Source organism: Mycobacterium sp. P7213 (assembly GCF_900604305.1).
In the GTDB taxonomy this organism is placed as follows: Bacteria; Actinomycetota; Actinomycetes; order Mycobacteriales; family Mycobacteriaceae; genus Mycobacterium.
Genome location: NZ_UWOA01000026.1, coordinates 1 through 56,485, shown reverse-complemented (window position 1 = coordinate 56,485; position 56,485 = coordinate 1). Strand labels below are relative to the sequence as shown.

The 56,485-nt window shown below is 67.8% G+C and carries 54 protein-coding genes, 3 tRNA genes and 2 pseudogenes; 28 read left to right on the top strand and 31 right to left on the bottom strand.

Annotated elements, in window-relative coordinates; genetic code table 11:
- Nucleotides 1-31: 31 nt before the first annotated feature.
- Nucleotides 32-1,252 carry an N-acetylmuramoyl-L-alanine amidase gene (locus EJK91_RS11990; protein ID WP_125079032.1) on the top strand — a complete coding sequence of 407 codons (1,221 nt, stop codon included), beginning with the start codon at nt 32-34 and terminating at the stop codon, nt 1,250-1,252.
- A gap of 11 nt (nt 1,253-1,263) precedes the next feature.
- On the opposite strand, the gene EJK91_RS11985 is transcribed toward EJK91_RS11990, so the two are convergent.
- The 9 genes from EJK91_RS11985 to rpmH all read right to left on the bottom strand — a co-directional run bounded on the left by EJK91_RS11985 (nt 1,264) and on the right by rpmH (nt 7,689).
- Nucleotides 1,264-2,040, bottom strand: a complete 777-nt coding sequence (locus EJK91_RS11985; RefSeq protein ID WP_024442085.1) for a hypothetical protein — start codon at nt 2,038-2,040, stop codon at nt 1,264-1,266.
- 223 nt (nt 2,041-2,263) lie between these two features.
- Complete coding sequence (locus tag EJK91_RS11980; protein ID WP_125079031.1) at nt 2,264-3,265, bottom strand: ParB/RepB/Spo0J family partition protein; 1,002 nt, start codon at nt 3,263-3,265, stop codon at nt 2,264-2,266.
- A gap of 43 nt (nt 3,266-3,308) precedes the next feature.
- Complete coding sequence (locus tag EJK91_RS11975) at nt 3,309-4,307, bottom strand: ParA family protein (protein WP_081654529.1); 999 nt, start codon at nt 4,305-4,307, stop codon at nt 3,309-3,311.
- The gene (rsmG, locus tag EJK91_RS11970) at nt 4,304-5,029 is read right to left on the bottom strand and encodes a 16S rRNA (guanine(527)-N(7))-methyltransferase RsmG (protein WP_444850813.1); all 726 of its coding nucleotides are present in this window, start codon (nt 5,027-5,029) and stop codon (nt 4,304-4,306) included. The genes EJK91_RS11975 and rsmG overlap by 4 nt, the downstream gene beginning before the upstream one ends.
- Nucleotides 5,030-5,108: 79 nt before the next feature.
- The gene (locus EJK91_RS11965) at nt 5,109-5,675 is read right to left on the bottom strand and encodes a R3H domain-containing nucleic acid-binding protein (protein ID WP_046300354.1); all 567 of its coding nucleotides are present in this window, start codon (nt 5,673-5,675) and stop codon (nt 5,109-5,111) included.
- Between the two features lie 56 nt (nt 5,676-5,731).
- The gene (yidC, locus tag EJK91_RS11960) at nt 5,732-6,772 is read right to left on the bottom strand and encodes a membrane protein insertase YidC (protein WP_046300369.1); all 1,041 of its coding nucleotides are present in this window, start codon (nt 6,770-6,772) and stop codon (nt 5,732-5,734) included.
- A 43-nt stretch (nt 6,773-6,815) separates the two neighbouring features.
- On the bottom strand, nt 6,816-7,130 hold the full coding sequence (gene yidD, locus EJK91_RS11955) for a membrane protein insertion efficiency factor YidD (RefSeq protein WP_125079029.1): 315 nt from the start codon (nt 7,128-7,130) through the stop codon (nt 6,816-6,818).
- Entirely contained in the window at nt 7,130-7,528 is a 399-nt protein-coding gene (rnpA, locus tag EJK91_RS11950; protein WP_125079028.1) for a ribonuclease P protein component, read from the bottom strand. Before rnpA ends, yidD begins: the two co-directional genes overlap by 1 nt.
- Nucleotides 7,529-7,545: 17 nt before the next feature.
- Nucleotides 7,546-7,689, bottom strand: a complete 144-nt coding sequence (rpmH, locus tag EJK91_RS11945; RefSeq protein ID WP_024442093.1) for a 50S ribosomal protein L34 — start codon at nt 7,687-7,689, stop codon at nt 7,546-7,548.
- Nucleotides 7,690-8,317: 628 nt separating this feature from the next.
- Between rpmH and dnaA the strand changes: the two genes are divergently transcribed.
- From dnaA to EJK91_RS11900, 9 genes are all read left to right on the top strand, one after another.
- Entirely contained in the window at nt 8,318-9,787 is a 1,470-nt protein-coding gene (gene dnaA / locus EJK91_RS11940) for a chromosomal replication initiator protein DnaA (protein ID WP_125079027.1), read from the top strand.
- A gap of 534 nt (nt 9,788-10,321) precedes the next feature.
- Complete coding sequence (gene dnaN / locus EJK91_RS11935; protein ID WP_024442095.1) at nt 10,322-11,518, top strand: DNA polymerase III subunit beta; 1,197 nt, start codon at nt 10,322-10,324, stop codon at nt 11,516-11,518.
- Nucleotides 11,519-11,557: 39 nt separating this feature from the next.
- Complete coding sequence (recF, locus tag EJK91_RS11930; RefSeq protein ID WP_125079026.1) at nt 11,558-12,718, top strand: DNA replication/repair protein RecF; 1,161 nt, start codon at nt 11,558-11,560, stop codon at nt 12,716-12,718.
- Entirely contained in the window at nt 12,715-13,293 is a 579-nt protein-coding gene (locus tag EJK91_RS11925) for a DUF721 family protein (protein ID WP_024442097.1), read from the top strand. The genes recF and EJK91_RS11925 overlap by 4 nt, the downstream gene beginning before the upstream one ends.
- A gap of 235 nt (nt 13,294-13,528) precedes the next feature.
- On the top strand, nt 13,529-15,544 hold the full coding sequence (gene gyrB / locus EJK91_RS11920; protein ID WP_024442098.1) for a DNA topoisomerase (ATP-hydrolyzing) subunit B: 2,016 nt from the start codon (nt 13,529-13,531) through the stop codon (nt 15,542-15,544).
- 82 nt (nt 15,545-15,626) lie between these two features.
- Complete coding sequence (gene gyrA / locus EJK91_RS11915; RefSeq protein WP_024442099.1) at nt 15,627-18,122, top strand: DNA gyrase subunit A; 2,496 nt, start codon at nt 15,627-15,629, stop codon at nt 18,120-18,122.
- 56 nt (nt 18,123-18,178) lie between these two features.
- Nucleotides 18,179-19,027, top strand: a complete 849-nt coding sequence (locus tag EJK91_RS11910) for a DUF3566 domain-containing protein (protein ID WP_024442100.1) — start codon at nt 18,179-18,181, stop codon at nt 19,025-19,027.
- 73 nt (nt 19,028-19,100) lie between these two features.
- Nucleotides 19,101-19,174 (top strand) — tRNA-Ile (locus tag EJK91_RS11905).
- 12 nt (nt 19,175-19,186) lie between these two features.
- Nucleotides 19,187-19,259 (top strand) — tRNA-Ala (locus EJK91_RS11900).
- A 32-nt stretch (nt 19,260-19,291) separates the two neighbouring features.
- Here EJK91_RS11900 and cwsA read toward each other — a convergent pair.
- On the bottom strand, nt 19,292-19,717 hold the full coding sequence (cwsA, locus tag EJK91_RS11895; RefSeq protein WP_024442101.1) for a cell wall synthesis protein CwsA: 426 nt from the start codon (nt 19,715-19,717) through the stop codon (nt 19,292-19,294).
- A 40-nt stretch (nt 19,718-19,757) separates the two neighbouring features.
- Between cwsA and EJK91_RS11890 the strand changes: the two genes are divergently transcribed.
- Entirely contained in the window at nt 19,758-20,306 is a 549-nt protein-coding gene (locus EJK91_RS11890; RefSeq protein ID WP_125079037.1) for a peptidylprolyl isomerase, read from the top strand.
- A gap of 19 nt (nt 20,307-20,325) precedes the next feature.
- Here EJK91_RS11890 and EJK91_RS11885 read toward each other — a convergent pair whose 3' ends face one another.
- Together EJK91_RS11885 and crgA are read right to left on the bottom strand one after the other, a co-directional pair.
- Nucleotides 20,326-20,769, bottom strand: a complete 444-nt coding sequence (locus EJK91_RS11885) for a PH domain-containing protein (RefSeq protein ID WP_241178686.1) — start codon at nt 20,767-20,769, stop codon at nt 20,326-20,328.
- Nucleotides 20,770-20,898: 129 nt separating this feature from the next.
- The gene (gene crgA / locus EJK91_RS11880; RefSeq protein WP_024442104.1) at nt 20,899-21,183 is read right to left on the bottom strand and encodes a cell division protein CrgA; all 285 of its coding nucleotides are present in this window, start codon (nt 21,181-21,183) and stop codon (nt 20,899-20,901) included.
- 101 nt (nt 21,184-21,284) lie between these two features.
- On the opposite strand from crgA, the gene EJK91_RS11875 reads away from it, so the two are divergent.
- Nucleotides 21,285-22,037 carry a DUF881 domain-containing protein gene (locus tag EJK91_RS11875; RefSeq protein WP_036457681.1) on the top strand — a complete coding sequence of 251 codons (753 nt, stop codon included), beginning with the start codon at nt 21,285-21,287 and terminating at the stop codon, nt 22,035-22,037.
- A gap of 48 nt (nt 22,038-22,085) precedes the next feature.
- Nucleotides 22,086-22,766, top strand: coding sequence for an aminodeoxychorismate/anthranilate synthase component II (locus EJK91_RS11870; protein ID WP_024442106.1), 681 nt, complete (start codon nt 22,086-22,088; stop codon nt 22,764-22,766).
- An 18-nt stretch (nt 22,767-22,784) separates the two neighbouring features.
- Here the strand turns inward: EJK91_RS11870 and pknB are convergent, their stop codons facing one another.
- The 7 genes from pknB to EJK91_RS11835 all read right to left on the bottom strand — a co-directional run bounded on the left by pknB (nt 22,785) and on the right by EJK91_RS11835 (nt 32,389).
- Entirely contained in the window at nt 22,785-24,659 is a 1,875-nt protein-coding gene (gene pknB / locus EJK91_RS11865; protein ID WP_024442107.1) for a Stk1 family PASTA domain-containing Ser/Thr kinase, read from the bottom strand.
- Nucleotides 24,656-25,888 carry a protein kinase domain-containing protein gene (locus EJK91_RS11860; RefSeq protein ID WP_125079024.1) on the bottom strand — a complete coding sequence of 411 codons (1,233 nt, stop codon included), beginning with the start codon at nt 25,886-25,888 and terminating at the stop codon, nt 24,656-24,658. Before EJK91_RS11860 ends, pknB begins: the two co-directional genes overlap by 4 nt.
- Nucleotides 25,885-27,366 carry a D,D-transpeptidase PbpA gene (gene pbpA / locus EJK91_RS11855; RefSeq protein ID WP_046300359.1) on the bottom strand — a complete coding sequence of 494 codons (1,482 nt, stop codon included), beginning with the start codon at nt 27,364-27,366 and terminating at the stop codon, nt 25,885-25,887. Before pbpA ends, EJK91_RS11860 begins: the two co-directional genes overlap by 4 nt.
- Nucleotides 27,363-28,772 carry an FtsW/RodA/SpoVE family cell cycle protein gene (locus EJK91_RS11850; RefSeq protein WP_024442110.1) on the bottom strand — a complete coding sequence of 470 codons (1,410 nt, stop codon included), beginning with the start codon at nt 28,770-28,772 and terminating at the stop codon, nt 27,363-27,365. The genes pbpA and EJK91_RS11850 overlap by 4 nt, the downstream gene beginning before the upstream one ends.
- A 74-nt stretch (nt 28,773-28,846) precedes the next feature.
- Nucleotides 28,847-30,292 carry a PP2C family protein-serine/threonine phosphatase gene (locus tag EJK91_RS11845; RefSeq protein ID WP_046300360.1) on the bottom strand — a complete coding sequence of 482 codons (1,446 nt, stop codon included), beginning with the start codon at nt 30,290-30,292 and terminating at the stop codon, nt 28,847-28,849.
- Nucleotides 30,289-30,756 (bottom strand): FHA domain-containing protein FhaB/FipA, encoded by a 468-nt coding sequence (locus tag EJK91_RS11840; protein WP_024442112.1) that lies wholly within the window; start codon nt 30,754-30,756, stop codon nt 30,289-30,291. The genes EJK91_RS11845 and EJK91_RS11840 overlap by 4 nt, the downstream gene beginning before the upstream one ends.
- Nucleotides 30,757-30,910: 154 nt before the next feature.
- Entirely contained in the window at nt 30,911-32,389 is a 1,479-nt protein-coding gene (locus tag EJK91_RS11835; protein WP_125079023.1) for a DUF3662 and FHA domain-containing protein, read from the bottom strand.
- A gap of 257 nt (nt 32,390-32,646) precedes the next feature.
- Here EJK91_RS11835 and EJK91_RS11830 point away from each other — a divergent pair.
- Nucleotides 32,647-32,729, top strand: a tRNA-Leu gene (locus EJK91_RS11830).
- 278 nt (nt 32,730-33,007) lie between these two features.
- Here the strand turns inward: EJK91_RS11830 and EJK91_RS11825 are convergent.
- The 3 genes and pseudogenes from EJK91_RS11825 to EJK91_RS11815 form a co-directional block, all read right to left on the bottom strand.
- Nucleotides 33,008-33,499 (bottom strand): annotated as a pseudogene (locus EJK91_RS11825) (GNAT family N-acetyltransferase); the annotation flags it as partial.
- A pseudogene (locus EJK91_RS11820) lies at nt 33,496-33,801 on the bottom strand (type II toxin-antitoxin system TacA family antitoxin); the annotation flags it as partial. The pseudogenes EJK91_RS11820 and EJK91_RS11825, both read right to left, overlap by 4 nt.
- Before the next feature lie 221 nt (nt 33,802-34,022).
- Nucleotides 34,023-34,667, bottom strand: coding sequence for a TIGR03086 family metal-binding protein (locus tag EJK91_RS11815; protein WP_164517945.1), 645 nt, complete (start codon nt 34,665-34,667; stop codon nt 34,023-34,025).
- 62 nt (nt 34,668-34,729) lie between these two features.
- Here EJK91_RS11815 and EJK91_RS11810 point away from each other — a divergent pair, with 62 nt between their 5' ends.
- Complete coding sequence (locus EJK91_RS11810; protein ID WP_125079021.1) at nt 34,730-35,677, top strand: helix-turn-helix transcriptional regulator; 948 nt, start codon at nt 34,730-34,732, stop codon at nt 35,675-35,677.
- A 10-nt stretch (nt 35,678-35,687) separates the two neighbouring features.
- Here the strand turns inward: EJK91_RS11810 and EJK91_RS11805 are convergent, their stop codons facing one another.
- Complete coding sequence (locus tag EJK91_RS11805) at nt 35,688-36,113, bottom strand: tautomerase family protein (protein WP_024442118.1); 426 nt, start codon at nt 36,111-36,113, stop codon at nt 35,688-35,690.
- Nucleotides 36,114-36,139: 26 nt separating this feature from the next.
- Nucleotides 36,140-36,841: an SDR family oxidoreductase gene (locus tag EJK91_RS11800; protein ID WP_046300363.1), complete on the bottom strand. Its 702-nt coding sequence runs from the start codon at nt 36,839-36,841 to the stop codon at nt 36,140-36,142.
- Nucleotides 36,842-36,936: 95 nt separating this feature from the next.
- Between EJK91_RS11800 and EJK91_RS11795 the strand changes: the two genes are divergently transcribed.
- Nucleotides 36,937-37,422: a winged helix-turn-helix transcriptional regulator gene (locus EJK91_RS11795; RefSeq protein WP_125079020.1), complete on the top strand. Its 486-nt coding sequence runs from the start codon at nt 36,937-36,939 to the stop codon at nt 37,420-37,422.
- A 19-nt stretch (nt 37,423-37,441) separates the two neighbouring features.
- Here EJK91_RS11795 and EJK91_RS11790 read toward each other — a convergent pair whose 3' ends face one another.
- Together EJK91_RS11790 and EJK91_RS11785 are read right to left on the bottom strand one after the other, a co-directional pair.
- Nucleotides 37,442-38,281: an LLM class flavin-dependent oxidoreductase gene (locus EJK91_RS11790; protein ID WP_125079019.1), complete on the bottom strand. Its 840-nt coding sequence runs from the start codon at nt 38,279-38,281 to the stop codon at nt 37,442-37,444.
- Nucleotides 38,278-38,955 carry a TetR/AcrR family transcriptional regulator gene (locus EJK91_RS11785; RefSeq protein WP_125079018.1) on the bottom strand — a complete coding sequence of 226 codons (678 nt, stop codon included), beginning with the start codon at nt 38,953-38,955 and terminating at the stop codon, nt 38,278-38,280. The genes EJK91_RS11790 and EJK91_RS11785 overlap by 4 nt, the downstream gene beginning before the upstream one ends.
- 79 nt (nt 38,956-39,034) lie before the next feature.
- On the opposite strand from EJK91_RS11785, the gene EJK91_RS11780 reads away from it, so the two are divergent.
- From EJK91_RS11780 to EJK91_RS11760, 5 genes are read left to right on the top strand one after another with little or no spacing between them, the layout of a single operon-like run.
- Nucleotides 39,035-40,399 (top strand): flavin-containing monooxygenase, encoded by a 1,365-nt coding sequence (locus EJK91_RS11780; protein ID WP_024442123.1) that lies wholly within the window; start codon nt 39,035-39,037, stop codon nt 40,397-40,399.
- Entirely contained in the window at nt 40,396-41,313 is a 918-nt protein-coding gene (locus EJK91_RS11775; RefSeq protein WP_024442124.1) for an alpha/beta hydrolase, read from the top strand. The genes EJK91_RS11780 and EJK91_RS11775 overlap by 4 nt, the downstream gene beginning before the upstream one ends.
- A gap of 8 nt (nt 41,314-41,321) precedes the next feature.
- Complete coding sequence (gene fadD1 / locus EJK91_RS11770; RefSeq protein WP_046300366.1) at nt 41,322-42,932, top strand: fatty-acid--CoA ligase FadD1; 1,611 nt, start codon at nt 41,322-41,324, stop codon at nt 42,930-42,932.
- Nucleotides 42,929-43,765, top strand: a complete 837-nt coding sequence (locus EJK91_RS11765; protein ID WP_024442126.1) for an SDR family NAD(P)-dependent oxidoreductase — start codon at nt 42,929-42,931, stop codon at nt 43,763-43,765. The genes fadD1 and EJK91_RS11765 overlap by 4 nt, the downstream gene beginning before the upstream one ends.
- Before the next feature lies 1 nt (nt 43,766).
- The gene (locus EJK91_RS11760) at nt 43,767-44,792 is read left to right on the top strand and encodes an alcohol dehydrogenase catalytic domain-containing protein (protein ID WP_125079017.1); all 1,026 of its coding nucleotides are present in this window, start codon (nt 43,767-43,769) and stop codon (nt 44,790-44,792) included.
- Nucleotides 44,793-44,847: 55 nt separating this feature from the next.
- Here the strand turns inward: EJK91_RS11760 and EJK91_RS11755 are convergent, their stop codons facing one another.
- The gene (locus tag EJK91_RS11755) at nt 44,848-45,825 is read right to left on the bottom strand and encodes a pirin family protein (RefSeq protein WP_125079016.1); all 978 of its coding nucleotides are present in this window, start codon (nt 45,823-45,825) and stop codon (nt 44,848-44,850) included.
- A 70-nt stretch (nt 45,826-45,895) separates the two neighbouring features.
- Nucleotides 45,896-46,312: a WhiB family transcriptional regulator gene (locus tag EJK91_RS11750; RefSeq protein WP_024442129.1), complete on the bottom strand. Its 417-nt coding sequence runs from the start codon at nt 46,310-46,312 to the stop codon at nt 45,896-45,898.
- Nucleotides 46,313-46,461: 149 nt separating this feature from the next.
- Here EJK91_RS11750 and EJK91_RS11745 point away from each other — a divergent pair, with 149 nt between their 5' ends.
- The 7 genes from EJK91_RS11745 to EJK91_RS11715 all read left to right on the top strand — a co-directional run bounded on the left by EJK91_RS11745 (nt 46,462) and on the right by EJK91_RS11715 (nt 52,064).
- Entirely contained in the window at nt 46,462-47,232 is a 771-nt protein-coding gene (locus EJK91_RS11745; protein ID WP_036457684.1) for a helix-turn-helix domain-containing protein, read from the top strand.
- A 2-nt stretch (nt 47,233-47,234) separates the two neighbouring features.
- On the top strand, nt 47,235-48,068 hold the full coding sequence (locus tag EJK91_RS11740) for a C40 family peptidase (RefSeq protein ID WP_024442130.1): 834 nt from the start codon (nt 47,235-47,237) through the stop codon (nt 48,066-48,068).
- Between the two features lie 68 nt (nt 48,069-48,136).
- Nucleotides 48,137-49,315 carry a DUF4226 domain-containing protein gene (locus EJK91_RS11735; RefSeq protein ID WP_024442131.1) on the top strand — a complete coding sequence of 393 codons (1,179 nt, stop codon included), beginning with the start codon at nt 48,137-48,139 and terminating at the stop codon, nt 49,313-49,315.
- Nucleotides 49,316-49,330: 15 nt separating this feature from the next.
- A complete protein-coding gene (locus tag EJK91_RS11730; protein ID WP_046301151.1) occupies nt 49,331-49,648 on the top strand; it encodes a type VII secretion target in 318 nt (105 codons plus the stop codon).
- Nucleotides 49,645-49,959, top strand: a complete 315-nt coding sequence (locus EJK91_RS11725; protein ID WP_046301150.1) for a DUF2694 family protein — start codon at nt 49,645-49,647, stop codon at nt 49,957-49,959. Before EJK91_RS11730 ends, EJK91_RS11725 begins: the two co-directional genes overlap by 4 nt.
- A 300-nt stretch (nt 49,960-50,259) precedes the next feature.
- The gene (locus EJK91_RS11720; protein ID WP_125079015.1) at nt 50,260-51,696 is read left to right on the top strand and encodes a DUF5631 domain-containing protein; all 1,437 of its coding nucleotides are present in this window, start codon (nt 50,260-50,262) and stop codon (nt 51,694-51,696) included.
- A 50-nt stretch (nt 51,697-51,746) separates the two neighbouring features.
- Complete coding sequence (locus EJK91_RS11715; RefSeq protein ID WP_024442135.1) at nt 51,747-52,064, top strand: DUF2710 family protein; 318 nt, start codon at nt 51,747-51,749, stop codon at nt 52,062-52,064.
- Between the two features lie 10 nt (nt 52,065-52,074).
- On the opposite strand, the gene eccA is transcribed toward EJK91_RS11715, so the two are convergent.
- The 3 genes from eccA to mycP all read right to left on the bottom strand — a co-directional run.
- Nucleotides 52,075-53,874: a type VII secretion AAA-ATPase EccA gene (gene eccA / locus EJK91_RS11710; protein ID WP_125079035.1), complete on the bottom strand. Its 1,800-nt coding sequence runs from the start codon at nt 53,872-53,874 to the stop codon at nt 52,075-52,077.
- Nucleotides 53,875-53,977: 103 nt separating this feature from the next.
- Nucleotides 53,978-55,537 (bottom strand): type VII secretion protein EccE, encoded by a 1,560-nt coding sequence (eccE, locus tag EJK91_RS11705; protein ID WP_024442137.1) that lies wholly within the window; start codon nt 55,535-55,537, stop codon nt 53,978-53,980.
- On the bottom strand, nt 55,534-56,485 hold a 952-nt coding region (gene mycP / locus EJK91_RS11700; RefSeq protein ID WP_125079014.1), incomplete at its 5' end, for a type VII secretion-associated serine protease mycosin. The genes mycP and eccE, both read right to left, overlap by 4 nt.

Sequence of the window (56,485 nt, the reverse complement as noted above, 5' to 3'; positions counted from 1 at the left end):
TGCCAACAGCGACAACCGGAGGGGCTCAGTAATGTCGGGTCGGCATCGCGGCACCGAGCAGGGCCTGCGTCGTGGCGACCGCAGTGGTGCCGTGGTGGAGATCCGGGCAGCGCTGGCTGCGCTGGGGCTGGTGGACAGCCCAGACGCGGATCTGAGCACTGGCAAACACGTCGCCCTGGACGTCTTCGACGAGGACTTGGACCAGGCGGTGCGGGCCTTTCAGCAGCAGCGGGGCCTACTCGTCGACGGCGTGATCGGCGAGGCCACCTACCGTGCGCTCAAGGAGGCCTCCTACCGACTGGGCGCCCGTATTCTCAACCACCAGTTCGGGGCGCCGATGTACGGCGACGACGTCGCCACCCTGCAGGCGCGCCTGCAGGATCTGGGTTTCTACACCGGTCTGGTCGACGGCTACTTCGGCATCCAGACGCACAACGCGTTGGCGTCCTATCAGCGTGAGTACGGTTTGTACGCCGATGGTATCTGCGGGCCGGAAACGTTGCGCTCCTTGAACTTCCTGGCCTCACGGGTGACCGGCGGTTCGCCGCACGCGATCCGCGAGGAGGAACTGGTACGGCGCTCGGGMCCCCGCCTCTCCGGCAAGCGGATCGTCATCGACCCGGGCCGCGGGGGCCGCGACCACGGCCTGATCCTCCAGACTCCGTCGGGACCGATCAGCGAAGCAGACATCTTGTGGGACTTGGCAAGTCGTTTGGAAGGCCGGATGACGGCCATCGGGATGGACACTTTCCTGTCCCGTCCCAGCGGTCGCAGCCCGTCGGACGCCGAGCGCGCCGCGACCGCAAACGCCGTGGGCGCCGACCTGATGATCAGTCTGCGCTGTGCCACCCACGTCAGCCCGGCAGCCAACGGCGTGGCGTCCTTCCACTTCGGCAACTCGCATGGCTCGGTGTCCACCATCGGCCGCAACCTTGCCGACTTTATTCAGCGAGAGATAGTGGCGCGCACCGGATTACAGGACTGTCGGGCGCACGGCCGAACCTGGGATCTGCTGCGGCTGACCCGCATGCCCACCGTCGAGGTCGACGTCGGCTACATCACCAGCCGGCGTGATCGCGGGATGCTGGCCTCTCCCGCCAATCGCGACGCCATCGCCGAAGGAATGCTCGCCGCGGTCAAACGGCTCTATCTGCTCGGCAAGAACGACCGGCCCACCGGGACCTTCACGTTCGCCGAACTGCTGGCCCACGAGCTTTCGGTCGAGCGAACCGGCCATCTCGGCGGCTCCTGACCGCCGGCGGTTCAGCAAGACTCGACGCAGGAGAGACGCCGCTGGGACGCAATCGCAGAGCCGGACACCGCGGGGGCGCCCACCCCTATCGGTTGCTCCAACCGCGAGCTCTCCAGCAGGCGCTCTAGTGCGGCCTCCACCTCTGCCTTCCACCCCAGGCCCTTGTCGAGTTCCAGGCGCAGCCGCGGGAAATACTGGTGCGGCGCCACCACGGTGAACCCGACGTCGGTCAGGAAATCTGCGGCGATGATGCAATGCTCGACCGAGCAGTCGCCGACCGCCTCCAACACCGGTGCGACGTCAGGCGGGACGGTGCCGAGATCGAGTAGTTCGGAGACCGCAGTCGTGCGGCCGAAGGCCTCGAGCGCGCGTACGCCGCGCCGCATCAGTTCTTCGACTACCCGCGAGATCAGTTCCCGTGGCAGACCGTCGGCCATCGGAGCCGGATCGACCCCGATCGAAGTCAGCAGCACAGCGTCGGCCGAGACCGGCCCGGTGGGAAACCGGTGGGCCCGCGGCACGGCTCGCGGGGGTGCGTAGAGCACATAGCCGAGGCACTGTGGATCCCCGACTCCTCGCGCGGCGGCCGACGGGGTGGCGACCTGGCCGCAGGTCCCCCACTCCAGCATCACCATCGACAGCCAAGCTTCCTTTTCGAACTCCGGGTCCGAGAGGTGATCGTCGCCGCCGAGGGTGGCTGGATCGACCTCCCAGAAGACACAGCGGCGCGCGTGCTTGGGAAGCTGCTCGAAGCCCTCGAGCTTCAGGGGTGCGATTCGGACAGACACTGGACTCCCGGTCTCAACCCGTGCTGCCGCCGACGACGGCCCCTTAAGAATAGGAGGGTCGAGGCGCCGGATGCCACCCTCGGTGCCATTCGGTGGGTCGGTTCCTCCGAAAAATGAAAGCTGCTGTTAATCAACATGTTTCAGCACCCCCGCCGGGGCCGGGTCACCGTACCGTCACAGTGACGTAACGGCCGTGTGGCCCTGGACCTGGGCGAACAACGCCTCAGGAGGTTGTCGAGTCCATCATCGCGACGATGCGCTGCAAATCGTCGACAGAGCCGAACTCGACCACGATCTTGCCTTTGCGCTTGCCGAGACTGACCGTCACGCGGGTGTCGAAGGTGGTCGACAACCGCTCTGCGACGTCCTGCAGACCGGGCATCTGGATCGGCTTACGCCGCGGCGCGACCGGTGTCGGGGTGCCCCCTCGGTTGGCCAGGGTGACCGCTTCCTCGGTGGCTCGCACCGACAGTCCCTCGGCCACGATCCGCGCCGCCAGCTCCTCCTGGGCCTCCGATCCGGCCGCCAGCGACAGCAGGGCACGGGCATGGCCGGCCGATAACACGCCGGCGGCGACCCTGCGCTGCACGGCAATCGGCAGGCGCAGCAACCGGATCATGTTGGTCACCAATGGACGAGAGCGACCGATGCGGGTGGCCAGTTCGTCGTGGGTCACCCCGAACTCGTCCAGCAGTTGCTGGTAGGCGGCCGCCTCTTCCAACGGGTTCAGCTGTACCCGGTGGATGTTCTCCAGCAGCGCATCGCGCAACAGGTTGTCGTCCTCGGTCTCCCGCACGATCGCCGGGATGGTCTCCAGGCCGGCCTGCTGGGAAGCCCGCCAACGCCGCTCCCCCATGACCAACTGGTATCGCGACGAACCGGGTACGGCACGCACCACGATGGGCTGCATGAGCCCGAACTCCCGGATCGAGTGCACCAGCTCGGCCAGCGCCTCGTCGTCGAAAACCTGCCGGGGCTGGCGCGGGTTGGGATCGATGTCGGCCGGCCTGATCTCCCGGTACACCGCGCCCACGTCGGCGGTGGGCGCAGGGGCGGCCGCGCTGCTACCGCCACCGAGAACGACATCCGCAGCGGCATCCCCCATGCGCGGGCCCAAGCCGGCACGACGGTCACCCGGGCCCTCGTTCCCCTCGCCGGGTCCCGTCGGGATCAGCGAGGCCAGGCCGCGGCCCAAGCCGCCCTTCTTACGCGACGGTCCGGTCATCTGGGGCGCTCCTGTTCTTCTCCGGGTCGTCGTACATCGGCGGTCACTGCTGTCCCCCACCGTCGGCCAGGTCTCGCTCGACGAGCTCCCGGCTGGCATCGAGGTAGCTCATCGCCCCGCGCGAACCTGGGTCGTAGTCGATGATCGTCATGCTGTAGCCAGGCGCCTCCGACACCTTGACGCTGCGCGGGATCACCGTCCGCAGTACCCGGTCACCGAAGTAGCGCCGGACCTCGTCGGCGACTTGATCGGCCAGCTTGGTGCGCCCGTCATACATCGTCAGCAGCACCGTGGTGACCTCCAGCCGCGGGTTGAGGTGCGCCTTGACCATCTCGATGTTGCGCATCAACTGGGACACGCCCTCCAGGGCGTAGTACTCGCACTGGATCGGAATCAGCACCTCCGGTGCGGCAACCAACGCGTTGACCGTCAGCAGTCCGAGTGAGGGCGGGCAGTCGATGAAGACGTAGTCGAAGTCGAAGTCGTCCAAGTCTGCCAGCGCATTACGCAGCCGGTTCTCCCGCGCCACCATGCTCACCAATTCGATCTCGGCGCCGGCCAGATCGATGGTGGCGGGAATGCAGTACAGCCGTTCGTTGTGCGGGCTCTGCTGTAGCGCTTCGGTCACCGGGATCGCCCCGATCAACACTTCGTACGACGACGGGGTGCCCGATTTGCGGTCGGCGATACCTAAGGCGGTGCTCGCGTTGCCCTGCGGATCGAGATCGATCACCAGGGTCTTGATGCCCTGCACCGCGAGGGCGGCGGCGAGGTTGACCGCGGTGGTGGTCTTGCCGACGCCGCCCTTCTGATTGGCCACGGTGAAGACGCGGCGGCGGGTGGGGCGGGGCAACCGGTTGTTGGTGTGCAGCACTTGCATTGCGCGCTCGGCCGCCGCTCCGATCGGGGTGTCGACAAAGTCCGACGATGTTTCACGTGAAACCGAGCCCGACGATGTTTCACGTGAAACAGCCGCAGCGGACGCTGCGGACTTCGCGGCCGACGACCGTGGCGTAACGCCCGGGGGGACTGCTCTACTCATGCCTGCCTCCTGCTCGACCGTCGTGCCGTGCTGCTCGCCGCCCGAGCGCGTGCGCGCTTCACCGCGGGGTCTCCCCGCAGCGCCAGCACCACGGTCGCGGGCGGGGTCAAATAGTCCACGCCACATCTCACCACCCTTACCTCGTTGGCGCCTAGTCTGGCCATCACAGCGCGATGCTCATCAACCTCGGCCTGCGCCCGCTCCCCCTTCATCGCCAGCATCCGGCCGCCCGTTCGTAGCAGCGGCAGGCTCCACCGGCCGATCTTGTCCAGGCTTGCCACGGCACGCGACGTGACGGCATCGCAGCCGCCGGCCGTGTCCCGCACGACAGCATCTTCGGCACGGCCACGCACCACCTCCACCCCCGCGAGGCCCAGTTCCGCGACCGCCTCATGCAGGAACTCGCTGCGGCGCAGCAGTGGCTCCACGAGGATCATCGATACATCCGGGCGGACGATCGCCAGGGGCATTCCCGGCAGGCCGGCCCCACTACCGATGTCCGCCACCCGCTCCCCGGGCTCCAGCAGTTCGGCGACTGCAGCACAGTTGAGCAGGTGCCGCTCCCAGAGCCGTTCGACTTCTCGGGGGCCGATCAGGCCACGCTCTACACCGGGTCCGGCCAACAAGGCCGCGTAGCAGCGAGCCATGGGAAGGCGGTCGCCGAATACTTCCGTCGCCTCCGGGGGTGGCTCGGGTGCCGGTGCTCCCTCGACATGTTTCACGTGAAACATTCCTCCGGCTTCCCGGGAACGGACCGTGGCGGGGAATCACACTGTTGTGATTCCCCCCGCTGAGTCTTGGTCAGTCCCGCCGTACCACTACGCGGCGTGACGGCTCGACGCCCTGGCTCTCACTGTGCACACCGGCGACGGCGGCCACCGCATCGTGGACGATCTTACGTTCGAACGGGCTCATCGGGGCCAGTTCCTCGTCGGCACCGCTTTCCAGCACCCGCCGGGCCACCTCGTCGCCCAGCGCGGTCAAGTCGTCGCGCCGCCGACGGCGCCACCCGGCGATGTCGAGCATCAACCGGCTGCGTTCGCCTGTCTTCTGGTGCACCGCCAAACGGGTCAGCTCCTGCAGCGCATCGAGCACTTCGCCCTTGCGGCCGACCAGCTTGGACAGGTCCGTGCCGCCGTCGATGCTCACCACCGCGCGGCGGCCCTCGACATCGAGGTCGATGTCGCCGTCGAAGTCCAGCAGGTCGAGCAACTCCTCCAAGTAGTCGCCGGCGATCTCGCCTTCGGCAACCAGTCGGTCTTCCAGGTCCACCGTGGGGGCGGCTTGGCCCTCCTGGGCCTCGCCCTCGGAGGCCACGGACTCGCGCTCCGTGGTCCCGGCGTCGTTCATGTCAGTCGTGTCGGTCATGTCGTCTCCCTCCGTGCCCGGCGGCTCGCGCACCGGTTGGCTTGTCGCGGTTTACGTCACCGCTTACGTTTCTTCGGCTTCGCCCCGGCCCCCGGCCGGCCGCCGCGGGCAGCCGGCCGATTCGGGCTCCGCTTGGCGGCCTCAGGGTTCCCGGCCTCACCGGCCTCCGCCTCGATCGCGCCCGGCTCCTCGGCGGGGTCATCGGAATCCCCGGCTGCATCGGTTGCGACCGCTCGGCTACCCCGCTTGGGCTTAACCCCGGGGGCTGGCGCATTGGCCGCGCGGCGCCGCAGCGCCTCTTCCTTCTTGTCCTCTTCCTCCTTGGCGATCAGCCCAAACACGTAGTGCTGCTGGCCGAAGGTCCAGATGTTGTTGGAGAACCAGTACAAGATGATCGCCAGCGGCAGGAACGGCCCACCGACCACCACGCCCAGCGGGAAGACATAGAGCGCCAGCTTGTTCATCATCGCGGTCTGCGGGTTGGCGGCGGCCTCAGGGCTCTGCCGCGCGACCGACGCCCGGCTGTTGAAGTACGTCGCGATACCGGCCGCGATCATAATCGGCACGCCGACCACGATCACCGACAGCCGGTTGAACTCGGTGAAGGCGTCCAGCCCGGTGCGTTGGATCATGGTCGCGCCCAGCGGGGCACCGAACAGATTCGCGTCCAGGAAGTTTCCGACGTCGGCCGCGCTGAAGAAGTAGTTGCCCAGCTGCCGGTTCAGATCGGGCGACAGGCCAAGCTGACCGATCCCGGTACTGGTCCGGTTGAACGACCGAAGCACGTGGAACAGCCCCAGGAAGACGGGAACCTGCGCGAGCATCGGCAAACACCCCAGGATCGGGTTGAAGCCGTGTTCCCGCTGGAGCTTCTGCATCTCCAGCGCCATCTTCTGGCGGTCCTTGCCGTACTTCTTCTGCAGCGCCTTGATCTGCGGCTGCAGCTCCTGCATCTGCCGGGTGGTCCGGATCTGCTTAACGAACGGCTTGTACAGCAGCGCCCGCAGGGTGAACACCAGGAACACCACCGACAGCGCCCAGGTGAAGAAGCTCGCGGGTCCCAGGAGGAGGCCAAAAGCCTTGTACCACAACCACATAATGCCCGACACCGGGTAGTACACGTAGTCCAGGCTGCCCGGATCAAAGGACACGGTATTCACCCTCCGCTCGATTGCCCGAGTTGTTCTCGGACGGGCAGCCGCAGTCAGCAGCCCCCTGGGACCGTTCGGGAATCGGGTCCCATCCGCCTTGATGCCACGGTCCGCACTTGGCCAGCCGTAGCGCCGCCAACCAGCTGCCCCGGATCAACCCGTACTCCGTCAGTGCCTCAACCGCGTACTGGCTACAGGTCGGCATGAAGCGGCAGCTGGGCAGACGCAGTGGCGAGATCATGTTCCGGTAGAGCTCGATGAGAAAGATCAACCCGCGTACCGGTGCTACCGCGACCGCGTGCATCAGCGCACCGCCCCCGCACCCCGGCGGATCGACCGCAGTCCTGTCCGCAACTGAGCGCCGAGTTGGTCCGAGCTCGCGCCATTGCTCCCGGGCAGCGCCCGGATCACGAGTTGCTCTCGCGGTTCCAGGTCGGCCAACACGCCGCGGGCCACATGGCGCAGTCGCCGAGCCACCCGATGTCGGTCGACAGCAGTACCGACCGACTTGGCAATGATCAGACCTACCCGCGGCGGAGTTCTCGTCGCGCCGTCGGGCGCCGACCCTTCGGACGAGTCCGTCCGTTGGTCGCCTATGAGCCGGCTGTACACGATGACGTCCGGCTGCACCGCCCTTCGGCCATGCTTGACCGTTGCACCGAAGTCGGCCGATCGTCTCATCCGGTATTGAGCCGGGAGCACCGCCGAGCTGCCTGTGCTCAGGCGGTCAGCGAGCGTCGGCCCTTGCTGCGCCGGGCGGTGACGATGGCACGGCCGGCACGGGTACGCATCCGCAGCCGGAACCCGTGCACGCGGGCCCGACGACGGTTGTTGGGCTGGAAGGTCCGCTTGCCCTTGGCCACGGCACACTCTCCTTATTGCATCTTGCGTCGCATAAGCCCGACACACCGGAAGCCCGTTGTGCCTGTCGCACGCGACGCACTCGGTAAGCTCGGTGAACTTCTGCGTCTTGCTGTCTTGCTCGTAACCGGCGCGGGCTCCGGCCTTTAGGCCGGTCGCAGCCGTATCGCCAACGTTCGGGCGACTGTTCGAGGGTACTGATGCACGTTCGCCGGGTCAAACCCCGGTGTAGTTGCCGCACTGCACGCTACCCATCGGCCTACGAAATCGACCCACTATTCACACTGTTCACACCCGTATCGGTCCCGCTAACGACCTTCGTTTTCATTCGCTTCATCTCGCTGAAATGAGTAGTCGTCTAGGCAGAAACCTGTTAGCTTCCTTGCCAGCGCCGTTTCGGAACCGGAGCGGTTTCTCGACCACGAACCGAAGATCACGAAGCGGCTGGCGCTTCAGATATGGCGTCTTTTGTCTGGAGTATCCGTTGCTGAGCACCCGGCCCGGAGGGCCTCATCGTGGAATGCGCACCTCATCCACATCTGTGGATAAGTGTGTGGATAGCATGTCCCCTGACGGCACGCGTGCGCTGCGGTGCCAGGCCGGACGGCGTCGAACCAGGGGGATGGGGCTGTGAATGAGGACCCCGGCACTGCGTTCCTCGGTCTCTGGGACGAGGTAGTCGCCGAACTCAACGGCGAATCCGCGGGAGCCAACGGCGACGCGCCAGCCCTGACTCCCCAGCAGAAGGCCTGGCTCAAGCTAGTCCACCCGCTGGCCATCGTCGAGGGCTTCGCGCTCTTGGCGGTCCCGAGCAGTTTCGTCCAGAACGAGATCGAACGGCATCTGCGGACCCAGATCACCGATGCACTCAGCCGGCGCCTCGGCCACGCCATCGAACTCGGTGTTCGGATCTCACCGCAGGTCGCTGAAGACCCGCCCACCACTTCCAGCACCGACCCCGGTGTAGAGGTGCGCGTCGAGGACGAAGACGACGAGACCACCGACGTCGAATACGACTGGCCCAACTACTTCACCGAGCGGCCCAGTGAGGACTCGCCGACCGCCGACGGTGCAAGCCTCAACCGGCGCTACACCTTTGACACCTTCGTCATCGGCACCTCCAACCGGTTCGCCCACGCCGCCGCACTGGCCATCGCCGAAGCACCGGCTCGCGCTTACAACCCGCTCTTTATCTGGGGTGAGTCCGGTCTGGGTAAGACCCACCTGCTGCATGCGGCCGGCAACTACACCCAGCGGCTCTTCCCCGGGATGCGCGTCAAGTACGTCTCCACTGAAGAGTTCACCAACGACTTCATCAACTCTCTTCGCGACGACCGCAAGGTGGCGTTCAAGCGGAGCTATCGCGACATCGATGTGCTACTGGTCGATGACATCCAGTTCATCGAGGGTAAGGAAGGTATCCAGGAAGAGTTCTTCCATACCTTCAACACGCTGCACAACGCCAACAAGCAGATCGTGATCACTTCCGATCGGTCGCCGAAACAGCTTGCCACCCTTGAGGATCGGCTTCGAACTCGTTTCGAGTGGGGCTTGATCACCGATGTTCAGCCGCCGGATCTAGAGACCAGGATCGCCATTCTGCGCAAGAAGGCGCAGATGGAACGCCTCGATGTGCCGGCCGATGTGCTGGAGCTCATCGCCACCAGCATCGAACGCAACATCCGCGAACTCGAGGGCGCGCTCATCCGCGTAACCGCATTCGCCTCGCTCAACAAGACCCCGATCGACCGGGCGTTGGCCGAGATCGTGCTGCGTGACCTGATCGCCGACGCCAGCACTATGCAGATCAGCGCCGCGATCATCATGGCGGTCATCGCCGAATACTTCGACACCTCCGTCGAGGAACTACGCGGGCCCGGCAAGACACGGCCGCTGGCGCAGTCCCGCCAGATCGCCATGTATCTGTGCCGGGAGCTGACCGACCTGTCGCTGCCCAAGATCGGCCAGGCATTCGGTCGCGACCACACCACGGTGATGTATGCCGAGCGCAAGATCCGCGGCGAGATGGCCGAACGTCGCGAGGTCTTCGATCAAGTCAAAGAGCTCACCACCCGGATCCGGCAGCGCGCCAAGCGCTGATTCCCGGCTCGGAAGTCCGTCCTTCTTGCAAAAAACTTTGGACCCACTCGTACCACCCGTCACGGCTGGACCCTGTGGATACCGCTGCGGACAACCTGTCCACGATCCGGTGGCGAATCGTCAGTCGATCCACACCACCTGCTTCATACACAGCCGCGCCGGCCGGTCCGGGCGTGTCATGCACTGCTCTTCCCCAGCCCCGTGCCCCCGCTCAGCAGCGACGATGCCACGTTGTGCCCAGCATCCACAGGACTTACTACTAATACTGGGAGTTATCCCTCGATTCTCTTTAAAAGCAGGTCGTTGGGGAATCGGGTCAACCGAGCCTGTTCACAACCGGCCTGCCTGGTCCCCGTCCAAGGCCGTGCCGGGCCGCTCGGTGTTGAGGTTTAACTTTCAAGAAGTCCGTCCAGCCTCTACGGTTGGTGACCGACCGCTCCTACACTTCGGCGTGGGGCGTTACACGGCCGCGGGTGGGGATGTTCACCAGTCGCCGCAGGGTAGAGCTCGATATCGGGGTGACGAGAGGACGTTATGGACGCGGCGACCACGAACGCGGGTCTGACCGACTTGAAGTTCCGCCTGGACCGGGACGACTTCGCTGACGCGGTGGCGTGGGTGGCCAAGTCGCTGCCGGCCCGGCCCACGGTGCCCCTGTTGGCCGGAGTGCTGCTGACGGGTTCCGACAACGGTCTGACCGTGTCCGGATTCGATTACGAAGTCTCCGCCGAGGTTCAGCTTGCTGCTGAGATCGCTTCTCCGGGAAGCGTTTTGGTATCCGGTCGACTGCTCTCGGATATTACCCGGGCATTGCCGGCCAAGCCGGTCGAAGTCCAGGTCGAATCCACTCGGGTCTCGTTGACCTGTGGGAATTCACGATTCTCGCTGCCGACCATGACGGTCGAGGATTACCCCACTCTGCCGACTCTGCCCGACGAAACCGGCGTGCTGTCCTCGGATGTGTTCGCCGAGGCCATCAGCCAGGTGGCGGTGGCCGCCGGCCGCGACGACACGCTGCCCATGTTGACCGGCATACGTGTCGAAATCTCGGGTAACACAGTGGTTTTGGCTGCCACAGATCGTTTCCGCCTGGCCGTCCGAGAGCTGAGTTGGTCTGCCGCGCCGGGTACCGAAGCTGCGGTATTGGTCCCGGCGAAGACCCTCGCTGAAGCGGCCAAGGCCAGCAGCGACGGCAACGAGGTGCATCTGGCGCTGGGCGCCGGGGCTTCAGTCGGCAATGAGGGCCTGCTGGGCATCACCAGCGCTGGCAAGCGCAGCACCACTCGACTGTTGGATGCCGAATTCCCGAAATTCCGGCAACTGCTGCCCAGCGAGCATCTTGCCGTCGCCACGATCGGTGTCGCTGAGCTCACCGAGGCGATCAAACGTGTGGCCTTGGTGGCCGACCGGGGCGCCCAGGTGCGCATGGAGTTGTCCGAGGGCACTCTGCGACTGTCGGCCGGTGCCGAAGACGTCGGTCGTGCCGAGGAGGATCTGCCGATCGACTTCGTCGGCGAGCCGTTGACCATCGCGTTCAATCCGACCTACCTCACGGACGGGTTGGGATCGCTGCACAGCGAGAAGGTGTCGATGGGCTTCACCGATCCGAAGAAGCCGGCGGTGCTGCGCCCCGCCAGCGCAGAAGACCCGGCGCTGATCGGTGATGGTCCGTTCCCGGCGGTGCCGTCGGATTACGTCTACCTGTTGATGCCGGTTCGCCTGCCCGGCTAAATCGGCGCAGCAGCGACGACGGGAGGGGTTGGTTTCTCGGTGTATGTCCGCCACGTGGGCCTGCGGGATTTCCGGTCCTGGGCGCACGTCGATCTGGAACTGGAGCCCGGCGCGACGGTGCTGGTCGGACCGAACGGCTTCGGGAAAACCAATCTGGTTGAGGCACTGTGGTATTCGTCCACTTTGGGATCACACCGGGTGGCCACGGACGCGCCACTTATTCGATCGGGTGCCACCCGCGCCGTGGTTTCGACAATCGTGGTCAATGAGGGCCGCGAACTCGCCGTCGATCTGGAGATCGCCGCAGGCCGGGCCAACAAGGTGCGCCTGAACCGCGCGCCGGTGCGGCACGCCCGCGAAGTCGTAGGGGTACTGCGTGCGGTGTTGTTCGCCCCCGAAGACCTGGCGCTGGTGCGCGGTGATCCCGGCGAGCGCCGCCGTTACCTCGACGAATTGGCCAGTGTGCGCCGCCCGCGGATCGCGGGCGTGCGCGCCGACTACGCTCACGTGCTGCGACAGCGCACAGCGCTGCTCAAAAGTGCCCCGGGCGCACTGCACCGCGGTGACCGTTCGGTGCTCGACACCCTCGATGTGTGGGATTCCCAATTGGCGTTGCACGGCGCCGAGCTGATGGCCGCCCGTATCGACCTGGTCAATCAGTTGGCGCCGGAAGTTGAGAAGGCTTATCAACTGCTGGCGCCGGGCACCAGAACCGCCGCCGTGGCCTATCGACCGAAACTCGAGATCCCCGCCGGTATCGAGAACCAGGGCGCGGCCGAACTTCAAGAAGCCCTGATTGCGGAGTTGACCCGCCGCCGCGGTGCGGAATTGGACCGCGGGATATGCCTGGTCGGCCCGCACCGCGACGAGTTGGAGTTGCAGCTCGGCGACCGGCCGGTGAAAGGGTTTGCCAGCCACGGCGAGTCATGGTCGATGGCGCTGGCGCTGCGACTGGCTTCCTATGAACTGCTCCGCAGCGAAGGCGCCGAGCCTGTGCTGTTGCTCGACGACGTCTTCGCTGAACTGGACGCCGCCCGGCGCCGGGCGCTGGCCGGCGTCGCGGCGTCCGCCGAGCAGGTCTTGATCACCGCCGCCGTGCCCGACGACATCCCCGCCGACTGGCAGGCCCGCCACATTCGTATCGCGGTCACCGAAGGTGACGAGGGCAGGGTGTCGGAATTGGTGGACGATGCCTCGTGACCGACTTCGAGGACTCGCACGACGAACCGGTGCTGCAGCCACCGGCGCACCTGGCCGGCCTGGCCGGCATGGACCTCGTCCGCCGCACCCTGGCCGAAGCGCGCGAAGCCGCTCGCAGCCAGGGCAAGGACGTCGGGCAAGGCCGCCGGGCGCCGTTGCGCCGCCGTACCCCGGGCACCGGCGGCGGTCGCCGCAGCTGGTCGGGGCCGGGACCGGATCGTCGCGATCCCCAGAGCCTGGGCGCGGCAACCCGCGACCTGGCGCAGTCTCGGGGCTGGTCTGCCCAGGTGGCCGAGGGCACGGTGCTGGGTCAATGGCGCTCGGTGGTCGGTGACGACATCGCCTCGCACGCAACACCGACCCGGCTCTCCGACGGGGTGCTCAGCGTGGCGGCTGAATCGACCGCCTGGGCCACCCAGTTACGCCTGGTCCAAGCCCAATTGCTGGCCAAGATCGCCGCCGCCGTCGGTGACGGCGTGGTCAAGACGCTGAAGATCACCGGCCCGACGGCCCCGTCCTGGCGCAAAGGGCCGTTACACGTCTCCGGTCGGGGCCCGCGCGATACCTACGGTTGAGTCGCCGCCGGAATCCGGCGCCTGTGTGGCGCTACGAGCAGGAAAATCGTTCCGGCCAGCGGCCGGACACGAGGCAAACCGCGATATCGACGCCACGGCGCAATCAGGTAGGCAGAAACACCACAAGAAAATGCTCGCCGTCGGGGCCTCAAGGTAGACTGGCTCAGTATCCCGCGCATGCACCCGAGTGCTGCGTCGAATGCTGACTTGCGAACCTGAGGAGAGCTCCCCGACCGTGGCTGCCCAAAACAAATATGGTGCCGATTCGATCAAGGTTCTCGAAGGCCTCGAAGCAGTCCGTAAAAGACCCGGTATGTACATCGGCTCCACCGGTGAACGCGGTCTCCACCACCTGATCTGGGAGGTTGTCGACAACGCGGTCGACGAGGCCATGGCCGGGTTCGCCTCGCAGGTGACCGTGCGCATCCTCGAAGACGGTGGCGTCGAGGTGACCGACGACGGTCGAGGTATCCCGGTCGCCATGCACGCCACCGGCATCCCGACCGTCGATGTGGTCATGACCGTGCTGCACGCCGGCGGAAAGTTCGAAGAGGGCGCCTACAGCGTCTCCGGCGGTCTGCACGGCGTCGGCGTCTCGGTGGTCAACGCGCTGTCCACCCGACTGGAGGCCGACATCTGCGTCGACGGCTACCAGTGGTTCCAGTCCTACGACAAATCCGTTCCCGGGACCCTGCGCAAGGGCGAGAAGACCAAGAAGACCGGCACCACCATCCGGTTCTGGGCCGACCCGGACATCTTCGAAACCACCACCTATGACTTCGAGACCGTGGCGCGGCGCCTGCAGGAGATGGCATTCCTCAACAAGGGCCTGACCATCGACCTCACCGATGAGCGGGTGCGCGTCGAAGAGGTCGTCGACGAGGTGGTCAGCGACACCGCCGAAGCACCCAAGACCGCGGAGGAACAGGCCGCCGAGGCCGTAGCTCCACACAAGGTCAAGCACCGCGTCTTCTGCTACCCCGGCGGTCTGCGCGATTTCGTCGCGCACATCAACCGCAGCAAGACCGCGATCCACCCGACCATCGTCGACTTCGACGGCAAGGGAACCGGACATGAAGTCGAGATTGCCATGCAGTGGAACGGCGGATACTCCGAGTCGGTGCACACCTTCGCCAACACCATCAACACCGCCGAGGGCGGCACTCACGAAGAGGGTTTCCGGTCGGCATTGACCAGCGTGGTCAACAAATACGCCAAGGACAAGAAGCTGCTCAAGGACAAGGACCCAAACCTCACCGGTGACGACATCCGCGAGGGCTTGGCCGCGGTCATCTCCGTGAAGGTGTCCCAGCCGCAGTTCGAGGGCCAGACCAAGACCAAGCTGGGCAACACCGAGGTCAAGTCGTTCGTGCAGAAAGTCTGCAATGAGCAGCTGGGCCACTGGTTCGAGGCCAACCCCGCCGAAGCCAAGACCATCATCAACAAGGCGGTCTCTTCGGCGCAGGCCCGCATGGCCGCCCGCAAAGCCCGAGAATTGGTGCGGCGCAAGAGCGCAACGGATCTGGGCGGCCTGCCTGGAAAGCTGGCCGACTGCCGCTCGAATGACCCGAGTAAGTCCGAACTGTATGTGGTGGAGGGTGATTCGGCCGGCGGCTCGGCGAAGAGCGGCCGCGACTCGATGTTCCAGGCGATCCTGCCGCTGCGCGGCAAGATCATCAACGTCGAGAAGGCGCGCATCGATCGCGTCCTGAAGAACAACGAGGTCCAGGCCATCATCACCGCACTGGGCACCGGTATTCACGACGAATTCGACATCTCCAAACTGCGCTACCACAAGATCGTGCTGATGGCCGACGCCGACGTCGACGGCCAGCACATCTCAACGCTGCTGCTCACCCTGTTGTTCCGTTTCATGCGGCCGCTGGTGGAGCACGGGCACGTGTTCTTGGCGCAGCCACCGCTGTACAAGCTCAAGTGGCAGCGCGGTAACGACGCCGAATTCGCCTACTCCGACCGCGAACGTGATGGCCTGCTGGAAGCCGGCAAGGCCGCCGGCAAGAAGATCAACATGGATGACGGCATTCAGCGGTACAAGGGCCTCGGTGAGATGGATGCCAAGGAGCTGTGGGAGACCACGATGGATCCCAGTGTGCGGGTGCTGCGCCAGATCACGCTCGACGACGCGGCCGCCGCGGACGAGTTGTTCTCGATCCTGATGGGCGAGGACGTTGAGGCCCGCCGCAGCTTCATCACGCGCAACGCGAAAGACGTTCGCTTCTTGGACGTTTAGAGATGTATTGCGACGTCGAACCGACCTTGACGTGACATCGCGACATCTGACCGGACGGACTTCTTCACAGAACGAGGAATAGATGACAGACACCACGCTGCCACCCGGGGACGACTCGGTGGACCGGATCGAACCGGTCGATATCCAGCAGGAGATGCAGCGCAGCTACATCGACTACGCCATGAGCGTGATCGTGGGCCGTGCACTGCCCGAGGTGCGTGACGGTCTCAAGCCGGTGCACCGCCGCGTGCTCTACGCGATGTATGACTCCGGGTTCCGTCCGGACCGCAGCCACGCGAAGTCCGCACGGTCGGTCGCCGAGACGATGGGCAACTACCACCCGCACGGCGACGCCTCGATCTACGACACCCTGGTCCGGATGGCTCAGCCGTGGTCGTTGCGCTACCCGCTGGTCGACGGCCAGGGCAACTTCGGTTCGCCGGGCAACGACCCCGCGGCCGCCATGCGTTACACCGAGGCCCGGCTGACTCCGCTGGCCATGGAGATGCTGCGCGAAATCGACGAGGAAACAGTCGATTTCGTCCCGAACTACGACGGCCGGGTACAAGAGCCGACGGTGCTGCCGAGCCGGTTCCCGAACCTGCTGGCCAACGGTTCCGGCGGTATCGCGGTCGGTATGGCGACCAACATCCCGCCGCACAACCTGCGCGAACTCGCCGAAGCGGTGTTCTGGTGCCTGGATAACCACGAGGCCGACGAAGAGACCACCCTGGAAGCGGTCATGGAGCGGGTCAAGGGCCCGGACTTCCCCACCTCCGGCCTGATCGTCGGTTCGCAGGGCATCAACGACGCCTACCGAACCGGGCGCGGCTCCATCCGGATGCGCGGCGTTGTCGAGATCGAGGAGGACTCGCGCGGGCGGGCCCTGCTGGTCATCACCGAGCTGCCCTATCAGGTCAACCACGACAACTTCATCACGTCGATCGCCGAGCAGGTGCGCGACGGGAAGTTGGTGGGAATCGCCAACATTGAAGACCAGAGCAGTGACCGGGTGGGACTGCGCATCGTCGTCGAGATCAAGCGCGACGCGGTTGCCAAGGTGGTGCTGAACAACCTTTACAAGCACACCCAGCTGCAGACCAGCTTCGGCGCCAACATGCTCTCGATCGTCGACGGAGTGCCGCGCACCCTCCGGCTGGATCAGATGATCCGCTACTACGTGGCTCATCAGCTGGACGTCATCGTTCGGCGCACCCGCTACCGGCTACGCAAAGCCGAAGAGCGGGCCCACATCCTGCGCGGTCTGGTCAAAGCACTCGATGCCCTCGATGAGGTGATCGCCCTGATCCGGGCATCGCAGACCGTCGACATCGCCCGCCAGGGCCTGATCGAGCTGCTCGACATCGATGACATTCAGGCGCAAGCGATTTTGGACATGCAGCTGCGCCGGCTGGCCGCGCTGGAACGCCAGAAGATCATCGATGAATTGGCCAAGATCGAAGCCGAGATCGCAGACCTCAAGGACATTCTGGAAAAGCCGGAACGGCAGCGTGCGATCGTGCATGACGAACTGGCTGAGCTCATCGAGAAGTACGGCGACGACCGCCGCACCCGGATCATCCCCGCCGACGGCGACGTCGCCGACGAGGATCTGATCGCCCGCGAGGACGTCGTCGTCACCATCACCGAGACCGGCTACGCCAAGCGCACCAAGACCGACCTGTACCGCAGCCAGAAGCGGGGCGGTAAGGGCGTACAGGGCGCCGGTCTCAAGCAGGACGACATCGTCGCGCACTTCTTCGTGTGCTCGACTCATGACTGGATCCTGTTCTTCACCACCCAGGGCCGGGTGTACCGAGCCAAGGCCTACGACCTGCCGGAGGCGTTGCGCACCGCACGCGGTCAGCACGTCGCCAACCTGCTGGCCTTCCAGCCCGAGGAGCGCATCGCTCAGGTCATCCAGATCAAGAGTTACGAAGACGCGCCGTATCTGGTGTTGGCCACCCGCAACGGTCTGGTCAAGAAGTCCAAGCTGACCGACTTCGACTCGAACCGATCCGGCGGCATCGTCGCGATCAACCTGCGCGACGGGGACGAACTGGTGGGCGCGGTGCTGTGCTCGGCCGAGGAAGACCTGCTGCTGGTGTCGGCGAACGGTCAGTCCATCCGGTTCTCGGCCACCGACGAAGCGCTACGGCCGATGGGCCGCGCCACCTCCGGTGTGCAGGGCATGCGATTCAACGCCGACGACCGGCTGCTGTCGCTCAATGTGGTCCGCGAGGACACCTATCTGCTGGTGGCCACCGCCGGCGGGTACGCCAAACGCACGGCGATCGAGGAGTACACCGCGCAGGGTCGCGGCGGCAAGGGAATCTTGACCATTCAGTACGATTCGCGGCGAGGCCGGCTGGTCGGGGCACTGATCGTCGACGATGACAGTGAGCTCTACGCGATCACCTCCGGTGGCGGTGTGATTCGCACCGCGGCACGGCAGGTTCGTAAGGCCGGACGTCAGACCAAGGGCGTTCGCTTGATGAACTTGGGCGAGGGCGACACACTGATAGCGATTGCGCGGAACGCCGATGAAGAGGCGGTCGACGAGGACTCGGGTAGCTGAACCCGACGCCAGACCCGGCCGCGGCGCGGTGGGGACACGCAGGTAAGGAGTCGTGGGTGAGCGCACCGAACGAGCCGGGGCACCCGGGCAACGGGGGCAAGGCGGACTCGGCCGGCAACGGTCCGGGCGAGCCGGGTCAGCGGCCCGCGGGCCGTCCCGGCCGGATCACCGAGACCGGGGAAGCCCCGCCGTGGCAGCGCGGCGGTCAGGCCCGCCCGGCCGCACCGGCCCGGCCCGCAGACGGCGGGGCGCACTCCCCCGGCGTTGACGAGCGGATACGCCGTTTCGTGTCCGGGACGGCTGCCCCGACAGCGCCTCCCGCGCCCGGCGCGCCGCAGCAGGCCCCGGCCAAGCCCCCGGCGGCGACCAAGCCGCCCGCTCAGCCTGCCAAGCCGCCGGGTCAACCGGCCAAGCCGGCCGCCAAGCCCGCGCCGCCGGTGAAGCCCGCCCAACCCGACGACGCCTACGTCAGCGAGTTGCCGGATCTGTCCGAACCGGCGCAGCGGCGGTCTCCGGCCCGCCGCCCGCAGGTGTCGGCGGGCCCGCGCGGGCCGCTGCGGGCAAGCATGCAGATTCGCCGGATCGACCCCTGGAGCGCGCTCAAGGTGTCCTTGCTGCTGTCGACGGCGCTGTTCTTCGTCTGGATGATCGCGGTGGCAGTGCTGTACGTCGCTTTGGGCGCAATGGGCGTCTGGAACAAGCTGAACAGCAACGTGGGCGACCTGTTGACCAACAACAGTGCCGCCGAACTGGTTTCCGCCGGTTCGATTTTCGGCGGCGCTGCGCTGATCGGGCTGGTGAATATCGTGGTGCTGACCGCGATGGCCACCCTTGGCGTGGTGATCTACAACCTCAGCACCGACGTCGTCGGCGGCGTAGAGGTAACCCTGGCTGACCGGGACTGACGGGCCGGGCGCTCACGGCATTTTGGTGAGCGGGCACCCAGTGCGGTAATCTCGCTCGGTCGCAGACGACTACGGGCCTATAGCTCAGGCGGTTAGAGCGCTTCGCTGATAACGAAGAGGTCGGAGGTTCGAGTCCTCCTAGGCCCACGAGTCCCACCAGGGGCCTTAGCTCAGTTGGTAGAGCGCTGCCTTTGCAAGGCAGATGTCAGGAGTTCGAATCTCCTAGGCTCCACAATGCGAACGCGCAGGCGTCGCCCCGGTGCGCTAAATCTTGTGCTGTGCGTCCACGCTCGGTGGGCGCGGCGACGACTCCTGCGGCCGGTTCGAGCGGCGGATCAACACCGCCACCACCCCGCCCGCCAGCAGTGCCGCACCGGCGGCCGCCGCGAGCACCCAGGACCGGCGAACATGACGGCGAGGGGCACGACCTTCCAACAGCTCCGGGAAGCCGGCGACGGCCTCTTGGGCGGCGGCCAGTTCCCGGGCCGCGGCTTCGGCGGCCTCGGAGACGCGGTCGGACAGTTGGCTGTCCCGATAGCGCCGGCGTAATTCGACCGCCCCGCGGCGCACAGCGGCGCCGCTGAGACCCGCGGCGCCAAGCGCCACGTCCACCGGCCCGGCAGCGGTGTGGGCGAGACCGCGAGTCAGGCGCTCTCGGTGGGTCAGCGGGGTCTCGGTCGCCAGGCGCATGGGCACAACGCTACCCGTGACGCAGCCCACCACGGCGCGAATGGCAGACTGTGATCCCATGACCTCCAGCTCCATTGCCACCGCAACTGCCACGCTGCACACCAACCGCGGCGACATCAAGATCGCGCTGTTCGGCAACCACGCTCCCAAGACCGTGGCCAACTTCGTCGGCCTGGCCCAGGGCACCAAGGAGTACTCGACCACCAACGCCTCCGGCGGCTCCTCGGGGCCGTTCTACGACGGCGCGGTGTTCCACCGGGTGATCGGCGGATTCATGATCCAGGGCGGCGACCCGACCGGTACCGGTCGCGGCGGCCCCGGCTACAAGTTCGAGGACGAGTTCCACCCGGAGCTGGTGTTCGACAAGCCCTACCTGCTGGCGATGGCCAACGCCGGACCGGGCACCAACGGCTCGCAGTTCTTCATCACCGTGGGCCAGACCCCGCACCTGAACCGCAGGCACACCATCTTCGGTGAGGTCGTGGACGCGGACTCGCAGGCGGTTGTGGACGCCATCGCCGCCACCGCGACCGACCGTGCCGACCGGCCCACCGAGCCGGTCGTCATCGAGTCCATCACGGTCGCCTAGCGGCGACGCGCGGCTGTGGTCAGCGGCCGGTGTAGCCGGCCGTTGACAGTACTTCGAACACCTCGCGCGGGTCGGTTCCCAAATCCCACCGCGACAGGATCAGCAACTCGTCATCGACGGTCTCGATCTCCAGTAGCCGATGCTTGCGCCCGATGCGCTGATACTCGGTGACACGAAGCCGGGTGAGGCTGTCCGGGGTGAGCACTTTGGTGCGCCACCAACCCCGCACCGCGAGGCCGTCGAATGTCAGCGCGAGCTTGGGCCGGGCCCGCCAGGACAACCCGGAGAACACCAGCAATCCCAGTCCGGCAATGCTGCCCAGCACCCGTCCGGGGGTGTCGGTGGCGATCGTCGTAGCGCTGATGGCCAACGCGGCCCCGACGAGCGCGCACGCAACGATTCCGCCGGCCGGTGGCGACCACTCCGTCTGCGCATGCCCGGGCTGACTCACGTCGACCTGCACGTTTCGAGGTTATCTACAGGAGTTGTCCACAGTGGGGATAAATCACATCGATGTGATTGACCCAGGACACGGTTGCTGAGCCGGCATCGGCGGCGGTCCGACATAACCGAAATACCGCGTCCGTGCAGCTCAGTGCCAGCGCATGGTGAGTAATAGCCCGGTGATCATGAAGGCAAACGCGATGGCATAGTTCCACGGGCCCAGCTCGGCCATCCAGTTGAGCGCGGCGGGGGCATCCAGCCCGGTGGCCCCCAGCTGATACACCATCAGCCACACCAGTCCGAGGAGCATCAGCCCCAGGAACAGTGCGACGAACCATGTGCTCGATGGGCCGCCTTTGACCTTGACCGGGGTACGGCTCACCGACGAGGGGGTGAAGCTGGTGGTCTTCTTGCGAACCTTGGACTTGGGCATCGGTACCTCGGGAAAGTGCGGCGTGAAGCTGCGAGTATGGGTCGGTACGAGATTAGCCCAGCAGGATAGTCCAGCCGAGAACGGGAGAGCCGATGCCGCAGATGGGACTGTCGTCCTCCGGCCGCCGTTCCCCGTGGCGGATCGGAGTTCCGCTGGTCTGCCTGCTGGCGGGCCTGCTGCTGGCGGCCACTCACGGGGTCTCCGGCGGTAAGGAGATCCGGCGTGGCGACGCCCCCCGACTGGTCGATCTGGTCCGCGCGACCCAGGCCACGGTGGAAGAACTCACCGCGCAGCGTGACACGCTGGCAGCCGGGGTGGGTTCAGTACACGGCCGAAGCTCCGGCATCGCCCTGTCGGCGATGCGCAAACGCAGCGAGCAACTCGCATCGACCGGCGGGCTGGAGGCGATGTACGGGCCGGGCCTGGTCGTGACGCTCGCCGACGCCCAGCGTGATGCCAACGGCCGGTTCCCACGCGACGCCTCCCCCGACGACCTGGTGGTGCACCAACAGGACATCTCCGCCGTGCTCAACGCTTTGTGGAGCGCCGGCGCCGAAGCTGTGCAGATGCAGGACCAGCGGATCACCGCGGCGTCGGCGCCGCGGTGCGTGGGTAACACTCTGCTGCTGGACGGCCGGACCTACAGCCCGCCGTACGTGGTGACCGCGATCGGTGACCCGGCCGCGATGCAGGCCGCGCTGGCCGACGATCCCCTGATCACTCTCTACAAGCAGTACGTGATCCGGTTCGGCCTGGGTTACAGCGAGCAGGTCAGTGCGGACCTGGAGGTCGTCGAGACACCGGCCGTCGCCCGGATGCGCTACGCCGTGCCGGTCGGCCCGGTCGACTACTGATTGGGCGCAGCGGGCCGTCGCCGTCAACGCGGCGGTAGCCTGTTGGTCGTGCGGATCCTCGTCGTCGACAATTACGACAGCTTTGTGTTCAACCTGGTCCAGTATCTGGGCCAGTTGGGTGTGCAGGCTGCCGTCTGGCGTAACGACGACGCGCGCCTGAGCGACCCGGCCGCTGCGGTGGCCGACTTCGACGGGGTGTTGCTGAGCCCCGGACCGGGCACGCCCGAACGCGCCGGCGCCTCGATCGCCCTGGTCGGGGCGTGCGCGGCTGCCGGGATCCCGGTGCTGGGGGTCTGCCTGGGGCACCAGGCGATCGGCGTCGCCTTCGGCGGCACCGTGGGCCGGGCGCCGGAGTTGCTGCACGGCAAGACCAGCACGGTCTTTCACTCCGGTGCGGGGGTGCTCAAGGGTTTGCCGGATCCGTTCACGGCCACCCGCTACCACTCGTTGACGATCCTGCCCGAGACGCTGCCGCCCGTTCTGGAGGCGACGGCGCGCACCCGCGGCGGAGTGATCATGGCGGTGCGGCACACGGAGCTGCCCATCCACGGGGTGCAGTTTCACCCGGAGTCCATCCTCACCGAGGGCGGTCACCGGATGCTGGCCAACTGGCTGGGCTATTGCGGCTACAGCTGCGACCCGGATGACCTCGAAGCCTTGGTGCGCCGGCTGGAGGAGGAGATCGCCGCGACGGTCCAGACCGCCCGGCCGCCCGCCCCTGTTCCGTAGCCGTTCGCCAGCGCCGCGTTACTGACCGAAGCGCAGCGTGATGTTGCCATCGGTGTTCACACCCTGTCCGGCCGCCGGGCTCTGGTAGAGCACCCGGTTGTGCCCGGATCCGCCGGCGTCGACGTCGGCGCCCTTGACCAGCATCCCGGTCCAGCCCAGGGCCCGCAGCTGCGGTTCGGCGTCGGTCCAGAACATGCCGGCCAGATCCGGCATCACAAACTGGTTGCCCCGCGACACCCGCAGCTCGATCACCGCGTCGACGGGCACCGTCTCACCGCTGGGCGGGCTGGTGGCGATCACCTCGCCGGCGGGTCGCGGACTGTCCACCGCCACCTCGGTGATCTTGGTGAAGCCGTAGACGGTCAGGTTCTTCTGCGCCAGATCCACGGTCTGGCCGGTGACGTCAGGAACGGGCTTGGTGGCCGGGCCGCTGCCGATCACGATGATGATCTCGTTGGTGACAGCCGTGGTCTGATTCGCCGGCGGGTTGGTGCCGACCACCTTGTCCTTGAGTTCCGGGGTGGACGGCGAGTTGACCTGCTTGAACTTGCCGAACCCGGCGGCGGTCAGCTTCTTGACCGCGTCGGCGTAGCTCAGGGTCGCGACATCGGGAAGCTGACGCTGCTCCGGCCCGTAGGACACGTCAACGGTGATCTTGTCGCCCTTGTTCGCCGGGGAGCCGGCGGGCGGGTCGGTGCCGATCACATGGTCGGGTGGGACGTGGGAATCGGAGCGCTGCTCGGTGCGGGTCTTGAAGCCCTTGTTCTGCAGTTCGGCGATCGCGTCGACCGACGCACGGCCGCTGACGTCGGGGACCTGGATCTGGTGGGTGCGGCCGCCGAACGTGTTGATCGACACCGTGACGATCACGGTCAACACGGCGAGCACGATCGCGGCGATCAGCCAGCGGCCCACCGAGCCCGGCCGCTCGTGGCCGAAGTCGAGTTCCTGGCGGGGCAGCGGGTCGGTCTGCGCACCGGTGTGGTCACCGGCCCGCGGCGTCATGATCGAGGCCCGATCGGCCGCGGTGAGCACCCGGGGGGCTTCGGGCGTCTCCCCGTTGTGGACCCGCACCAGATCGGCACGCATCTCGGCGGCGGTCTGGTAGCGATTGTCCGGATTCTTCGCCAGCGCCTTGAGCACCACGGCGTCCAGATCGGCGGGCAGGCTCGGGAGCCGCTGCGACGGGGGCACCGGATCCTCGCGGACGTGCTGGTAGGCCACCGCAACCGGGGAGTCGCCGACGAAAGGCGGGTCGCCGGTGAGGATTTCGTACAGCACGCAGCCCAGCGAGTACACGTCCGAGCGGGCGTCGACGGTGTCGCCGCGAGCCTGCTCGGGTGACAGGTACTGGGCGGTGCCGATCACGGCGGCGGTCTGGGTGACGCTGTTGCCGGCGTCGGCGACGGCACGGGCGATGCCGAAGTCCATGACCTTCACCGCGTTGTGCATGTCGATCATGATGTTGGCCGGCTTGACGTCGCGGTGGATGATGCCGTGCTGGTGGCTGAAGTTCAGCGCTTGGCAGGCGTCCGCGATCACCTCGATGGCGCGGATCGGCGGCATCGGGCCGTCGTTGTGCACGATGTCGCGCAGCGTGACGCCCTCGACGAGCTCCATCACGATGTAGGGCAGCGGACCGGCCGGGGTCTCGGCTTCACCGGTGTCGTAGACCGCGACGATCGCCGGGTGGTTCAGGGCAGCGGCGTTCTGTGCCTCGCGCCGGAAGCGCAGGTAGAAGCTGGGGTCGCGGGCCAGGTCGGCACGCAGCACCTTCACCGCGACCTCGCGGTGCAAGCGGGTGTCGACAGCGCGGTGCACCTCCGACATGCCGCCGAAGCCGAGGATCTCGCCGAGCTCGTAGCGATCGGAGAGCCGTTGCGGCGTGGTCATGGCGACGTCCTGTGCCAGGTCCAACCCGACGATTGCGCGGCCGGGGACGTCGCCGACGACTCAGCGTTCGACGAGCTGGTCAGCGGAGCCCCGGTGTCGGTGACGGTGGCCGGCGCCAGGGAGCCGCCCGGGCTCTTGGCGTTGACCACGATCAGCACCGCGATGATGATCGCCAGCGTGCCGAGCACCCCGGCCGCCCACAGCAGCGCGCGCTGCCCGGCGGTGAAGGTGCGCCGCGGCGGGGGCGTGCGATGGTTGCCGGCGCTGGGCCGGGCCCGGCGCGCCGCGGTGGCCCGCGCGGACACGGGCGGAGCGGCCCGGGTCACGACACCCGACGGGATGGCCGACGGGGCGGCGCGCCCGGCCGGCAGCGCCTGACTGGGCCGCGTGGGACGCCGCCCGGAGCGCACCGCGGCCACGGCATCGGCGAACGGGCCGCCACTGCGGTAGCGCATGGCCGGGTTCTTGGCCAGCGTGATCTCGATCAGTTCGCGCACGTTGGGCGGCAACTCGGCGGGCAGCGGCGGCGGGGGCTCTTTGATGTGCTTCATCGCGACGGTCAGCGCGCCGTCGCCGGTGAACGGCCGCCGCCCGGAGAGCACCTCGTAGCCGACCACCCCCAGCGAGTACACGTCACTGGCAGCGGTGGCGTCCTGGCCCAGCGCCTGCTCCGGGGCGATGTACTGGGCGGTGCCCATCACCATCCCGGTCTGGGTGACCGGGGCGGCGTCGACGGCCTTGGCGATACCGAAGTCGGTGATCTTCACCTGGCCGGTGGGCGTGATCATGATGTTGCCGGGCTTGACGTCACGGTGGACCAGTCCGGTGCTGTGCGCCACCTGCAGGGCGCGCCCGGTCTGCTCCAGCATGTCCAGGGCATGCCGCAGGGACAGCCGCCCGGTCCGCTTGAGCACCGAGTTCAGCGGCTCACCGTTGACCAGTTCCATGACCAGGAACGCGGTGCGGCCCTCCCCGTCCAGGTCGGTCTCGCCGTAGTCGTGCACGCTGGCGATACCCGGATGGTTGAGCATCGCGGTGTTGCGGGCCTCGGCGCGGAACCGCTCGATGAACTCCGGATCCGAGGAGAACTCCGGCTTGAGCACCTTGACCGCGACGCGGCGGCCCAGCCGGTTGTCGACGGCCTCCCACACCTGGCCCATGCCGCCGGTGGCGATGAGCCGCTGCAACCGATAACGCCCGGCCAGTGCCGCGCCGACCTGTGGACTCATGAGCCCCCCTGCAGGGCGGCTTGGATCACGGCGCGTCCGATCGGTGCGGCCAGGGCACCGCCGGTGGCGGCCAAGCGGTCGCCGCCGTCTTCGACCAGGACGGCAACGGCCACTTTCGGGGCGCTGGCCGGGGCAAAGGCGATGTACCACGCGTGCGGCGGGGTGTTCCGCGGATCGGCACCGTGTTCGGCGGTGCCGGTCTTCGACGCGATCTGTACGCCCGGGATGGCCCCCTCCTGCTGGGTCATTCTTTCGGCGTCGATCATTAGTTCAGTTAGCTTAGCCGCGACCTGCGAGGACACTGCACGGCGCTGCTCGCGCGGCTGGGTGGTGGCGATGCCCGCCAGGTCCGGACCCTCCAGGCCGTCGACCAGATACGGCTGCATGGTCAGCCCGCCGTTGGCGATGGTCGCCGCGATGACCGCGTTCTTCAGCGGAGTGACCGCGACATCCTTCTGGCCGATGCTGGTCATCCCGAGCGCGGCCGCGTCGCGGATCCGGCCGACGGTGGACTCCGCGACCTGCAGCGGTATCGGCTCGGGGGTGATATCCAGCCCGAAGCCCTGGGCCGTGCTGCGCAGAGCGTCCACACCGGTACGCATACCCAACTGGACGAAGGCGGTGTTGCAGGAACGCGCGAACGCCACCCGCAGCGGCACGGTCGGCTCGTTGCCGCCATCGCAGGTGCTGCCGCCGTAGTTCTCCAGCGTGACCGTGCTGTCGGGCAGCGCGATGCGCGCCGCGTTGGTCAGGGACTCGTTCTCACTGACGCCTGCCTGCAGCGCCGCCGCCGTCGTGATCACCTTGAACGTCGAGCCCGGCGGGTAGGTCTCGCTGGTGGCGCGGTTGGTCAGTGGTGAGGCCGGGTCGTCGCGCAGCTGTTGCCAGGCCTGGCCCTGTTGGGCCGAATCGTGCGAGGACAGCAGGTTGGGGTCATACGACGGCGCCGACACCATCGCCAGGACCTTGCCGGTGGACGGTTCCAGGGCCACCACCGCACCGCGACAGCCGCCGGTGCAACCGTTGCGCATCGCCTCCCAGCCCGCTTGCTGCACCCGGGGCCGGATGGTGGCTTCCACGGTGCCGCCGCGCGGGTTGCGGCCGGTGAAGAAGTCGGCCAACCGCAGCCCGAACAACCGCGGGTCCGACCCGTTGAGCACGGTGTCCTCGGCACGCTCGAGGCCGCTGCTGGAGTACCGCAGCGAGTAGAACCCGGTGACCGGGGCATAGACGGCCGGGTCGGGGTAGATGCGCTGGTATTTGATGCGGTCGTCGGTGGCGACCGAGTAAGCCAGCAGCTGGCCGGCGGCGGTGATCTGACCGCGTTGCCGGGAGTATTCGTCGAGCAGCACCCGCTGGTTGCGCGGGTCGGCGCGCAGCCCATCGGCGGCGAAGACCTGGGTCAGGGTGGCGTTGCCCAACAGCAGCACGATCAGCGCCATCAGGGTCATCGTGACGCGGCGCAGGGAGGTGTTCATACGCGCTCGATCACCGCCGTGCCGGTGTCGCCGATCGGAGTCGGGCGCACGGGATGGGTGCTCAGCGGCCGGCGGGCGGCGTGCGAGACCCGCAGCACGATCGCCAGCAGCACGTAGTTGGCCAGCAATGACGATCCGCCGTAGGACAGCCACGGGGTGGTGAGCCCGGTCAGCGGAATCAGCTTCGTCACCCCACCGACCACGATGAACAGCTGAATGCCCAGGGTGGCGGCCAAGCCGGCGGCCAACAGCTTGCCGAAGCTGTCCCGCACCGCTATCGCTGTGCGCATCCCACGCACGATCACGATGGTGTAGAGGATGAGCACGCCGGCCAGCCCGACCAGACCCAGTTCCTCGCCGAATGCGGCGATGATGAAGTCCGTCGAGGCCGCGGGCACATATCCGGGCTGTCCGTTGCCCAGTCCGGTGCCGAAGATGCCGCCGGTGGCGAAGCTGAACAGCGACTGCACCATCTGATAGCCGGCGCCCTCCGGGTCGGCGAAGGGGTCCAGCCAGGTTTGTACCCGCACCCGGACGTGGCTGAACAGGAAGTAGGCGGCCACGCTGCCGGCGGCGAACAGCAGCATGCCGATCACCATCCAGCTGAACCGGCGGGTGGCCAGGTACACCACCACCAGGAACGATGCGTACAGCAGCAACGACGTGCCGAGGTCCTTCTCGAACGCCATGACTCCCACCGAGATCACCCAGGCGGCCAGCAGCGGCGCCAGGTCGCGCGGCCGGGGCAGGTTCATGCCCAGCACGTGCTTGCCGGCGCTGGTGAACAACCGGCGTTTGGACACCAGCACCGCGGCGAAGAAAATCAGCAACAAGATCTTGGAGAACTCGGCAGGCTGAATTGTGAAGCCCGGCAACCGAATCCAAATCTTGGCACCCTGACGCTCGGACAACGAGGCCGGCAGCAGGGCGGGGATCACCAGCAGCACCAAGCCGGCCAGGCCGCAGACGTAGCCGCTGCCGGACAGCTGACGGTGGTCTTTGAGGGCCACCAGCACCAGGGCGAAGACGCCGACGCCGACCAGTGTCCACAGCATCTGCGCGCTGGCGCCGGGACGCGCGCCGGCGCCGTCGATCGCGACGCCGAGATCGATGCGGTGGATCATCACCAGCCCGAGGCCGTTGAGCAGCGCCACCACCGGCAGCAGCAGCGGGTCGGCGTACCGTGCCGACCGCCGGATGACCAGGTGCGCGAAGCCGAACAGCACCAGAAACGCCACCCCGTAACCGACCAGGTCCCAGCGCAGGCCCTGCTCGTGACCGGCCTCGACGATCAGCATCGCCACCGCGATGATCATGGTGGCGAAGCACAGCAGCAGCAGTTCGGCGTTACGCCGATCCGGCAGCGCCGGTGTCAGCGTCACCGGCGGCTGCGGCGCGGTGCTCACGTCGCTGTGGTCTCCCCCGCCCGCGGGAGGTGCGCCCCGCTCATCGCCCGCCACCGCGTCGTCGCCGGCGCGGATCATGAGGCTGCCCGGCAGTCGGTCCCCGGTTCTGGAGGGGCCGGCGGCAGGTTGGTCAGGGTGGGCAGACGTGACTTTCCGGACGGGGGCGGCGGGCCGGGCCGCGGACCGGTGGGGACCATCCCGGGAGCGGGGCTGCGCGACGGCGTGGAACTGGAGCCGGTGGTGGTGCCGTGCGGGCACGGCGGCAGCAGTGAGTCGCGGGCCAGATTGCGCAGTTGGGTGATCGCGTCGTCGAGGGTGCCGGCAGGCAGGCCGTTGCTGACCTGTTGGCGGGCCGGCGGACGGAGATCCTGCAGCGTCATCAGCCGGCAGCTCAGCTTGTCGCCGGACTGCTTGAAGCTGATCTGCACCAGCTGGCCCTTGCTGTCCAGACAGCCCAGCAGGTAGGGCTCCTGCAGCGGCACACCCAGGATGGAGCCCTGCACACCGCGCATGATCGCCACCGTGCCGCCGTAGGCGGTGACGTAGTAGTTGGTGCGCACGACTGCGCGTCCGACCAACAGCCCGGCGCCCACCAGCGTCAACAGCAGCGCCGCGGCGATGAACTTGCGTCGCCGGGAGCGGGGCTGCCGGTCCGGCGTTTCGATACGCGGCAGCGCGCGCTTGGCGACCGTCTTGCGCGGGGAGATCGCCGATGCCCGCCCGGCGGCGGTGTTGAGGGCGATCACATGGTCGTCGTCGCTGTCGGAGACCGCCCCGGCCAGGATCGGCTGGGTCTGGCCGTAGTCGACGTCGACGACGTCGGCCACCACCACCGTGACGTTGTCGGGGCCGCCCCCGCGCAACGCCAGCTCGATGAGCCGCAGCGCGCAGTCGTTGACGTCCGGGATCTCCAGCGCCTCGTGGATGGTCTCGGTGCTCACCGGGTCCGACAGTCCGTCGGAGCACAGCAGATAGCGATCACCGGCCTGCGCCTCGCGCATGATCAGCGTCGGCTCCACCTCATGGCCGGTCAGCGCGCGCATGATCAGCGAGCGCTGCGGGTGGCTGTGTGCCTCCTCCAAGGTGATGCGGCCTTCGTCGACCAGGGTCTGTACGAAGGTGTCGTCCTTGGTGATCTGAGTGAGCTCGCCGTCGCGCAGCAGGTAGCCGCGCGAGTCGCCGATGTGGGCCAGCCCCAGCCGGGGGCCGGCGAACAGGATGGCGGTCAGGGTGGTGCCCATGCCCTCAAGCTCGGGGTGCTCTTCGACGTAGGCCGCGATCGCCGAGTTGCCCTCTTGCACGGCGCTTTCCAGCTTCCCCAGCAGGTCACCGCCGGGCTCGTCGTCGTCGAGATGCGCCAGCGCGGCAATCACAAGCTGCGACGCGACTTCACCGGCCGCGTGCCCGCCCATGCCGTCGGCCAACGCCAGCAGCCGGGCTCCGGCGTAGACGGAGTCCTCGTTGTTGGAGCGCACCAGACCGCGGTCGCTGCGGGCGGCGTACCGCAGAACCAGGCTCACCGGCGGAGCTCGATCGCGGTCTTGCCGATTCGTATCGGCGTGCCGACCGGAACCCGTACCGCAGTGGTCACCTTCACCCTGTCAAGGTAGGTCCCGTTGGTCGAACCCAGATCTTCGACATACCATTCCGTCCCCCGCTGAGATAGCCGAGCGTGCCGGGTGGAGGCGTAATCGTCGGTGAGCACCAGCGTGGAGTCGTCGGCGCGGCCCACCAGAACCGGCTGATCGCTGAGCGCGATGCGGGCCCCGGTCAGCGGTCCTTCGGTCACCACCAGATGCCGCGCGGTGGTCCGTTGCTGGCGCGGCGGAAGCAGCACGCCCCGGATCGACAGTCCGCGGCGGACCATCACCGCGCCGGTCGGTGCGTAGATGTCGGTCCGCAAAATCCGCAGCACGGACCAGATGAACAGCCACAACAACGTCAAAAAACCGGCTCGCGTCAGCTGCAGTACCAGTCCCTGCATCCGGCGTCCTCTCCGTTGTCGCGCAGCCCATGGCGTGCTCCCGGCGGCGGAGCACTTCGGCAAAGTCACGATACTTGGGCGCGGGGGGCCGTAGGGCAAAGCGGCAGCGCTTTGCTGGTTGGGTTTGTCGGTCGGGTGGACGCTGCCGCGGTGCCTAGTGGACCCGGACGATGATCTCGGAGTGCCCCAGCCGGATGACATCGCCGTCGGCGAGCTGCCACTCTTGGACCGGAGCGTTGTTCACCGTGGTGCCGTTGGTGGAGTTCAGGTCCGACAGCAGGGCAACCCGGCCGTCCCAGCGGATTTCGAGGTGACGGCGCGACACCCCGGTGTCGGGCAACCGGAACTGGGCGTCCTGACCGCGGCCCACCACGTTGGCGCCTTCGTGCAGCTGGTAGGTACGGCCGCTGCCGTCGTCGAGCTGCAGCGTGACCGAGGCGGGCGCGGAGTAGGCGCGCTGGCCGTAGCCTCCGCCCGGTGCCTCCCCGTATCCGCCCTGAGCCTGCTGGCCGTAGTCGTAGCCGCCCTGTGTGCCTTGGCCCTCGCCGTAGCCGCCGGGCGCGGACTGGCCGTAGTCGTAGCCGGCGGGAGCCGGGGGTGCCTCGCCGTAGCCGTAGCCGGGCTGGCCGTAGTCCTGGCGGCCATAGGACTGGCCGCCCTGGTCATACCCACCCTGCTCGTAGGCGGGGCGCTGCTCGTACTGGCCCTCGGGGTAGGCGTAGTCGTCCTGGCGGGCCGGGGGTGCCTCGCCGTAGCCGTAGCCGGGCTGGCCGCCGCCGGGATAGGCCGGTGCCGCGGGCTGGTGCTGGGGGTAGCCCTGCTCGTAGCCGGCGGGAGCGCCGTAGCCGCTGGGCGGACGCTGCTCGTACGGCTGGGCCTGCTGGCCGTAGCCACCGCCCTGGCCGTAGCCGCCCTGACCGGGGTAGCCACCCTGCTCGGGGTAGCCACCCTGCTCGGGCCGACGGGGCGGAGCGTAGCCGCCGCCCTGGCCCTGATCGGGATAGCCGCCGCGCTGCTCTTGCTGGTAGTGGTCGCCGTCGGGGCCGTAGCCACGGGCGTCCTGACCGCCGCGAGCATCGTCGGCGGGCCGCCCGTAGCGGGGGTCGTAATACTCGTCGCCGGGACGATCCTGCCCGTGGGCGCCGCGGTAGCTCGGGTTATCGGTCATCGGTGGCACTCCTGATTCTGCGGTAAACGCATGAACTGATTGTGGCGGGCGGGATTCGTTGAGCGTCTCGTGGGGGCGGGCGTCAGGGTTGACGCCGCCCCGTGCGCGGACCTGGCCGGTTCGCAGGCTCGGCGACTGCTGGAACCGGACAACCACATCACCATACGTTTGCCACCCCTGTTCGCCGATGTGCCCAGCCAGATGCCGGGCGAAGGCCTTCGACGTCAGATCCTGGTCGGCGCCCACCTTGTCGTAGTCGTCCATACCGAGGGTAATGACGTATTCGTTGGGCGCCAAAAGTTGATCTCCGGCCAGGGAGCGCACCCCGGCGGCGGCTTCACGGCGTAGCGCAGCCTCGATCTCCTCGGGGAGGACTTCCCCTCCGAAGACCCGGGCCATCGCATCCTCCACAGCGGATTCGAGTTTGCGCTCGATGCGATGAACCAGCCCACGCTGGCTGTCCAAGCTGCTACCCGCCTTACTCTCCGCCGTCACTAGCCCTATCGGGGACGCTGCTGCGGCGTGTCGCTCAGCTGCATCCGCCCTGGACATGGTATCGACCCGGGGTGCCAGGGCGGCACCCTTCTACGGCGGAGAATCGGATAAGACCAGGTCACGAAGGGGTCACGGCGCCTTGTTCCGGGCCGGGCGAGGCGCATTGCGGGGGCCGGAGCCGATTTTTCGGGGAGCAGGGGGCCCGTGATACGCTCCCCCGGTTGCTCGGGCGAGTGGCGGAATGGCAGACGCGCTGGCTTCAGGTGCCAGTGTCCTTCGGGACGTGGGGGTTCAAGTCCCCCTTCGCCCACAGTGTGATCTCTCGGGAGATCCCGGACAGGCCGAACCCTCAGGGTTCGGCCTGTTTTTGGTTGTGGTGCCAGTGTGCGTGGCGGTCTTTGCCTGCTGGTTGGTAGTCGCGGGTTGGGGTCGATGGTGAGTTCTCGGAGTAGTTCGTCAGTGGCGGCGACGACGATGCGGACGTGGACGTTGTGGACGAGCTGGCAGACGGGGAATTGGGTTTAGGCGTTGACGCGCAGGTGGCGCCCTTCCAAGACCCTGACGGATCACAACTTCCGCGGTGGGCCGAAGTAGTGCACGGGCGTCTTTGATCAGCAGCAGCAGGTGCAGCGGGTCGGTCGGCGAGGGCTCGAAATCGAAATGTGCGTAGAACGTCCGCGCCTGTTCATGCAACGCGTGCACCAGCAGCGCCCGCACCCCGATTATCTCCGCGGCCGCCACCGCGCGGGTGATTGCGTCCCGTAATAGTGCGGCGCCCAAGCCCTGGCCCTGTTCTTTGCGGTCGATCGCCAGCCGGGACAACAGGATCACCGGCACCGGATCGGGCATGTTGCGCCGCGCCCGCCCGGGTGTGCCGGTGCGCTCCACCGCCGCCGAGGCCAGCGCGTAGAACCCGACGACGCGGCCGTCCCGGCACGTCACGAAACACCGGGACGCACCCTCGACGTGGTTGGCCAAGGCGCGTCCCCGCAGGTATTCGTCCAGGCTGGGCTCGCCGCTGTCGAACTCGGCGACCACATCGTGCTCACCGATCGGCCGGGGCGCGCTGTAGCCGCTCACTCGTCGAAGATCGACGGCTCCGCGAACAACTTCTCCAGCCGCGGCTTGTGCGCCACCGGCCGGTCCAGCACCGACACGAACTCCGACCAGGCCGAGGCATCGAGCATGAACAGCCGGCGATCGGCGAGCACGTCACGGGCACGAGCCAGCGTCGCGGTCACCGTGAAGTTGGTCAGGTCGGTCCCCTCCACCTCGGCGGCCCGACGAATCAGCGCGTCCTGCTCGGCAGTAAGACGCACCGCGAACCGCTCTGTCTTCGTGGCCATGCCACCCATTGTGTGCCTATCAGGCAGACAATGCAACGGGGTTTTGATCACGCCTCTGAACAGCGGCGATGCACTTCCTACCTGTAAAACACACGCTGACTCACGGCAAGAAGTACCGGGGCCGGGTCGGGTCGCGGTGGGACGGCCACGGTCGTCTCGTCGCTTTCAACCCCTGTGAGGGGGACTGAGGCCGAAAGCGGCCGCCCGTGGCGATGCTGCTGAGCCTCTTTCGTCGCTGCTGGCGGAGCGCCCCCCGATCACCAGAGCGGATCACGGCCGTTCCAGGCGATGAGCCGGTCGATGGCGGGGGCGTCGTCGGGGAGGGCGACGGCCTCGGCGAACGGCATGGCCACCTCGTCCAGGCCCATCGCGGCCGCGATCTCGGCATACAGCGCGCGACGGTTCGCCGGCGGCAGGATCCGGTGTGCGGACTGCAGCGCCGCGGCGATCACCGCGTCGTCCCAGTCGGGCTGCTGGCCGGTCGCCACAGCCAGGTCCCAGGTGTGCACGCTGACCTCGGAGAGGTAGGACGCCAGCACGTCGGCACCGCTGCCCTGGATCCACGGCAGCGCCATCGGTTGCTCAAGCACGCCGTCGTCACTCCAGGCCTGCGCAGCTCGTCGGGCTGATTCCTGCCAAGCATCGGCCCAGCGACCGTCGGAGATCTGTGGGGCGGCGACGGTGAAGGGATCACCGCCGCTACCCAGGGCGGTGATGCGGTCCAGCACGGCGATGAGGTGGGTCAGCAAGGTCTGCACGTTCATCTCAGTGCAGGGCGTTGGGGCGGTGAGCTGCTCGGGTCGAATGCCGGCGATCACGCTCCCGCCGGTGGCAACGGCACGATCGAGAAGGGGCCGCGGGTCGGTCAGCGGGGCTGCGGGAGAACTCGTAGGTGTAGTCATGGCGCCATTGTGGTGACCATAACCGGTCACCTATTGGCCAGTTTGTGTGGAATTCTGCTGAGGTGCGAGCTGACCGGCTGGTGGCCACCCTTCTGCTGCTGCAGCAGCGCAAGCAGGTGACCGCCGTCGAGGTGGCCCGCGAGCTGGAGGTGTCCGAGCGCACCGCCCGCCGCGACCTCGAAGCCCTCAGTGTCGCCGGGATACCGGTGTACTCGGTGCAGGGCCGCGGGGGCGGGTGGCGCCTGGTGGGCGGCGCGCGCACCGACCTTTCGGGGCTGACCGCGAGCGAGGCTCGCGCGCTGTTTCTGGTGGCCGGACCCGCCTCGACGGCCACCCCGGACGTCAAGGCAGCCCTGCGCAAGCTCGTCCGGGCGTTGCCCGAGCCTTTCCGGGCGCAGGCCGAGGCCGCCGCCACGTCCGTGGTCGTCGATCCACGGCTTTGGGGTGCCAGTCAGGCCGCGCCGACTCCACCGCGGTTCCTCGATGCGCTGCAGGAGGCGGTGATCAGGGGTGTGCAGGTGCGGCTCGGCTATGTCGACAGCAAAGGCGCCGTGACCGAGCGGACGGTCCACCCGCTGGGCATCGTCGCCAAGGGCCCGACGTGGTACCTGGTGTCGGAAACGGAGGTGGGCCGGCGGACCTTCCGTATCGATCGGGTGTCGTCGGTCGCGTTGACCGACGAGCCCGTGCGGCGGCCCCGGGGATTCGACCTTGCGCAGAGCTGGCGGGAGATCGCCGATGAGGTCGACCGCAAGCGCACCCCGCTGGAGGTCCAGGCGGTGTGCGCGCCCGACGGCCTCGGTCTGCTGCGGGCGATGCTCGGCGGCCGCCTGGAGGTGGGCGGTGCCACGCCCGACGGCCGGATCGGGGTGGTGATCCGGGGCCACAATGAATACGCCCTCGCCGGCCAACTCGCCGGGCTCGTCGAATGGCTCGAGGTCACCGGTCCGCAGGGCTTGCGCGATCACTTGGCCGCCATCGGGACCGCGCTGGCGGCGCGGTACCGATGAGCGCTGGCCCTCAGTACGCCGTCGCCACGTTCTCCTGGGCCCACCGTTTCTCGGCGTCCGATCCCCCCGGGGGCGGAACCAGGCCGTTGATCATCCACAGTTCTTCGCTGGTCTCGTCGACGTGGAACTCCCAGTGCAGGCCGGGGTGCTGATCCAGCGTCGGAGTAAGGATCTGGCTGATCCATTCGGTGATCCGCCGGCGGTTCTGGCTGTCGGCGGCATGCCGGGCGATGTGATCGATCACCACGCGCACCCCGACCCCGGTCGGCTCGCCACCGACGTAGAAGTCCTCCGGCGCGGTCTCCTGAAACAGGGTGACCACGTAGAAGCGCGGCAGCCCCGCCTTCTGGTAGTGGTCGGTGATGCGGGACGCCAGCGCGCGCTTGTCCGGTGCGCTGAAGAGCCCGGGGGAGTGATGAATGGTCCACAGGGGCATGGCGGTTCGGTGCTCCTTGATCCGGCTCAGTGCGACAAGGCGCCGGACAGGTCCTCGACCGGACCGGACAGCGCGGCTTTCACATGCCCGCTGATGTCGTCGGCCAGCACCTCGACGGCACCGGACTCCACGCCGTCGAGGATGCGCCGCGCCACCTCGCCCGGCGTCACCTTGGGGGCGTCCAGCTCGGCGACCATGTCGGTGTCGATCAAGCCGGCGTGGATGCCGACCACCTGTGTGTGCTGCGCCGCCAACTCGATGCGCAGCGAGTTGGTCACCGACCAGGCGGCGGCTTTGGACGCACCGTAGGCACCGTAGCCGGCCATCCAGGACAGCACCGAGTGCATGTTGACCAGCGCCCCTCCCCCGTTGGCCGCCAGGATCGGCGCGAACGCCCGTGCCAGGCGCAGCGGTCCGAAGACGTTGACGTCGAAGGTTTCGGTGATGCGCTCGAAGGAGCCGGTCAGCAGGGCGTCGGGCAGCAGCACGCCCGCGTTGTTGAACACCAGCTCGGCATCGCCGGCCGCTTCGGCCAGGGCCGCCACCGACTCGTCCGACCCGACTTCCAGCGCCAGCGGCACCACCTGCGGGCGCTCATCGGTGAATGTGGTGCGTGCGGTCGAGTAGACCTTGCGGGCTCCGCGCGCCAAAAGCTCGTCGACCAGGGCTGCGCCCAGTCCGCGCCGTCCGCCGGTGACCACCGCGACCTTTCCCTGTACTGCAACCATCTCCGGATCCTCTCTCGCTGACTAACGACTACGTTAGTAAGAGCAAAGCACGCCATGCTAGATAACGCAAGGGTTAGTCACGTAAGCTGGACCACATGCAGTTCGAACCCCGGTTGCGCGACCGATCGCGCTGGTCCACCGGCGATGCGTGTTCGGTGGTCCGGCTGCTCGATGTGCTGAGCACCAAGACGGCGTTCCTGGTGGTGCGGGAATGCTTCTACGGCACCAGCCGCTTCGAGGACTTCATGGCACGCATCGGCGCCTCGGCGCCGGCGGTGTCGCGGGCACTCAAGCAGCTCGAGTCCGCCGGAATCATCACCCGGGTCCCCTACCAGGAGGCCGGGCAGCGGGCCCGAGACGAGTATCGGCTGACACCCGCCGGCGAGGACCTGCTGCCCGTGATGCTGGCGTTGACCCAGTGGGGTGACAAGTACCTACAGGACGGAAAACCGCCGCTGTCCTTCGTCGACGCCACCACCCAGCGCCGAATCGGGGTACGGGTCACTGACGAGTTGGATGTCCCGGCGCCCGACCCCGACAACATCGAGATCCGCTTGAACGCACCGCGCCGATCACGCTGAACAGCCGCCGAGTGCCGGCTCAGCGGCCCCGGATCACGGTCTCGGCGAACTCGGCAATCGACTCCGGCGGCGCGAAATCAGCGAACCACACGTAGAACCGTTGCGCCCCCTGGCTTTCGAGCCGACCGAAATGCTTGACCAGCGCTGCGGCATCACCGCACACCAGGCCCGATCCCAGCCGGCCGAATCGCCGCTGAGCCGTCTCTGACACCGCCGCCACGTCCTGGTCGAGTCGGGCGAAACCGACCATCTGCTGCACGGACGCGCGCGCAGAACCGATCGACGGCAGCAGCTCGGGCAACTTGTGCACATGCGTCGCCGGCAGGTTCCACCAATCGGCATAGCGGTGTACCAGCTGAAGCATGCGGGGGCCCACCCCGCCGAGCACCAGCGGGATCGGCATGCTCGGAGCGGGAGTCTGAGCCCGCTCCCCCTCGGCGCTCCAGTATTCGCCGAGCGACACCAGCGTCTCCCTCAGCGCGTCGACGCGTTGTCGCGGACCGGCGGTGGTGATTCCGTACTTGACCAGCTCGTCGGGCATCGAGCCGGAACCCAGCCCCAGTTCGAAGCGGCCGCCAGAGGCTTCGGCCAAGGTCGTCGCCTGCTTGGCCAGCACGGCGGGATGGCGGAATCCGTCGCACAACACCACGTGGCCGACCTTGATCCGTTCGGTGTGGGCGGCGACCCAGGTGGCCACGGTCATCGCCTCCCACAGCGGCGCGGTGGGGGCCATCGGGGTGTCCAGGTGGTCGAGGAATGCGACGCCGTCGAAACCCGACGCCTCGGCCACCCGGGCGCGCGTCACCAGGTCACCCAGGCCGATTCTGGTCTGCGGCAGGTACAAGAACCACTCGGTCATCGTTTCCCCTTCGGGGCCGCAGTAGTCGGCGCTTGACGCAACCCCGGCAGCACGTAGCGGCGCACATGCTGTCGCACGGCTGCTGGATCGTCGGGGTCCATGTGGTGTCCCGGGACGCTGCCGAAACTGATCAACACCCGAGCGACCCATTCACTGGCCTCGGGAATGTCGTTGTCCGGGTCGATGTCTCCGCTCTCGACGGCGGCTTCGACAAAGGGCTGCCAGAATGTCGCGAGATCGGGCACCAGGCCGCGGACGCCCGTGCCGGCGCAGGCGGTGAACTCGTCCGGCTCGGCGGTGCGCAACCGCATCAGCAGCGTGCCGGGATCGTCGTAGGCGCGGCGGCCGATCTGGACGCCGGCCACCAGCTGGTCCTCGAAGTCGGTGAGCGTCGACAGCTCGGCGCGGGTCTGCGCCCAGCTGGTTTCGATCAGCCGAATGATCGCCGCACCGACCAGCGTCGGCTTATCCGGGAAATTGCGGTACAGCCAGGCCCGGGAAACCCCCGCGGCCTGGGCGACGTCGATCATCGTCATTGCCCGAATCCCCTTGTCGGCCAATAGTTTCTCGGTCGCGTCGAGAAGCCGATCGGTCGTCGACGGGGACACGGGTGACGCTGACGCTTCGTTCACGGCCACCTCCTGGGCGGTAAGCCTAGCAAGGAGTAGACACATCGGTAGATCTGTGTACTATAGCGACGCGTCTCGTAGACACTTCTGCAAACCTGTCTACCCCGGATCTCGGAGGTTCCCCATGCCCGTACCCCGCACCGCAATCGTCGGTGCCGGTATCAGTGGCCTGACCGCCGGAAAGATGCTGAGCGACTATGCGATCGACTACAGCTGCTTCGAATCCTCCGACCGGATCGGCGGCAACTGGGCCTTCGGCAACCCGAACGGCCATTCCAGTGCCTACCGGTCGCTGCATATCGACACCTCCAAGCACCAGCTGTCGTTTCGCGACTTCCCCATGCCGGAGCACTACCCCGACTTCCTGCACCACACGCTGGTCAAGGAGTACCTGGAGTCCTATGCGGCGGCGTTTGAGCTCAAGCGCAACATCGAGTTCGACACCGAAGTCACCCATGCGCACCGGTTGCCCGGTGGTGGCTGGGAGCTGGAACTGGCCGGCGGGCAGCGTCGCCGGTTCGACCTGCTGGTCGTCGCCAACGGCCACCACTGGGATCCACGCCTGCCGGACTTCCCGGGCGAATTCAGCGGCGACACATTGCATGCGCACCACTACATCGACCCCAAGACACCGCTGGACTTCAGCGGAAAGCGGATCCTCGTGGTCGGCCTGGGTAACAGTGCCGCCGATATCGCCGTCGAACTGTCGTCGAAGGCGCTGGACAACGAGCTGACGTTGTCCACCCGGTCGGGCGCGTGGATCGTGCCGAAGTATCTGGCCGGAAAGCCCGCCGACAAGTACTTCCGGACCAGCCCGTATCTGCCGTTCTCCTGGCAGCGCAAGGTCGCTCAATGGGCACAGCCGATCATCGCCGGACGCCCCGAGGACCTCGGGCTGCCCACCCCCAACCACAAGTTCTTCGAAGCGCACCCCACCCAATCGGTGGAACTGCCGCTGCGCCTGGGGTCCGGCGACGTCATCCCCAAACCCAACATCAGCCGGCTCGACGGCGACACCGTGCACTTCATCGATGGCACCAACGGCCAATTCGACGTCATCATCTACGCCACCGGCTACAACATCACCTTCCCGTTCTTCGACCCGGAGTTCATCAGCGCACCGGGCAATCGAATCGACCTGTACAAGCGGATGTTCTATCCCGGCATCGACGACTTGGTGTTCGCCGGATTCGCCCAAGCCACCCCGACCCTGTTCCCGTTCGTCGAAGCCCAGGCCCGCCTCATCGGCGCCTACGCTGCCGGTCGCTACCGGCTGCCGTCGGTCGCCGAAATGCGCCGGGTGATCGAGGCCGACCGGCGCAAATACACCGGCCACATGCTCGACACCCCGCGCCACACCCAGCAACTGGACTACTTCCTTTACGAACACGACATGCGCACCGCGGAGATCCCGCGCGGCACCCGGCGCGCCGCTGAACTCGGTGTGCCCGGATGGGCCGGGGTGTGCGAGATGGAGGCATCCGCATGAGCGCGACCATCCGATTCGGCAGCGGCGGCGCCACGTGCGTCGGGCAGTTCTTTCCGGCGGCGCAATATGACGGCGACGGAGCCCCGGTCGTGGTGCTCGGACATGGCCTGGGCGGCACCGTCGACTCCGGCCTGATCCCGTTCGCCGAACGACTCAGCGAAGCCGGGTTCGCCGCCTTCGCCTTCGACTACCGGTACTTCGGCGCTTCAGAAGCACACCCGCGCCAACGGATTTCCATGCAAGAGCAGGTCGACGACTTTCGCTCGGCATGCTCGGCCGCGGCCGAGCAGACCGGTGTGGATGCTCGCCGGATCGTGGTGTGGGGGGTCTCGCTGGGCGGCGGGCATGTCTTCGAGGTGGCCGCCACCACGCCCGGTGTCGCCGCCGCCATCGCGCTGACACCCCTGGTCAGCGGACCGGCCGCTGCGATCGCGGCACTGCCACACCATCGCCCGGCAACAATGCTGCGTTCAACGGCCACGGGGTGGCGCAGTGCGCTGGCCCAACGCTTCGGCGGGTCGCCCGCGACCATCGCCCTGGTGGGCCGCCCCGGTGAGCTGGCCACCCTGACCGCCGACGGCTACCACGCGGCCTACACCGCGATGGCCGGCCCGACCTGGCGCAACGAGATCGACGCCCAGGTCGGTGTACAGCTCGGCGGCTACCGCCCGGCGGCCAAGCACGCCGAGGCCATCGCCTGCCCGATCCTGGTGCAGATAGCCGACTTCGACCGCGGCGCTCCCCCACAGGCAGCCGCCAAGGCGGCGTTCGCCGCCCGCGCCGAAGTGCGGCACTACCCCTGCGATCACTTCGACGTCTTCGCCGGTGGCGACTGGTTCGATCACGTTGTCGAGCACCAGATCTCGTTTTTGACCCGGCACCTGGCCGGCACGACCGCTACGGTCACGGGTTAGGAGGCCTGATGGCAGAGACCATGCAGCAGCTGCTCGCCGAACGCATCGGCGACACCAGCCTGGCGGTGCTCTACAACGACGTCGACGGCGGGCAGATCCGCTGGTCGTGGCGGGAGTACCTCGTCCGGGCGGCCCGCCACGGCGCCGCGGTGCTCGCGCGGGCCGACACCAGGCGGCCGATGCACGTCGGCGCCCTGCTGGGCAATAACCCCGCGATGCTCACCGCGCTCGCCGCCGCCGGGCTGGGGGGTTACGTCCTGTGCGGGGTCAACGACACCCGCCGCGGCTCGGCGCTGGCCGCGGATCTGCGCACCGCCGATGTGCAGATCCTGCTGGTCGACGCCGAACACCGCGCGCTGCTGCGGGGATTGGAGCTGCCCGGCGTCACCATCATCGACGTCGACGACCCGGCCTGGGCCAGCGAGTGCGCCGAAGCCGGGGTACTTCAGCCGCATCGGCATGTCGGGCCGCTGGACCCGTTCATGCTGATCTTCACCTCGGGCACCAGTGGCGACCCGAAAGCCGTTCTGGTCAGCCACTTCATGGTGCTGGTCGCCGGCCAGAGCCTGACCGAGCGATTCGAGCTGGGCGCCAACGACGTCGTCTACCTGTCCATGCCGCTGTTTCATTCCAATGCGATCGCAGCCGGCTTCGGACCCGCGGTGGCCGCCGGTGCGGCGATGGCGCCGGCGAAGTTCTCGGCTTCGCGGTTCCTGGCCGACATCCGCGCCTACGGTGGGACGTATATGAACTACGTCGGTAAACCGTTCGCCTACCTACTGGCGCATCCCGAGCAGCCCGATGACGCCGACAATCCGCTGCGGGTCGCGTTCGGCAACGAGGCCTCGGAGCGCGACATCGGTGAATTCGCCCGCCGGTTCGGTGTGCACGTGGTCGACGCCTTCGGTTCGACCGAGAACGCGGTGACCATCACCCGTGATGAAGGCACCCCGCCCGGTTCGGTGGGGCGTGGGTTCCCCGGCGTCGCCATCTACAACAGCGACACCAAAGCCGAGTGCCCGCCGGCGGTCTTCGACGAGCACGGCGCACTGCTCAACGCCGACGAGGCGATCGGGGAACTGGTCAACACCGCCGGGTCCGGGTTCTTCTCGGGCTATTACAACAACGAGCAGGCGACCGCGGACCGGATGCGCGACGGCATGTACTGGTCAGGCGACCTTGCCTACGCTGATGCCGACGGCTGGATCTACCTGGCCGGGCGCACCGCCGACTGGATGCGGGTCGATGGTGAGAACCTGGCGGCGGCGCCGATCGAGCGGATTCTGATGCGCCACCCCGACATCAACCAGGCCGCGGTGTACGCCGTGCCGGACGGTAACGTCGGCGATCAAGTGATGGCCGCAGTGGTCTTGCGCGACGATGCCCGGTTGACCGAGGGCGCATTGGCTGATTTCCTTGCCGCTCAAGAGGATCTGTCCCCCAAGGCCTGGCCGCGCTATGTCCGGGTGACCGCAGAGCTGCCCGCGACGGCAACCAACAAAGTCCTCAAACGGGTGTTGGCCGCCGACGGTACCGATGTCGGTGATGACACGCTGTGGGAGCGGCCCGGACGAGAGTGCACCTACCGCACCACCACCATGACGGGAGTGGGGCGATGACGGCTCAAAAACCCGTGGCCCTGATAGTCGGCGGCGCTTCGGGAATCGGGTTGGCCACCGCGCACACTCTGGCCGCGCGGGGTGACCATGTGGTGATCGCCGACATCAACGGAGACGCCGCGCACGCCCGCGCAGCCGAAATCGCCGGTTCAGCGAGGCTCGACGGAGGAGCGGCGAAGCTGGGACCGGCGCATGGACCCGGCGGCACGGCCACCGCCGTCGTCGCAGACGTGACCGACGAGGCCAGTGTCGCAGCGGCATTCGTGGCCGCCCGCGAACTCGGGCCGGTCCGCACGGTGGTCAGCTGCGCCGGCCTGTCGATTATCAGTCCGATCGCGGACATCGAGCTGTCCGGCTGGCAGACCACCATCGACGTCTGCCTCACCGGGACCATGCTGGTGATCAAACATGCGGCCCGCACCCTCGAAGACGGCGGCAGCGTGGTCGCCATCTCCTCGCTCAACGGGCGCCAGCCCGGCAGCTCCATGGCCGCATACTGCAGCGCCAAGGCCGGCGTGTTGATGCTGATCCAGGTGGCCGCACTGGAGCTGGGCGCCCGCGGCATCCGGGTCAACGCGGTCTCCCCCGGCCTGGTGGACACTCCCCTGGTCGCCGGCCTGGCGATGGTGCCGGGGCTCACCGACGAGTACATCGAGAACACCCCGCTCGGGCGCTCCGGCATTCCCGACGACATCGCGCAGGCCGTAGAGTTCTTGACCTCCGAACGTGCCGGCTGGATCACCGGATCCGCCTTCGACGTCAACGGTGGGGCGCATCTGAAGCGCTACCCCGACGTGCTCGGCAAAGTACAAGCCCTAGCTGAAGGATCGTGACATGCGCAGTGTCGTCATCGATGGGCCCGGGTCGATCCGAGTCGACACCCGCCCCGACCCCGAGTTGCCGGGAGCCGACGGCGCCGTCGTCGAAGTGACCGCGACCGCGATCTGCGGTTCCGATCTGCACGTCTACGAAGGCGACTACCCGATCGCCGACCCGGTTCCGCTGGGGCACGAGGCGATCGGCACCGTCGTCGAGGTCGGGTCGCAGGTGCACTCCGTGCGGGTCGGTGACCGGGTCATGGTGTCCTCGGTCGCGGGCTGCGGGCGGTGCGCCGGGTGCGGCACCCTCGATCCCATCCGGTGCCATTCGGGCCCGCAGATCTTCGGATCAGGTCTGTTGGGGGGTGCGCAGTCGGAGCTGCTTGCGGTGCCGGGCGCCGACTTTCAGGCTGCCCGTATCCCCGAGGGGATCCTTGACGCCGAAGCGCTGCTGCTCACCGACAACCTCGCCACCGGATGGGCGGCGGCGCTGCGGGCCGACACCCCGGTCGGCGGCACGGTAGCGGTCATCGGGTTGGGCGCGGTCGGGCTGTGTGCGGCACGCAGCGCGCTGTTCCTCGGCGCAGCAACGGTTCTCGGGATCGATCCGGTGCGTCAGCGCCGGGAGCGGGCTGCCCTGATGGGTGTGACCCCGGCAGAGCCGCCGACCACGGCCGCGGCCATGGAGCTCAGCGACGGGCGCGGAGTGGATGCGGTGATCGACGCCGTCGGCTCGGACACCTCGATGTCCGACGCGCTGACCGCGGTGCGGCCCGGCGGCACCGTATCGGTGGTCGGAGTGCACGACCTGCAGCCCTTCCCCTTCCCGGCGCTGCCGGCACTACTGCGCAGTGTCACTCTGCGGATGACCACCGCACCCGTGCAACAGACGTGGCCGCAGCTGGTGCCGCTGTTGCAGTCCGGGCGACTGTCGGTGGACGGGATCTTCACCACCGAGATGGCTTTGGACGACGCGGCCGACGCCTACCGTGCCGTGGCGGCCCGGTCCGGCGACGTGGTGAAAGTACTGCTCACGCCGTAGCCTGACGCGACGCCGGGGGACGAGATCGCCAAAGTTGCGCTGAGAGCGCTGCCGCCTACCCGGTGCGCGGCCGACGCGGCCGTAACCGCAGCGGTGGCATCGGTGGGGCGGGCAGCCGTTGCAGGCGGCCTTGATAGCCGCTGACCTGTCCGAACTGGTCGTCACCGTCTTGCCAGCGGCGCCGGAACTCGACGATCTCCTCGTGGGTGCGACCGATGAAGTTCCACCACAGCACCAGTTCCTCGCTGAACGGCACCCCGCCCAGCACCAGGATCCGGGCGGGGGAGTCACCGGTGTTGCGCAGCGGCAGTACCGAACGGCCGGGGCCTTGATAGCCGAGCGCCCCGATGTCAAGACCCGTGCCGCCCAGGCTGACTGCGCCCTGGTCGCACAGCACGCTGTGTTCGAATGCGGGATCAACGTCGAGCGCCAGTTCGGTGCGCGGATCCAGGTCGAGCTGAGCGCCCAGCAGGGGAGTGAACGACGGGACGGGGGAGCGGTACCCGGCCAGCTCACCGAGGAACACCAGCGCCGATGCGCCGGCCAGTGAAACGGGTTCGGGGGCAAAGTGGTTGAAGTCGCGGGCGCTATGGCGGGCAGTATCGGGCAGGGCCACCCACAGCTGCACGCCGCGCAGCAGGGGAGCCGACTGCGGCTCAACCGTGACCTCGGAGTGGCAGATTCCGGCGCCGGCGGTCATCAGATTCAACTCGCCGGGGTGCACCACCGCGTGCACGCCGGCGCTGTCGCGGTGCTCGACCCGCCCACTGAACAGCCAGCTCGCCGTCTGCAGACCGGTGTGCGGGTGCGGGGGCACGTCCATCCCGCCGTCGGCGGCGACGTCCTGCGGTCCGTAGTGGTCGACGAAGCACCAGGCGCCGATCAGGGAGCGGTCTCGTTGCGGCAGGGTGCGACGTACCCCGATGGCGCGCGCTCCGCCCAGCGGGACCTCGCGCGGGTGCAGCACCTCGATGTGGTCTTCGGGAGTTGCCGCACAGGCGAATTCAGCCGAGGTGGTCTCCAGGTTGCTCAACGGTTCACCTCCGGGCCGGCTGCCGTGCCACTGGCGCGATCCTACCGACTCGTGCCGTGGACGGGCCTGCTCAGGCCGCCGACCGCGGACCGAGTTGCCCGGCGGGCAGATGAAAAACCGTTGCTGTCACCGGCAGCTGGTCGCGCTCGTGGTGGGTCAGCAGCGTCTGGTTGTCGGGCAGCTCGCGGGCGTTGATCTCGCCGGCGGCGATCGCGCGCAGCAGCGCGTGGGCCCGGGCGAGCTCGGCCCGCTTGCGGTACTGGCCGCCGGGGAGCTTCACGCCGGCCCACACGCCGTACTCCTCGCCGCGTTCCACAGCGAGCGCCGCGCATTGGCGTTGCTGCGCGAGTGGGCAGCGCCGCAGGCATTGCAGCCGCGCCTCGGTGGAGGACTGTTCATAGGCCCGCGCCTTGGCGGCCCCGTCAGCGCCGTCGGCGTCGGGGTAGCCGAACCACAGCTCGGGGTTTGCGGAGCAGGGGGGTGCCATCGGAAGGACCTCCTCGTGGGCAGACCGGATAACGTAGAGAGAAACGTATACGATCGAATACGAAGGACGCAACAGATGGTGATAAAAACATATATGTAAGTAGTGCAGGGCCAGGCTGTGTACTATCCGTCCATGGCCGGGGCGCAACAATGAGCCGCGAAGCGGCGGGCGCGGCCATCCGGGCACTGCGAGAGGCGCGCGACTGGTCGCTGGCCGACCTCGCCGCGGCCACCGGCGTGAGCATCATGGGGCTGAGCTACCTTGAGCGCGGCGCCCGGAAGCCCCACAAAGGCACAGTTCAGAAGGTTGAGAATGGGCTCGGTCTGCCGCCGGGCACCTATTCGCGGCTCCTGGTCGCCGACGACGCCGAGGCGGAGCTGGCTCAATTGATCGCCGCGACCGGATCGCAGGCGGCGGCCGCCCGTCCCGCCGGAGCCATCGTCGTCGACCGGCACAGCGACACCGAAGTGCTGGAGGGCTACGCGGAGGCGCAGCTGGATGCCCTGCGTTCGGTGATCGCGAGACTGCCGTCGGAAGCATCAGACGAATACGAGACGTATATTCTTTCCGTGATCACGCAGTGCGTGAAGGCGGAGATGCTCGCGGCCAGCTCCTGGCGGGTGGCGGTCAACGCGGGCGCCGATCACGCCGCCCGACTGATGGTCCACCTCCAGGCGCTGGAGGCCATTCGCGCTGACCTGCTGCAACGGATGCCCGGCAGCCTGACCGCTCGCTTCGACCGGGCGTGCGCACAGTCGTCACTGCCCGAACCGGTGATTGCGGCGTTGATCGGCGTCGGCCCCGAAGAGATGTGGGACATCCGCAACAGGGGAGTGATCCCGCCCGGCGCGCTGGCGCGAGTCCGCGCCTTCGCCGACGGGTCCATGGACGCGACAGCTGGTGGCGACGAAGGGGGATAACGGTGAGCAACGGTGAATTGGAGCTACTGACGCGCGCCAATGATCTGTTCGCGGGCAATCCACGGCCCGCGGCACTGGAGTCCGGGCTAGAACGCTACGCCGAGTTGTTGGAGCGCAACGCCAACACCGATACCGGCGCTGGGCATGACCGCTACCGGATGGCAGTGCTTGCACAACGGGACCTGTTGCTGGCCAACGCACGTACCGATGCGCTGGCCACGACGGTGCTGGCCGCCGTGGTCGCCGACCACGCTCACGCGCGCCGGCAGACCGACGGTGTCGTTTCCGCCGCCCGAGCCGATTCGGTGGTCTCCCCGGATACGCCTATGGCGCACCGGGAGGCGTTGCGCCGCCGCGAGGCCCGGCTGCGCGCTCAACACGCCCACGTCGTGTCGGCGCAGCATCGCGCGCTGGTCCACCGTGCGCGGTTGCGGCGGCTGCGATACCGGGGGCTGCGGCGCAGGCCAGTGGGGCTGGATCGGTTGCCGTTGCCCAACACTCGTGCCGGACTGGCGGTCCGGGCCGCACTGTCGCGGCTCGGCAGGCCCTACGTCTGGGGTGCGACCGGCCCCGACCGGTTCGACTGCTCGGGGCTGACGCAGTGGGCGTATCAGCAGGCCGGCGTCCCGCTGTCACGTACCACCTATACACAGATCCACGAAGGAATCCCGGTGCCGCGCTCCCAGATTCGCCCGGGCGACCTGGTCTTCCCCAGCACCGGGCATGTGCAGCTGGCGATCGGGGGGAACCGGGTGATCGAAGCCCCGCACGCCGGGGCAACCGTGCAGATCAGCCCCCTGGGCGCGGATGTGGCGATCCGCCGTCCGCTGCCGTGAGCGGGCTGTCCCCCGCGGGTGCCCGGGTGAATTGTCGGCATCGGTGGCCCTCAGTACAGTCACCTGCCATGGAGCGCTCGGGCTATCCGGCGTCCGGCGAGCAACAGCAGGGCCGGGCGGCGCAAGCCATGAGGCAGGCTGAAGCCGCTCTGGCGCAGCAACTGTCGACTGCCGCGGACTTCGACAGGCAGATCATCGAAGCGCTGCGCCACGCGCACAAGACCACGCTGGAAGGCCGGCGCCGCCTCGACGACATCGAGGCCGAAATCGCCGGCGCGGCAGGGGCCTGGGACCTGAGCACCGCCGCCGGCGCGCGCGAGTTCCAGAGATTCCTGATCGACAGGCTCGGGCAGATCATCAGGGTGGTTGAAGAGGCCAACGACGATGACGCCTCCAAGCAAGCGCTCGCCGCCGCGCTGACACGGCTGTACCCCGCGGCGCAATCGGATTGCCAGGAGTCGGCGCCCGGCGGGGACGACCAGTCGCTTTCGGTGGATCCCGATACCGACGCGTACCCGGACCTCCTGGCCGATGACGAGCCGATGGCCGATCACCTGGCGGCGTCCCAACGGCTGCCGCCGGAGTTGGCGACGCCGATGTTTCCGGGCATGGGCGCCGACGGTCCGGGATTCGGTGCGATGCCGGCTGCGATGCCCTCCGGATTTCCGCTGACCGGTCCGGCGTCTGGTCTCGGCCTTGATGGCCTGCCCGCCGATGACGATTACCCGTCCGAGGAAGCGGCTACCGCCGAGGCGTCCGATGGCGCCGACGCCGACGGGGCGGACGGCGATACCCCGGCGCAGGACCCGGGGGAGGCGGGACCGGTCGCCGTACGACTGCCCGACGGCGAGACCACGACCGTGGCCAACCCGCAACTGGCTGCGGCGATGCAGGCCGTCGCCGACGGACAGCCAGTCGTGGAGGCGTTCCGCAGTCAGGGCATCCACATCCCGCCGCCTGGAACACCGGTGGTGGCAGCGGTCGATGTGGTCAGCCTGCGGCCCGGCGACATCGGTGTGTTCACCGACCGCCATGCCCTCGCCGTCGGCGCCGGCAAGGCACTTCTCGACGGGCAGATCCACCTGGTCGAGAACCTGCGCGGTCCCGGATTTCTGGGTTGGCAGCACCCGCCGGCCCTGGTCCAGGAGCCGGCGCCGCCCGCTGAGCCGGTTGCGACCAGGCCGGCGAGCGCGCTCGGGGGCATTGCGAGCTTGAAAAGGGCGGCTCGAACCGTCATCGTCGATTAGCCAGGAAGGTGAAATATGCCCGAGAAGATCCACGTCAACCAGGACGTTCTGACCAAGGCGGCTGGAAACCATCAAGAGGCGTCGGACTATCTGGCCACGGTCGCGGCCTCGCACGCGGGAATCCAGGCGACCCTGAACTCGCTCGGGCCGATCTACGGCGACTTTCGCCAGGCGGCCGCTGCACTGCTGGACGCACGCAAGGACTGCTACGACGACCAGTCCAGCGAGCATTCGATGGTCTCCGACAATCTGCACCGCGCGGTGGCGACGTGGAACAAGAATGAAGACGATGCCGCCAACGCCTTCGGGCGCCTAACCGATGGGCACCGATGACTGAGCCGAATCCGGCTTTCGACACGATCCACCCCAGTGGCGAAGTGCTGTTCCGGTCTTGCCGCGGCGGCTATCTGCACAGTGTGGTGCTCACTGAATCGGTCATGGACACCGATGCGCACCGGCTGGCAGAGGCCATCGTCCTCACCGCGGACGTCTCGTTTCTCAAGGCGGCGTTAGAGATCCGGGGCGAGATCGTCACGACCGGCCAGGTGCCCTCGGCCGCGGTACCCACCAATGATGATCTGCGGGTCGCAACCGATCGGCTGCTGGCCCACCACCTGCACCCGGGCACGAATCCAGGGGACTAGAGTACCCATCTTCCGGCAGCGTCCGCGTTGGGGGCGATGTCTGCCGGGGGATCAATCACCGTGTCGCCGAACAGTTTTCGGGCCCGCTCCAGCAAGGCGAGTACCTCGCTCAACTGCGCTGCACACCCCGTGCCCGGGGACCCGACATCAGCCACGATTTGCACGCTACCCACCGGGCCGGGGGCTGACAATTCACCGCGCGCAGTGGCTGTGGAGGGCCGCCTGAATGCCGTCGACGACGCGACGCGATGCGGACGAATTCGGACAAGAGCGCCGGGACGGCAACGGTAGGCTTGCGCGGTGGCACTCTTCGGTCGACGGTCGGCGCGCCAGCGCCTCCGGAACGCGGCCCGGGAATCGCTGACGATCCCGGCCTTCAGCGCTCCGGTCGACTGTAGTTCCTGGGTGCTCGGCGGCCTGTGGCCCGCCGAGCTGGCGACGATCACCCCGGAGACGGCACCGCTTGCCGACTATCTCAAGGCCGATCTGCAGCGCATCGCGCATTCGGCTAACGAGAAGCTGCACGTCATCAGTCGATCAGATCTGACCGGCCCGGCTCGCCAGGCCGCGGAGACGCGGGTTATCAACGTCGCCAGAGCTTTCGCCGTGCTCCGGGTGGAGTCGACGGTGCGCCAGCTCCACAAGGAAGCCCTGGACTTCGGCGGGGAGTACATCAGCCTCAATGCGGCGCCGGCCCCGGCTCCCGCTTCGGCCCCGGTGTCGGCGGCCGCCGGGGTTCCGGCCGAACCCGTCGCGCCGCCTCGCTCGCCCGAACCGCCCCTGCCGCCTGCGGAGGCACCTGCCCCACGGGCGCGTCATCGGCTGCCCGAATCCGCCGCCGCCGCGACTGAGGCGGTACCACTGGACCCGCCCCCGCCGGTACCGGAGGTCATCGAGGCTGCCGCGGCGCCGCAGGCAGCGGAACCAGAGCCCGCCGAGCCGGTCGTAGTGCCGCCGGTCGAGCCGGTTTTCGTCGCACCGGTGGTCGAGCCGGTCTTCGTACCGCCGGTTGAACCGGCTCCCGTGGCTCCGGAACCATTCGCGGCGGTCCAGCCCGATCCGGCCCCGCCGCCACCCCTCGCCCCGCCGGTCGCCGAATCCGACGAGCAGCGGCTGCAACGTTTGCTGGCTTTCGTCGCCCGTCAGGAGCCCGGACTGCGCTGGGCGATCGGTATCTTCGCCGACGGCACCACCCGACTGGCCACCGATATCGCCAACGGATGGATTCCGTCTGGAATCGAGCTGCCAGACGGGGTGCAACTGCTGGAACCCGACCGCCGCAATGGCACCGCCGCCGAGATGCTGGGCAGCCCGATTGAGTCGGCCAGCTACAGTCCCGGCGATCGTCTGGGCTGGGCGAGTGATTTCGCGGAGACTCACACCTCGGTACAGCCGCGCATGCTGGCGCCCATCGAGGACCTCGGCTGGCGGCTCAGCGAGGCCACCCACTGGCGTGAAGGACTGCCGCGAATGGCCAACACCCTGGTGAAGGCGGGAGCGGCCGGCACCGGCGTGGTCGACGCCGAAATCGACTTATTGCGTGTGCATCTGGACACCACGCGCTACCAGCTGCTGGCACAGTATCCCGACTCCGACCTCGCCGTGGCGCTGAACTGCATGCTGTTGGCCGCCACCGAAGGCATCGCCACCGGAGACACCGTTTCGGCCAACTACCATTACAGCTGGTTTCGCAAGCTCAGCGCCCCTGCCGCCAGCCAGTGGGATTCACAGCTTTAACGAGCGTCGATGAATTGACGCTGTTCACACCGGCTGGACATACTTAGCCAATGTCGGGGGCGGAGAGCCACGCGGAACTCAGCGACAAGGACCTCGTGGAGTCGGTGTTGCGGGATCTGCGCGAGGCCGCCGAGAAATGGGAAGCGCTGGTCGCGGAGGCCGAGAACACAACCTACAGCGTCGATCTCGGTGATATCCGTGCCGTGGCCAACGCCGACGGCCGGCTTCTGGAGTTGACGCTGCACCCGTGTGTGGTCAGCGACTACACCCACAGCGAGTTGGCGGATCGGCTCAACCTCGTCTTCACCGCGCTGCGTGAGGAAGCCCAGTCCGACTTCGAGACGCGGTACGGCACCAGCCCGGTCTGACAGTGACGTCCTACCAGTTCAGGGCGGCCATCTCGCGTTTGGTGTCGCACACGGCGCGCACGGCGGAGTCGATGTCAGCGGCAGTGATGGTCTTGAGGTCGTCGATCGTTACCGGTTGCCCGGACCGCTTCTGGGCGGCCACCCGGGTATCGCGGGCGAGTTCGGCCTCCTCTATCACGTTTCTGGCGAACCGGCCGTTGTGCATAACGTTGATGCCGTGCTCTCCGCGCGGGCTGACGTAGCCACGGATAGTGGTCACCATCGCCAGGAACCGCTGGCGTGCTGCGGGATTCAGTACGGTTGCCCGGCTGGATCCGTAGCGCTCACCGATCTCGACAATCTCCTCGGGGCTGTAGGACTCGAACCGGATTTTACGGTTGAACCGGCTGGCCAGGCCGGGGTTGACGGTCAGGAATTCGTCGACCTGGTCTTCGTAGCCGGCGGCGAGGAAGCAGAAGTCGAAGCGGTGTTTCTCCAGCGCGATCAGCAGCTGGTTGACGGCCTCCATACCGATCATGTCCGGAGTCCCGTCCTGGTGACGCTCCACCAGCGAATAAAACTCGTCCATGAAAAGTATTCCACCCAAAGCCTTTTCGATCAGCTCATTGGTCTTGGGGCCGGATGACCCGATGTGCTCGCCGCAGAAGTCCGAACGACGCACCTCGGTGATCTCCGGGTTGCGCACAATGCCCATGCCGGCGTAGATCTTGCCCAGCGCCTCGGCTGTGGTGGTCTTGCCGGTACCGGGCGGGCCCACCAGCAGCATGTGGTTGGTCTGGCCTTCCACAGGCAGGCCGTGTTCGAGTCGCATGGCCCGGATCTCGAGCTGGTCCTCCAACGCCTTGACCGCACGCTTGACCTCGGCCAGGCCGACCTGCTTCTCCAGCTCGGCGCGACCCTGCTCCAAGAGCTCCGCCCGGCGGTCCAGCGCGTTGTGCTCGTCGAGTTCCGCGCGGCTCATCGCCGAAGCAGCATCCCAACGGTCGGTGCGACTGTCGATGATCTGTTCCTCGGTGACCACCAGGCGCAGATTCGGTTCGGCCAGCGCAGCCTTGGCCGGTTCGGTCAACACACCGTTGATGGCGGCTTTGGACAGCCAGACCTGCGCCTTGTCCTCCTCACCGAGCTGGCGGTGCACCATGCCCCGCAAATAGGCGAGATCCGCGGCCAGCAAAGGGATCTCGCTGGGGTTGATCGACGCGGTGAGCACCCCTGCCGGAAAGCGCTCCGAGGACCGCGTCTGTCCGGTGATGTCGACGCGATCCAGCCAGTCCAGTGCCACCCGTCCCTGGCCCAAGTGGGCGGCCGCATAGCCGGCCAGGGCGCACACCGATGCGGTGACGGCGGGCATGACGATCGCGCGGTCGGGGAGCTCTTCGGCGGCGACGGTCAGCAGATCCGGCCAGCGCTGGGTGACGAACATCAGGTACGCGCGCCCGAGCTGGTGCCACTGGTGGTTGATCCAACTGTCCAGCAAGCCCCGGTCGGCCAGCAGGGCGTCGGCACGCTCGTACTCACCGGCAACGGTCAGTGCGGATGCCAGGGCCAAACCCACATGCGAGGCATCGGTCACCGTGATCGACAGATACGGTCCCAACGGGATCTGGGCGGCCAGGTGCCGGCCCAGTCGGGTGGTCTCCTTGTGCAGCCAGTCGCTGTTGGCGTACAGACGCTTGAGGGTGTCCAGCTCGGTGTCGCCGCAGGCGATACGGCCCAGCCAGGCGTCGGCCATGGACGGATCAGCCTCGGTTGCGGCTACGAAGTCGGCTAACGCGTCGGGGGAGCCGTAGCGGCCGTCCATGCTCACCATGGCCCGGTCGAAGTGTCGACGGGCCGCCAGCAAGTCACTCAATGTCTGTCGTCCTCTGTCGCGCGTCCAGGTTCTCTTCGCTGACAACCGATGCGGTGCGGTGTCATCGCGACGACATCGGGGTCAGCGCCTCCGGGCTGCAGTACCGGTTTTCCGCCCGGAACAACTCCACCGTAGCCAGCCAAGATTTTCCGCCGGCCGCAACCCGTACCGCGTTCCGGTCGATCTGCTCGATACTCACCTCGACCGCGTCCGCTGGTGGGGGCGGTGTCCCGGGCGGCGCCACGGTGATCACGGTGGCCGGCCGCGGTGACGGCGCGATCGGCCCGTCCACCACGCTGACGGTGGTGCGCGGGGTGGGCCGGGATTCGCCGACCACGGCCACCTCGGGCATTCGGACGCTGGCCCAGCGGGCCTTGTCCCGGGTGTGCACGCAGACCCGTTCGCCGGCACCGGCCGCCCGGATGACGATGCGCTTGGCGATCAGGTCCTCGGCGGCGATGAACACCCGGCTCAACTCACCGGAGTCGGTCAGCGGCACCATCAGCCGATCGCCGTTGGCCAGCTTGCCGATCAGCACGCCCGACGGACCGATCTCGAGGGGCAGGCTGGCTGGTAACCGGCCGGGCCGCAGGCCGCGCAGCTGGGGGCGAGGCGCGCACATGTTGGCCTCCAGGGCGGCGGCCTGCTCCCCGTTGAGCCGGTGCAGCACCACCGACGGGGGAGTCGGCGCTGGCTGCGGAGTCTGCAGGGTCACGGTGGCTGTACACCTCCCGTCCGGAAACACCGTGACGTTCTGGATCACCTCATCGACCGGCAGAGTCCACGCCTGCGCCAGCAGCTGGGCACTGATCTGGCGGGCCGAATAGGCGTAGGTCGTCACCCAGCCGCCCTCGGTGCGCAGCGTCTTCCAGCGCTCGGCGCCGGCCACCAGCGAGCCACCGCCGAGGCGCCGATCCAGTTCGACCAGGTCGCTGGCGGTGGCCACCCGGGTGCGCAGCCCCTCGCACCGCAGCAGGCCGGCAATCCGTTGCGCGACGGCGACCGCGGTGGCACCCAGTGTGGTGCGCCAGCGCAGCGCAGCGGTGTTGTCGATGACCCGCAGTCTCAGCAGTAGCCAGGTCTCGCGCTGGCCGGCGTACGGCGGGGTGCCGATCTCGGTGTCGTAGACCCGTGGGTAGTCGCCGGTGGTGGCGCGGCGCGCTCCGATGCTGATCACGCTCATGGACTCCAGGACCAGCCCGAGTGCGTGCCGCAGCATCGGCAGCAGCTCGGCGACATCGACGACGTTGTCGGTCTCCACGTTCACCGAGCCGGTGGCCACGGTGGCCGCATGCGCCCGGCCCAGCAGATGGACTGCCACCACCGCCACACCGCCGGAGATGCGAACCCCGCCGCCGGCGCGGTTGTTGGCCACCGTGATCGGCTCGCTCCAAGCGGCCTTGGACGGACGTCGTAACCACAGCAGCGCCCACGACCAAGCCGGCTGCCCCCACCACGGCACCAGCACCACCAGCACCGCCAGCGGGACCGCCACCGCGGCACCGAGCAGTCCACCCAGCGCCCAACCCGCTAGACCGCACAGTGCGATCGTCGTCGCGCACAGCAGCCGCCGGTTGCTCGACGGCGTGAACCCGGTCAGCCGGACCCGGTTCGGACTCACTTGGTGGCCCGCCGGATCCGCGCGGTGATCGCGGCCGCCAGGACGGTCACGGCGATCACGCCGAGGAATCCCAGGGCCACGGTCCGGGCCCGGTGGTCCGGCGGGGGTGGTGGCGGCGCCGGGGTGATCACCCGCTGCTGCGAGCCCGGCGCCAGCGGGTCACCCGCCGGCACGTTGAACGTCAGCGCCGCGACCGGGTCGATGAGTCCGTAGCCCACCCGGTTGTCGACGCCGGCGGGCGGATTGTGTGCGGTCTGCATGATCCGGTTGATGACCTGATGCGCGGTGAGCTGAGGGTATTTGGCCCGGACCAGGGCAGCGACGCCGCTGACGTAGGCGGCCGAGAAGCTGGTGCCCCAGAACGGCATGTTCTTCTCGCCGACCCGAATCGGCGGGTAGGCGTTGACCGGGACACCGCCCTGTGGAGACAGGCCCATCACGTGGGTGGCCGGTGCGGCCACCCCCACCCAGGGTCCGGTCATGCTCTTGTCGATCGGCGCCCCGGTGGCGTCCACACCGCCGACGGACAAGACGTAGTCAGAGAACCACGACGGGCTCGAGATCACCTTGACCTGGTTCCAGTCCCGCGGATCGCTCGGGTTCAGCGGGTCGAACATCGGGTTGTCGGCGCAGCCGGCTTCGCCGACATTGCCGGCGGCCGCGACGATCACCGCGTCTTTGACCGTCGCCGCGTACCAGAGGGCTGCCCCCAGCACCTGTTGGTCAAGTCCGGCCGCCACCTGGACACAGGAGGTCACCGAAATGTTGATGACCTTGGCGCCCATGTCGGCGGCGTGGACGACGGCCTTGGCCAGCGTGGCGAGCGTGCCGGCCTTCACCCGCTCGTCGTCGTAGCCGAACCGTTGCGGGTTGACCGGCTCGAACGCCCGCGACGACTGGCGGATCGAGATGATGCTGGCGTGCGGGGCAACGCCGACGACCCCGTCC

Excerpts from the sequence above, each read along its gene's own strand:
- EJK91_RS11980 (WP_125079031.1), bottom strand. The coding sequence starts at position 3,265 with ATGACCGGACCGTCGCGTAAGAAGGGCGGCTTGGGCCGCGGCCTGGCC.
- EJK91_RS11975 (WP_081654529.1), bottom strand. The coding sequence starts at position 4,307 with ATGAGTAGAGCAGTCCCCCCGGGCGTTACGCCACGGTCGTCGGCCGCG.
- EJK91_RS11965 (WP_046300354.1), bottom strand. The coding sequence starts at position 5,675 with ATGACCGACACGACTGACATGAACGACGCCGGGACCACGGAGCGCGAG.
- yidC (WP_046300369.1), bottom strand. The coding sequence starts at position 6,772 with ATGTGGTTGTGGTACAAGGCTTTTGGCCTCCTCCTGGGACCCGCGAGC.
- yidD (WP_125079029.1), bottom strand. The coding sequence starts at position 7,130 with ATGCACGCGGTCGCGGTAGCACCGGTACGCGGGTTGATCTTTCTCATC.
- dnaN (WP_024442095.1), top strand. The coding sequence starts at position 10,322 with ATGGACGCGGCGACCACGAACGCGGGTCTGACCGACTTGAAGTTCCGC.
- gyrA (WP_024442099.1), top strand. The coding sequence starts at position 15,627 with ATGACAGACACCACGCTGCCACCCGGGGACGACTCGGTGGACCGGATC.
- cwsA (WP_024442101.1), bottom strand. The coding sequence starts at position 19,717 with ATGCGCCTGGCGACCGAGACCCCGCTGACCCACCGAGAGCGCCTGACT.
- EJK91_RS11890 (WP_125079037.1), top strand. The coding sequence starts at position 19,758 with ATGGCAGACTGTGATCCCATGACCTCCAGCTCCATTGCCACCGCAACT.
- crgA (WP_024442104.1), bottom strand. The coding sequence starts at position 21,183 with ATGCCCAAGTCCAAGGTTCGCAAGAAGACCACCAGCTTCACCCCCTCG.
- EJK91_RS11875 (WP_036457681.1), top strand. The coding sequence starts at position 21,285 with ATGGGACTGTCGTCCTCCGGCCGCCGTTCCCCGTGGCGGATCGGAGTT.
- pknB (WP_024442107.1), bottom strand. The coding sequence starts at position 24,659 with ATGACCACGCCGCAACGGCTCTCCGATCGCTACGAGCTCGGCGAGATC.
- EJK91_RS11860 (WP_125079024.1), bottom strand. The coding sequence starts at position 25,888 with ATGAGTCCACAGGTCGGCGCGGCACTGGCCGGGCGTTATCGGTTGCAG.
- pbpA (WP_046300359.1), bottom strand. The coding sequence starts at position 27,366 with ATGAACACCTCCCTGCGCCGCGTCACGATGACCCTGATGGCGCTGATC.
- EJK91_RS11840 (WP_024442112.1), bottom strand. The coding sequence starts at position 30,756 with ATGCAGGGACTGGTACTGCAGCTGACGCGAGCCGGTTTTTTGACGTTG.
- EJK91_RS11815 (WP_164517945.1), bottom strand. The coding sequence starts at position 34,667 with ATGACTACACCTACGAGTTCTCCCGCAGCCCCGCTGACCGACCCGCGG.
- EJK91_RS11805 (WP_024442118.1), bottom strand. The coding sequence starts at position 36,113 with ATGCCCCTGTGGACCATTCATCACTCCCCCGGGCTCTTCAGCGCACCG.
- EJK91_RS11800 (WP_046300363.1), bottom strand. The coding sequence starts at position 36,841 with ATGGTTGCAGTACAGGGAAAGGTCGCGGTGGTCACCGGCGGACGGCGC.
- EJK91_RS11795 (WP_125079020.1), top strand. The coding sequence starts at position 36,937 with ATGCAGTTCGAACCCCGGTTGCGCGACCGATCGCGCTGGTCCACCGGC.
- EJK91_RS11790 (WP_125079019.1), bottom strand. The coding sequence starts at position 38,281 with ATGACCGAGTGGTTCTTGTACCTGCCGCAGACCAGAATCGGCCTGGGT.
- EJK91_RS11785 (WP_125079018.1), bottom strand. The coding sequence starts at position 38,955 with ATGTGTCTACTCCTTGCTAGGCTTACCGCCCAGGAGGTGGCCGTGAAC.
- EJK91_RS11780 (WP_024442123.1), top strand. The coding sequence starts at position 39,035 with ATGCCCGTACCCCGCACCGCAATCGTCGGTGCCGGTATCAGTGGCCTG.
- EJK91_RS11775 (WP_024442124.1), top strand. The coding sequence starts at position 40,396 with ATGAGCGCGACCATCCGATTCGGCAGCGGCGGCGCCACGTGCGTCGGG.
- fadD1 (WP_046300366.1), top strand. The coding sequence starts at position 41,322 with ATGGCAGAGACCATGCAGCAGCTGCTCGCCGAACGCATCGGCGACACC.
- EJK91_RS11765 (WP_024442126.1), top strand. The coding sequence starts at position 42,929 with ATGACGGCTCAAAAACCCGTGGCCCTGATAGTCGGCGGCGCTTCGGGA.
- EJK91_RS11760 (WP_125079017.1), top strand. The coding sequence starts at position 43,767 with ATGCGCAGTGTCGTCATCGATGGGCCCGGGTCGATCCGAGTCGACACC.
- EJK91_RS11750 (WP_024442129.1), bottom strand. The coding sequence starts at position 46,312 with ATGGCACCCCCCTGCTCCGCAAACCCCGAGCTGTGGTTCGGCTACCCC.
- EJK91_RS11745 (WP_036457684.1), top strand. The coding sequence starts at position 46,462 with ATGAGCCGCGAAGCGGCGGGCGCGGCCATCCGGGCACTGCGAGAGGCG.
- EJK91_RS11735 (WP_024442131.1), top strand. The coding sequence starts at position 48,137 with ATGGAGCGCTCGGGCTATCCGGCGTCCGGCGAGCAACAGCAGGGCCGG.
- EJK91_RS11730 (WP_046301151.1), top strand. The coding sequence starts at position 49,331 with ATGCCCGAGAAGATCCACGTCAACCAGGACGTTCTGACCAAGGCGGCT.
- EJK91_RS11725 (WP_046301150.1), top strand. The coding sequence starts at position 49,645 with ATGACTGAGCCGAATCCGGCTTTCGACACGATCCACCCCAGTGGCGAA.
- EJK91_RS11715 (WP_024442135.1), top strand. The coding sequence starts at position 51,747 with ATGTCGGGGGCGGAGAGCCACGCGGAACTCAGCGACAAGGACCTCGTG.
- eccA (WP_125079035.1), bottom strand. The coding sequence starts at position 53,874 with ATGGTGAGCATGGACGGCCGCTACGGCTCCCCCGACGCGTTAGCCGAC.